Origin of the sequence: Enteractinococcus helveticum, from assembly GCF_001657475.1 — a bacterium.
Taxonomy (GTDB): Bacteria; Actinomycetota; Actinomycetes; order Actinomycetales; family Micrococcaceae; genus Yaniella; species Yaniella helvetica.
In genome coordinates, this window is the sequence record NZ_LXEY01000022.1 from 230,687 (window position 1) to 288,357 (window position 57,671).

The following is a 57,671-nucleotide window of genomic DNA, read 5'->3' on the forward strand; positions in this document are numbered from 1 at the left end:
GAACACTTCCTAGGCACACCCTCCGGAATCACGCATTTTGTGGTCCGGTGTCTGTGCTCAGTGAGTATGGCGACGACTTAGGCGGTAGCTTCCCGCTTGTTCGATAAGATCTATAACTGAATCATCCCGATCCCGCACCGGGTGGTTCGCCGGTCACACAGAATTGGTAACAATGTCACAATTATTTGGTACTGACGGTGTTCGAGGCATAGCCAACGAAAAAATTACCGTCGAACTCGCAATTGAACTCGCCCAAGCTGGGGCAGTCGTCCTCGGATTCGAGAACTCCAACGGAGCACGCCCCAAAGCTGTGGTAGCCAGAGATCCGCGTATTTCCTCGGAATTTATCACCGCCGCCGTGTCAGCAGGTCTCGCATCATCCGGTGTCGACGTCTACGACGCCGGTGTCATGCCAACCCCAGCAGCCGCCTATCTGGTTGACGATATCAACGCTGATTTTGGTGTGATGATCTCTGCATCACACAACCCAGCCCCAGACAACGGCATCAAATTCCTAGCCCGTGGTGGCGATAAACTCACCGACGCACAAGAAGCCCGCATTGAAGCGCAACTGGGCCAACCGCCATTGCGCCCCATCGGTGCCGAAGTCGGCCGTGTGCGCAGATTCTCCGATGCAGAAGATCGCTATGTCATCCATCTGCTGAAATCGCTGCCGAACCGACTGGACGGGATCAAGGTCGTCATCGACGCCGCCCACGGGGCGGGTTCTGCCGTGGCACCGCAGGTCTTTGCAGACGCTGGCGCCGAGGTCGCCCTGATCGGGGCCGACCCTGATGGTCTAAACATTAACCAAAATTACGGCTCCACCCACATGGAGAACCTGCAGGCTGCAGTACTTGAACACGGTGCCGATCTTGGAGTCGCGTTGGACGGGGACGCTGACCGGTTCTTAGCCGTTGATCACAGCGGCACCATCGTCGACGGCGACCAGATCATGGCGATCATGGCACTGGCGCTCAAAGAACAAGGCAAGCTCAAAGACGACACCTTGGTTGTCACGGTCATGAGTAACCTCGGGCTGAAACTGGCAATGCAAGCACACGGGATCAATGTCGTAGAAACCAAAGTCGGGGACCGCTACGTCCTAGAGGCCATGCACGCCAAAGACTACTCGCTGGGTGGCGAGCAGTCTGGCCATATTATCTTCTCTGAATGGGCCACTACCGGTGACGGGATTTTGACCGGCCTGCACCTTGCCGCGCGTTTGAAAGAAACCAATAAGACCCTGGCTGAGGTATCAGAAGTGATGACGCGACTGCCACAGGTGTTGATCAACGTCAAAGACGTCGACAAAGATGGGGTCGGCAATAATGGCATTGTTGCCGAGGCGGTTGCCAAAGTCGAGACCCAACTTGGCGAAACGGGACGCGTACTGCTGCGCCCATCGGGTACCGAACCAGTGGTCCGCGTCATGGTCGAAGCCGCTGACAAGGACACCGCAGAATCCCAGGCCCAACTGCTGGCGAGCGTGGTGTCAGAAAACCTATCGCTGTGAGTTCACCTGACGAGCGCCCCACCGAGGAAGAGTTGCGCGAAGCCGAAGGATACTTCCGTCGCGACGTCGATGAGTTCCATCGGGAAGCCAACGTGCTTGCGGGGCACGACCCGCAGGATGTCTCAGCAGACCCGCCAGAAAACCTGACAGCTCGACGGCTCATAGTCTTTGGCATCTTAGTATTAGCTGGAGTGGTTGCCGCAGCGTTAGCCATGGGCCTGATGGCTATTCCAGTCTGTGAGAATCCACCGTATAACTGGATGCCGTGCATCCCGAATCTCTAGTTGAAGACACGCCAGCCGTCCGATGACCTACCGGACGGCTGACGTGTCTTTTCTGGTGTGAGAAGTTTTAGACGCGTGGACGATTTGCCAAAGCATCGCGAATTTCACGCAGCAACGCAATCTCTTCTGGAGTTACTTCTTCGTCTTCTTCCTCGCGCTTACGCATTGCGATGAGCTTATTCATCGGGGTAACAATGGCAAAGTAAACAGCTGCCGCAACTAACAAGAAGTTTACGATCGCGGTCAACAGCACCCCGAACGCGATTTCGTTGCCGTTGAGGGTGATCTTGGCGAAATCATCGAAATTCGGCGAACCGACGAGCGCGGAGATCAGCGGCATCAAGACTGAGTCCGTCAGAGCGGTCACGACCTGTGTGAAGGCGGCACCAATGATTACAGCAACGGCAAGGTCCATGACATTGCCCTGCGCTAAGAAGTCTCTAAATCCCTTGAGCATGATTCACAGTATAAGGTCAGACCTATCATCAGAGTATGAGATATGCCTCATGATGGTTCTACTCTTGGTAATCCGGCGCTGGATCTAATTCAAATTCGCGTTCTGCAACGCCAGAATGCTCGACAATATGCTGTGCATATTGTTCACCGAAGTAGCGCAAATGCCATGGTTCGTAGGAAAAACCCGTGTATTCGTGCTCGTCTTCGGGGTAGCGAATGACAAACCCAAACTCATGAGCCCGCTCAACCAACCACTGACCGGCTGGGGTTTCACCAAAGCTTTGTTTCAGGGTGTGCTGACCGCCCGGGGTATCAACATCAAGTGCTAATCCCGTTTGATGCTCGGAAAATCCTGGTCGAGCAGACATCTCATTGGTGTTCGTCGTGCCGTATTGGCGAACGTAGTTGTCATACAGCTCGGTCTGGTAGTCATACGATCGATACGCTGAGATGACTGTCAGGTTGATGCCATCCTGTTGGGCAGCTTCAAACATCGCTTGCGTTGCCTCTGCAGCTACTTCGCGCAGCATGGGAGCACCTGCACCGAACTGGGCGGGTAGCTCCACCAGATCCGTCGGTTCATAGTCAGCAGGCAGGGGACGCAGTTTATTGACGATAACCGTCATCGAATCCGGGGATTCCAGGTCCTGTGGGATATGCGATGTATCCTGTGTATCCTCATCCGTTGAGGCGGGTGCAGTTGACTCGGGCAGCGCTACTTCAATTTTTGGTAGAGCAGGTGTGCTCTTGGCCGGGGAGGGTTTGCTGCTCGTGCTTGAGCGCTCCTCGTCTGCCGTCACCGGGGTGAGTGTGACCTCATCGATCTGCCGGGGGACAGGCTCTGATGACTGTGGCGATGAAAGCGTCGTCGTCGAGGAGGTCGACGACTCGGTGGCGATGGACTGTTCGCGATCATGTGCAACCGGCAGGTTCATGTCCTCGTCACGGCTTGACGCCACTGGATATGTCTCTGGTTTTAGCGGTGAAAATTCTTGCACCGGGCGTCCCATGGTCTCAGCAACCACGGGCGGGGAGACAAAAATACTTGCTCCAAGGCAGGCCAAGGTGACCGCTGCAGCGGTAACAGTCACAGTGGTGCTACGGGGCATGCTTAGATTTTCCTCATAAGGACGCGTCTGACATAGTGGTCTGCGTTCTTGGTCAATACTAGTTTAGCTCTGCCCCGAGTGGGTAAGACGTTTTGAATCAGGTTCGGTCCGTTGATCCGATCCCAAATACCGGTGGCAGTTTTAATGGCTTCCGTATCGGTCAGAGCCGCATAGCGGTGGAAGTAGGAATCTGGGTTGGCAAAGGCGCCCGAACGGAGTTTCATGAATCGCTTGACGTACCAGCTGCGGACCGCTTCGTGCGGGGCATCGACATAGATGGAGTAGTCGAAAAAGTCAGATACCGATAGACCAGAGGTGCCATCGGAACGTGGCCGCGGTGGGGCCAACACGTTGAGCCCTTCGACAATCAAGACATCTGGACGACGCACCACAATCTGTTGATTGGGCACAATGTCGTAGGTCAGGTGAGAATACATCGGTGCACGCACTTCCGGAACGCCAGCTTTGACATCGGAGACGAAACGTAGCAAACGGCGGCGGTCGAATGACTCGGGGAACCCTTTGCGCTCCATCAAACCCCGCCGACGGAGCTCGGCATTGGGATAGAGGAAACCATCTGTGGTCACTAACTCCACCCGTGGGGTGTTGGGCCAGCGACGCAACATTTCCTGCAGCACGCGGGCAATCGTAGACTTGCCCACCGCCACTGAGCCGGCAACCCCAATGACAAATGGGGTGCGACGCGTGGTCTCACCGAGAAATTTATTGGAAGCTTCGCGGAGTTTGGCCGAGGCTTCGACGTAGATGCTTAGCAGGCGGGACAGCGGGAGATAGACCTCAGCGACTTCGGTCAGCGACAGTTGATCTCCCAGTCCCCGAAGTCTCTCGACATCAGACTGGTCGAAAGGTTGTTCTAGCTCGTGGGCTAGTCTTGACCACGTAGCACGGTCAAGTTCAATAAACGGCGAGTACGACTGCTGTGGCTCGACCGGCGGTGAACCCACAAAATTGATGGGCTCAGTTACCGGACTCACCGGGGTATTCGGTGAATCGGGGGCCCCTGCAGGAGAGCTGGTCGCATCACGAATGTGGAAATTCACCTCATCATTATGGCTCATCAGGCCCGATAGAAGACAATTATTCATATCCAGCTTAGCTACCGGCAAGGGTAATTAACAGAGTTTGGAATAAGGAGATCGGTGAAACAGCCACAAGAGCAGCCGGCCACGCCTACGCGCAACAGCGGATATATCCAAGCATTCTTGGCATATCTCTTATGGGGCGTGCTCCCGATCGTGTTCGCCTATTACATGACAGCCCATCCCGTTGACCTACTGGCATGGCGCGTAGTTTTGGCACTTGGCGTCACCCTAGTTGCTATCTCGTGTATGCGTGGGGCCTGGAAGCGTTTGGGCACCGCGATGAAGACCCGACGTGATCATTTGCTGCTCATCTTGGCCGGACACCTCATCGTGATCAACTGGGCCATGTATATTTATGCGGTGGCAACGAACCGCGTGCTGGAGGCCTCGTTAGGCTATTTCATCAACCCGGTGGTCACCATCGTACTGGGGGTTGTGATTCTCAAAGAACGGTTGCGAGCCTTACAGTGGGCAGCGGTGATCGTGTCATTCATCGCTGTGATTATATTGACCGTGGAATATGGCCGCTTGCCGTGGATTTCCCTGACGCTGGCGTTCTCATTTGCGTTTTATAGCCTGGTCAAAAATAAAACCGGGCCGTCGGTAGATTCACTCACCGGGCTCACCGTCGAAACCCTATGGTTATCGGTGCCCTCAACCGTGTGGCTGATCCTGGCCTCAATGGGACTACTGGGTACCGCCGGAGGCATTGGTGTATTTGAAACATTCGATACCGTGCAAAGTGTCACCCTGCCGGTCGTGGGATTAGTCACCGTTATCCCGCTGGTGTTATTTGCCGCAGCTGCGGCTCGCTTGCCGCTATCTACGGTGGGCATGTTCCAATACATTGCACCCATCGCGCAATTTCTCTTCGGGTATTTCGTCTTCCATGAGGCCATGTCAACGGGCCGTTGGATCGGGTTCATTTTGGTCTGGGTAGCCGTGATTATTCTCATTGCAGATGTCCTACGACAAATACGACAGAATCCGAAGTTACGAATCACAACATCGCAAACTGCCCGAGAAGAACCGGTAGACTACACATCATGATCATTGGCATAGGTGTGGACATGGTTGACATTGCGCGCTTTGAGCGACAGCTGGAACGGACTCCGAAACTTCGTGAGCGTCTGTTTACTCCAGCTGAACGCGAATTGAGCCTGCAGTCTCTGGCGGCTCGATTTGCTGCCAAAGAGGCCGTTGCCAAAGCCCTGTCCGCTCCCGCCGGTATGAACTGGCAACACTGTCAAATCGGTCGCGAAGCATCCGGTGTGCCCTACGTTGTAGTCACCGGCACCGTTGCCGACATCGCCGAAGCCAAAGGCGTCCGACGCTGGCATCTGTCCTTGTCCCACGACGGCGGTTGGGCCACCGCCATGGTTGTTGCCGAGGGCTAATGCGCCGCTGCTATACCGGAGCTCAGATACGCGCGGCCGAGAAGCCGCGACTGGAAGCCGGTGACGGTCCGGTCCTGATGCGTCGCGCCGCATGGGGCCTCGCACACCACACCTTTCAACTGCTTGCAACCCGCGCCCAAACGTACGGCAGCCGAGTCATCGGGCTGATCGGAAAAGGCAATAACGGTGGCGATACCCTGTGGGCGCTCAGTTTTCTCGCCAAACGCGGCATCGCCATTGCCGCCATCCCCATCAATACGACCCCAACTGATCTACATCCGGAAGGCCTTGCCGCATTTCGCCGTGCCGGTGGTCGCATCGTCGATAAGATTCCTACCGATACTGCCGCGGTAATCGACGGGGTATTAGGTACCGGATTTTCCGGCAGCTTTGATCTGCCCGGTTACCTGGCGACGAATCATCTCAGTATTCCGGCAACAGCCGCAGTCATCGCCTGTGACATTCCATCTGGCGTCCTGGCCGATACCGGCGACATCCCGGGGGCAGCGCTAGCAGCTGATCTCACTGTGACCTTTGCCGGCCCCAAGGTGGGACTGTTTGCTGAAGCTGGAAGTCAACACAGCGGCACGATTCGCGTCGTCGACATCGGGATCAACGACCAACTGGCAGCCATTGATCACCCGTGGTGGATTGCAGAAATCCCCGACGTTGCGAAAAGCTATGGGACACCTGCCTGGGATGTGCATAAATATTCGCGCGGGGTGCTGGGTGTGGTGGCCGGATCGGCAGAATATCCTGGCGCGGCCGTGCTGGTGGTCAATGCTGCAGCCGCGACCGGGGTCGGGTACATCAGCCTGGTGGCTGAACCGCCCCGCGGCAAAACGGTTGCCGATAAAGTTATCAGCGCCAACCCGCAGGCTGTAGTTGCAGACCAACTTACGGATAAAGCAACTGCCGTTGTGATTGGGCCCGGACTCGGGGAGACGATGCGCGCCAAAGATGCCACCGGTGCGGCACTCCAGGCAGCACTACGGCTACAGATTCCAGTCTTAGTCGATGCCTCTGGGCTCGACGTGCTGCAAGCCGAGGTATTTGAGCTAGGATTTGCGGCGTTGGTGCTGACCCCACACGTAGGTGAGATGCGGCGTCTGACACAACGCCTGGCACCGGATCTTGCCGAGCATTCCGTCGTCGACCAGGCTGCAGAATTCGCGCGACGCTTTGACACCTGGATCGTGCTGAAATCAGCCACCACATATGTGTTTGGTCCGCATGGCATCCGCAGTGTGCATCCGGGGCGCACCCCAGAACTGGCCACCGCAGGAACCGGCGACACATTGTCCGGAATACTGGGGGCCGGGCTGTCGCGACTGCGGCCCGAAGACCACGACTTTATGCAACGTCTCTTTCACACACTCAGTGCCGGAGTGCGACTACACTCAATGGCCGGTGAACTGGCAGCCCGCGACGGCGGCGTCGTGGTGAGCACGCTGGAACATTACATTCGTCAAGCAAAACGGCAAGATCTGGAATAATAAACGTCACTATGGCTACATGTTGGACTTCAGAACCGGAACGCTGGGTGACCATCGATCACTCGGCGTTGGCGCATAATATTCACACCATCGCCCAGTGGGTCAAGCCTGCCCAGGTGATGGCCGTGGTCAAAGCCGACGGCTACGGCCACGGTGCGGTAGAAGTCGCCCAAACTGCGATAGCCGCCGGTGCCACCTGGCTGGGCACCGCCCACATCACCGAGGCCCTGAAACTGCGCGAAGCCGGTATCACCGCGCCCCTGTTGGCCTGGTTGCACACGATCAAAACACCATTTCATGCGGCCATCGAACACAACATCGACATTGGGGTCTCAGGCCCAGAACTTGAAGCTGTGGCCCAAGCCGCGCGCAATGCCGATCTGCCGGCTCGCGTTCACCTGAAAATTGACACCGGCCTATCCCGCAACGGAGCGGTACCCGAAATCTGGGATGACCTGTGCAAGCGCGCCTCCGAACTCCAACAAGCAGGCATCCTGCGGGTCGTGGGCGTCTTTACCCACTTTGCCAACGCCGATGACCCAGACGGCGACGCCGATGTTGATGCCCAACTGAGCCTCTACCACGAGTCCGTAGAAACCGCGCGCAAGCACGGTCTGACCGTGGATGTGCGACACGTGGCCAACTCACCGGCCCTGCTGTCACGCCCCGATACCCACCTGGATATGGTCCGGGCCGGGGTGGCCATCTACGGGCTGAGCCCATTTCCCGATCGCACCGCCGAAGATCTCGGGCTGCGCCCGGTCATGAGCTTTGGTACCACCGTAGCCAATAACAAACCCGCCGATGTGGGCACCGGGGTGTCCTACGGTTATGCCTACCGCTGCGAACTGCCCACCCGACTGGCACTGATACCCGCCGGCTATGCCGACGGTGTGCCGCGCACCGCCGTCGGGGCACCGGTATGGATCGAGGGCAAGTTCTACCGTGTTGCCGGCACGATCGCCATGGACCAATTCGTCGTCGATCTGCAAACCGATCGCAATGACGTAACCACCGCACCCGTTGGTGCTGAAGTCGAACTGTTTGGCGAAAAATCTGGGATCTCCTCGGACGCCTGGGCTATCGCGGCCGGCACCATTAACTACGAACTCGTCACTCGCATTGGTTGCCGGGTGCCCCGAGTGCACAAACAGTGGGTGTAATGGTGCACCAGGAAATAGAACTTGCCAACCTTATGGACACCCAACGTCTCGCCGTTGCCGTTGGTCAACAGCTGCGTGCCGGCGACGTCATTATTTTGACCGGCGAACTCGGCGCCGGCAAAACCACCTTCACCCAGTCACTGGCCAGGGCGCTGGGCATTACCGCCCCCATCACCTCGCCAACCTTTGTCCTGGCCCGTCACCACAATCATCCCGACGACGGCCTGAACCTCGTCCACGTCGACGCCTACCGCATCACCGTTGCCGACGAACTCGCCAGCCTCGATTTGGAATCTTGGCTGGCAGACTCCGTGGTCGTCGTGGAATGGGGCCGCGGCACCGCCGAAGCCCTGACTGATGCCTACCTGGACATTGAACTCATTCGCCGTGGTGCGACCTCCGACGAACTGATCACCGATTTTTCGGACGACGACGTCGAAGAACCCCGCACGGCGATCATCACCGGGCACGGGCAACGTTGGGAAGGAATCCAGTTGACATGAGCCAAATATTTTTAGCGCTCGACACCTCCGCCACCGCCTCGGCGGCCATCCTGCGCGACGACCAGATCGTGGCACACCGGGCCACCGATTCCCAACGCAACCACTCAGAAGTCCTAGCCGGATTCATCACCGAGGTACTCACCGACGCCGGACTCGACCCAACGGCACCACAGGGTCTGGCTGGCATTTTTGTTGGTGTCGGCCCCGGCCCCTTTACCGGCCTGCGCGCAGGCATCGTCACCGCCCAAACCCTGGCCCACACCTGGGACATCCCGGCCCACGGAGTCCTCAGCCTCGATGGGCTGGCCCACCGGGTGGCCCCCGAAGCTTTCCGCAGCGGGGTCGAAGAGTTCATTGTCGCCACCGATGCCCGCCGCAAAGAGGTCTACTGGGCCCACTACGACAACATCGGCGGCCAATCCCAGCGCCTCCACGGCCCCTTTGTCACCGACCCATCCGAGGTCACCGAACTGCCCGTCTACGGCGCCGGCGCAGGCCTATATCCACAACACCTCTACGGCATGACCAACTCCACCGACGCCGTACCGGATGCCGCCGATATCGCAGCCTACGGCGCTCTGGCGCTTCGTCGCGGATGGGGACTGTTGCCGGTGGAACCGCAGTACTTGCGCGGCCACGACGCCCAGATCCCAAAGCAATTGCGTCAATGAACTCGCCAGCACCACTGCAATTGCCACCCGGCTACACCCAGCGCACCTGGACGGCTGCGGATCTCACCGAGATCACCCAACTAGATGCCCTAATCTTTGGCCCGGACGCCTGGTCCTACCAACTCTTCGAAGCCGAATACCAAGCATCCATCGCCGCCAACCCACACAGTTTCTACCAGGCCATCACCCATAACCAAGACCTTGTCGGTTTCGCCGGGGTCATGTTTGGCCCCCCATTTGCTGACATCACCACCATCGGCATCCACCCCGACCACACCGGCAAAAAACTCGGCGCAGCCCTGCTCATCTGGTGTATCCGCACCGCCTGGACGCTGGGCGCCAAAGACATGCTGTTAGAGGTTCGGGCAGACAACCACACCGCCCAACGGCTTTATGCCGACAACGGATTCACCCATATCCACACCAGACCCAAGTATTATCCTGGCGGAATAGACGCCTGGATCATGCGCAAACACCTGCGCGAACCACAAACATCCAGCAGGACCAAGGAGTAACATGACATCCCCGATCGTGATAGGGATCGAAACCTCGTGCGATGAAACCGGCATCGGCATCGTATCCGGGACCACCCTGCTGGCTCACCAGGTCGCATCATCCATGGACGAACACGTGGCCTTCGGCGGTGTCATCCCCGAAATCGCCGCCCGCGCACACGTCACCGAATTTTTACCCGTGCTGGATGCCGCCTTAGCCGAAGCCAACATCACCCTCGACGACGTCGATGCCATCGCCGTCACCGCCGGCCCCGGACTCGCCGGGGCCCTGATGGTCGGAGTCGCCGGTGCTAAAGCCCTGGCAGTAGCCACCGGCAAACCGCTCTATGGCATCAACCACCTCATCGCCCACATTGGCGTGGGTTTTCTCGACGACGTCGGCGCTGACCTCCACAACGTCAACCAACTCGGTGCGCTGTTGGTATCCGGTGGGCACACCGAAATGTTGAAGATCAACTCGCTCACCTCCGACGTTGAACTCTTGGGCTCCACAATCGACGACGCGGCAGGGGAAGCCTACGATAAAGTCGCCAGACTGATCGGCGCCGGATACCCCGGTGGCCCGGTGATCGACAAGATGGCACGCCAGGGCAATCCCACGGCCTTCAAATTCCCACGTGGGCTAACTGCCCCCAAGTTCATGGGTAACGCCGAGGAACCGGGCAAAGATCGTTACAACTGGTCATTTTCCGGCCTCAAGACCGCTGTGTCTCGTGCCGTGGAACAATTTGAACTACGCGACATGAACGTTCCGGCAAACGATATCGCTGCATCCTTCCAGGAGGCGGTGGCTGACGTCATCACGCATAAGGCAGTTTTGGCAGCAACCGAACACGGCATCGACCACATTCTGCTGGGCGGGGGAGTGGCGGCAAACTCTCGATTGCGAGCCTTGCTGACAGAACGCACTGAGGCCGCTGGTATTGGCTTGACCATTCCACCGATCAATCTGTGCACGGATAATGGTGCGATGGTTGCCGCACTGGGCGCGCAACTTGTCGCGGATGCAGTCGAGCCATCGCCCATGAATTTTTCAGCTGATCCGACCCAATCGGTCAACCTGGTCAGCGTCTAAACCACACACCAGCTGCACGGCTGCGAACGCGGACAACGGGTCTACCAGTTGCGGATCGAACCTACGGTCTCCGTGGCAGACCTCAACACCAGTTCGGTCAGCTGCTGCTGAGACAGCCTCTGGCCGAACTTCGACTGCGTCTGAACGCGCTGTTGGGCTGCGGAATTATCGGCACGCAACATGTCTTCGACCCATTGCAGCTCCTTTGCACATCCCAGTTGATCGGCGATGGGTTCAAGGCGGTTTAACACCAGTTCCAGGTGATCGGTCACCAACATCTCTGTGCCTGCCGCATCGATAATGGCGATGGTTTCTAGACCATAGCGGGCCGCGCGCCACTTATTTTCCTGCACATACCAAGGTGGCAAAATATCGACGTGTTCCAGCGCTTCGACGTCACCGCCGACAACTTCGTGCACCAAACATTGGGTCAGCGCGGTAATCGCTCCCACCTGCTGCAGGGTGGACACTCCATCGCATACCCGCTGTTCAATGGTGCCGTATCGGGGCACCGGACGGATATCCCATCGGATCTCGGTGACGTCATCAATGACCCCGACGGTGGATAAGTGGTCGACGACGTTTTCATAGTCGGCCCAGTCATAGAACTGAAACGGCAAACCGCTGGTAGGTAACTGCTGGAACAGCAACGTGCGCTGTGAGGCATAGCCGGTGTCGTAACCAACCCAGTAGGGGCTAGAAGCACTCAGCGCCAGCATATGTGGATAGTACTGAATCAGATAATTGAGTGCTGGCATCGCTTTATTAATGTGGTCCAGCCCGATGTGAGCATGCACCCCATAGATCAGCATTTGCTGACCCCAGTACTGGGTGCGGTCCAGCAGCTTCCGGTAGCGATACCCAGATGAGACTCGTTCTTGGAACGGGTTGGCAAAAGGGTGCGTGCCTTGTGAAAATAGGGTCAGCTCGTCATCTGCGATCAAATCAAGAATATGTTGTCCCGCGGTGGCCAGCTGGTCTAGTCCCTCTCCAACGTTTTGGCACACGCCGGTGACCAATTCCAACGTGTTGAGCATAAACTCGCCAACAATCTGGAATGGCGCATCCGAAGGAACATTAAGATTTGCCAGAATGTCATCGCTAACATTGCGTAACTGGCCGGTGGCACTATCCACAAGCCCAAGCTCCCATTCGATCCCAACGGTCGACTGGGCAGACTTTGCAAATTCCAAGCGCACCTTGAAGCCTCTCTACTTTATCTTTCCACCAATCGTACCGGGCACCATGCCATGACAGTGCTGTCGGATGTCGTGAGTCTGCCGCATATTTCCTGATAACTCCCTGATGGTCATTTACGAAACGTTAGAGCATCTATTTCGGGCCGGACGCGATATACGCACGCGTAATATTGCAGCGGAAAATCCGTCGCAAATCATCGGCCAACAACGAACGTTACCCAATTGTGTCGAGCGCTAGGTCACACGGGCAGAAGGCTGATGGCGCGGCTATCTCTCGCTGATATCCATAAAGTCAACTAGATAGCCTTGTCTGAGAGGCATTGGTTGCATTTTGGTGCAACTTGCGGGACGGGGTGCTTGAGTGTGATTTGAATAACGGCAGTTCACCTTGCGCTAATTGATGCAGGCTGCCTAAACTGATCAATTGTTAGCTTAGGCGTGCCTAAGTGCACAAGAGTGCTAATCTGTTATTTTACTCTGTCATTTGGAGACTGAACGTGAAAAATTTTGGACTGACACGTTATCGTGTAGCCGCCCTGCTTGCGGTTGGCGCCCTCGGCCTTTCCGCCTGCGGCACCGCAAACTCAGACGACACTGCGGAAGCTGAAAGCAACGGTGGCGACGCTGCAACTGTTGAAGTAACCGACATGGCCGGTACCGCCCTTACTGTTCCAACAGAACCCCAGTCGGTTATTGCCACCGATAACCGCGTATTCCGTACCTTGGCAGAGTGGGACATCGATCTGTCCGCTGCTCCAGTTGACCTGATGGCAACTGACCAACCCGTTCTGGAAAAATACACGCAGAACGAAGACATTCTCAACATCGGCAACCACCGTGAACCAAACATGGAACTGGTCACCGCGGCCCAGCCTGATCTTGTAATCAACGGCCAGCGATTCAGCCAGCACGGCGAAGCCATCGCCGAGGCCATTGATGAAGGTGTCCCAATTGTCGACACCGACATTGACACCGAATCCGGGGCTATCGACCAAGAGTTCCGTGACCAGATCACTCTGCTCGGTGAAGTCTTCGGACACCAAGATGACGCCGAAACCCTGATCGCTGATTTCGACGAAGCACTCGACCGTGCCAAAGAAGCCTATGACTCGGAAGTCACTGTGACCGGACTCGTCACCTCGGGTGGCGACATCAACTACGCGGCCCCAACCACGGGTCGCGCGATCGGCCCACTGTATGACATCCTTGAACTGACCCCAGCGCTTGATGACGAAGGTTCAACCGACCACCAGGGTGACGACATCTCGGTTGAAGCCATCGCCTCGGCTAACCCAGACTTCTTGATTGTTATGGACCGCGACGCTGCCGTAGGTGACGGTACTTCCGCTGGCGCCAAGGAACTCATTGAAGAATCTGAAGCACTGCAGGATGTACCTGCGGTAGCAAACGATAATATCTACTACATGCCAGCTGACTTCTATGTGGCTGAGGACATCCAGAACTACACCACTGTCCTCAACGAGCTGGCTGATAAGTGGTCGGAATAGTATAAAAGGCTCTGCGTGACGAAACTTTCCCAAACTCGCCCCACCGGGGTCGTGCCATCGATCGACGTATCGAAAAAACCAGGAATTTGGTCACGCACATGGCCGTTGCTGATCGGGCTGATGGTCACCATCAGCCTGGTCATCGCTTCACTATTTATCGGGGTTTATGATCTGAGCTCTGAGGGCGGACGCGAGATGTTCTTTATTACTCGCGTCCCCCGCACGCTTGCCTTGATTCTGTCCGGGGCATCCATGGCGGTCGTCGGACTGATTATGCAGCTGATGACCCAAAACCGGTTCGTGGAACCCTCCACCACCGGCACCATCGAATGGGCCGGACTGGGGCTCATTCTCACCTATATCTTCATTCCGCAGCCATCGCTGTTGCTGCGCATGGTCATCGCGATAGTTTTTGCCCTGGTCGGCACCTTAATCTTCTTCGCCTTCTTACAGCGCGTGGCCCTGAAGTCATCGCTGGTCGTGCCCATCGTGGGGCTCATGCTAGGCGCCGTCGTCGGGTCGGTGTCAACCTTTGTTGCCCTGCAGACCGATATGCTGCAAAACCTCGGCATCTGGTTTGCCGGTTCCTTTACCGGAGTGACCCGAGGACGATACGAGCTGCTGTGGATCGTGGCAATCACCACGATCCTTGTGTACTTTATTGCCGATCGCTTCACTGTTGCCGGACTGGGCGAGGAAATCGCCACCTCCGTGGGATTGAACTATCGCACTGTGATGATCGTAGGTATTTCGATCATCGCCGTCACCACCGGCGTCGTCTCTGTGGTTGTCGGCTCACTGCCATTCTTAGGATTAGTCGTTCCCAACATCGTGTCGATGTTTCGAGGGGATAACCTACGGACTAACCTGCCCTGGGTCGTAATGGTGGGCATCGTGGTGATTACCCTGACCGATATCATTGGCCGAACGATCATCATGCCCTTTGAGATCCCCGTGTCGATGATTCTGGGAGTACTGGGTGCTACCGTGTTCGTCTACCTCATCGTCAGAAGGGGGCGCCGTGGCTAGCACAACCGCCATATCCGTTGAACGCACATCAAACTTCGTCAACCCCAAACACCACCGCCGGTGGCTGTTCTCGCTCATCGGCTTGATCATCGCCGCCATCGGGCTGACCATCGCCACAATCGTTTACGGCAACCCCATGCCATTTGGCAGTGAAGGGTTCTGGAAGATCGCCGAATCCCGTGTGGTCTCGGTTGTGGTCATCGCCGTGGTAGCGCTAGCCCATTCATTTGCAACTGTTGCGTTTCACACGGTCACGGCAAACCGCATTGTCACCCCTTCGATCCTTGGGTTCGAGGCACTCTATGGCCTGATCAATACGGCCGCAGTGTTCTTTATGGGCGCCATCGGTGCAACACTGACCCGCGGGATTGTCTCGTACTTCTTCCAGGTCGTGGTGATGGTCGCCTTTGCCACGTTGCTCTACACCTGGCTCCTGGGATCAAAATTCACCAACGTACACACCATGCTGCTGGTCGGGGTGGTGATGGGAGCCGGGCTGGCATCGCTGACCACATTTATGCAGCGTATGCTCGACCCCAACGAATTCGACATCCTCACCGCGCGCCTGATGGGCAACATCTCCAATGCCAGCACCGAATACTTACCGTATGCGGTGCCCATCGTCGTCATAGTGGGCATTTGGTTGTGGCTCAATTCTCGCCGCCTGGACACCCTGTCCTTGGGCTCGGCAGTTTCAACAAACCTGGGCTTGACGCACCGCACCGAGTTGATCAAAGTGCTCATCGCGGTGTCCATCCTCATGGCCATGACCACCTCGCTGGTGGGCCCCATGACCTTCCTGGGCTTTTTGGTCGCCACCATGGCGTATTCGATTGCCGACACCTACAGCCATAAAGCAGTCTTTCCGCTGGCGTTTCTGCTGGGATATGTTCTGCTGACTGGCGCATATTTTGTCTTGCGGCATATTTTTTACGCCCAGGGTGCGGTGACCATCATCGTCGAGTTGATCGGTGGACTAGTATTTCTTATCGTCATCATGCGGAAGGGGCGGCTATGATTACCCTGGAAAACGTCACGAAAACCTATGCGGGCGAAACCACTATCGGACCCATCAACGTGGAGATCCCATCCGGTGGCATCACCTCGCTGGTTGGCCCCAACGGCGCAGGCAAATCAACCGTGCTGACCATGATGGGTCGCCTCCTGACTCCCGATGCCGGACGCATCACTGTGGGCGGTTTGGATGTGGCCAAAGCGAAATCCAACGACGTCGCCAAAAAACTGGCCATCCTGCGTCAGGAAAACCACTTCGTCACTCGACTCACCGTCCGTCAGCTGATCGGCTTTGGACGCTACCCGCATTCGCGTGGGCGCCTCACGGTTGAAGACGAACGCCACATCAATGAGGCCTTAGATTTCTTAAACCTTCGGGCGTTGCAGGACCGGTATTTGGATGAACTCTCCGGTGGACAGCGACAGCGGGCTTATGTCGCCATGGTGCTGGCACAGGATACTGAATATGTGTTCTTGGACGAACCGCTGAACAACCTGGACATGAGCCACTCGGTACAGATGATGCGCCAGTTGCGCGCTGCAGCCGATGATCTGGGCCGCACCGTAATTGTGGTGATGCACGACATTAACTTCGCGTCGCGGTACTCAGACAATATTCTGGCCATGAATGACGGCCAGGTGACGCATTTCGACACGTGCGCAGACACCATGAAGTCCTCGGTTCTGACCGAAATTTTCGGTACCTCGGTGCGTATTATCGACGACGTCGACGGGCCGCTTGCCGTCTACTTCTAACCCCACGCCTGACATGCATCAGGTGCCTAGCGCTCCGGTGTCATCGCATCCTGAATCATGGCAATAACGTCGTCTTTGGCATCGGCGTAGTCATTAACATAGCGCCACGTACGCCGCGCTAGCCCCTGCTTAGCTGCAGCATAGCGTTCACGGTCTGCCGGATGACGGCGTAGGTGATCACGAAACCGGAGCATGCGGGTCATCTCAGAGGCGCCTGCCGTGAACACGTGCAGGTTCACGGCAGGGTGTTGGCGTGTGAGTACTCGATGCTCAAACCAGTCCGGTTCGCGAATCCGCAAGGTATAACCGATGTCCTCCAATGCTGGCACATAGCTGGTTTCATCGGCTGAATCGTGCACCGCAAGCACGATATCGATAATCGGTTTTGCCATGAGCCCCGGCACCGCTGTCGACCCAACATGTTCCACCGCGACTGCCGTATCGCCCAGCGATTCCAGCACACGCTGTTGTTCTGTTGCAAAGATGGCCGGCCACGTTGGGTCATAGTCGACCAGTAACACGGTCTCGTTGTGGGGTGTCAGCGGCCCCACGCTCACCTCTGACAGTGCATCTTCATCGTCGGGATCAGGGCTTCTTGCAGCACGTGGTGTCATGGAATCAATGTCACTTCTTTGCTAACGGGACGATCATCACAGTTCCGCGAGCATGCGACAGGGTGGTTCGAGAAACCGATCCCAGCAACAGACTGGCGAATCCGCCATGACCGCGAGTGCCCAGGACGGTCAATTGGGCACGTTCTGTGCAGTCAATCATGGCTTCGGCCGGTATTTTTCGCTGGACCACCGGTGAGATCTCGACCCCGGGAACCTCGTGTTGTAAGAACTGCATTTCGGACATCAACGAGCTCATCATGTCCTCGTGAATCTGTTGCTCCATTTTCTCGTTCGAAGCCAAATACCACACGGTCGAGGTACCCGTGAAGTGGGGTTGAGCCTGAATGAGTTCCAGGGTGACGCCGAGCCGCTTCGCCTCGTGGGCGGCCACCAGCGCTGCACTACGAGCGTGGTCGGAACCATCGACCCCCACCGCAACCGGCCGGGTATCCGGAGTGGTTGCAATGCCTTTGGTTTCCACATCATCATCGTCTGCGCTGTAGACGATCACGGTGGGGCAATGTGCGTGAGCGGGCAGGGCTGAGGCAACCGAACCCAGTACACGACCCCAGAACTTGCCCAGGCCGCGGCGGCCCACCACGATCAGTTGGGCATCGGCAGATAATTTGACCAACCAATCGGTCGCGTCTCCTATGAGCGCTCGATAGGAGACCTCACCCGGGTAGCGCTGCTCTGCTAGGAGCTTCCGTGCCTCAGCGAGTTTGTCTTCGGCCAGCCGGCGGGCTGGATCTTCGACCTGGGCTCCCGACATGCTGCGGATGTAATCGCTATATGGAAACACAAATGCTGAGGCGACCGTCAAGGGCGCATTGCGCAAGGCGGCTGTCTGAGCCGCCCAATACAGAGCGTCAATGGCATGCGGTGATCCGTCGAAGCCAACGACGACGCCCGGATTCGTGTGCTCAGAAGATGATGGGATACTCATGCCGAAGACCTCCATGACTAGGACACCGTGGTTGCTTCCATGGTAAACCACGGCGTCGTGTCGCGCATCACAACAACCTTGGTGAGCGTGTGAGATGGCAAAACCATCGGCTTGATGCAGGGCACGCCGTCGTCATATATTTAGGCGCAATATTGTCCCGGAAATAGCAGCCGCTGGCTGACAGGCCGAAGTGATTGCTGCACTCCTGCAGGTCTTGGGTAAACAGCGCTAGGTGCGCTAGATCGGTTGGACGACGATTGCATAGCGGGCATCGCCGGCTCGTGTCAGCACCAGGGTCAGGTGTTCACCGGATGCCGGTTTTTTGGTATTGCGTCCTTGCATCAGTGTGCGTCGTAACTCTTCCGGTGAGACATCGACGCCACGCTTTTTAATATCCAGCCGGGTGACGTTGTGTTCTTTGACGTACCCACGCAGCGTCTTGATCTTATAGGGCAGCACTTCGATGATCCGATAGCCGGTGGCAAACGGCGTCTCCTGATAGACATCCGAACAGAAATAGGCGATGTGCTCATCAAGTTGCCGTGCGGCGGCAGCGTTGGTCGAATCGTCGTTCATGAAGTGTTCGACCATCAGGTCGGTGACCAGCCCGGCGCGGATCACTGCGCCGTCGGGTTCATAGAGATACCCGGTGGCGCCCTCAATCCCGGCGACGGGAACCTGTGGGGAGTTGCCAAAGTCGGTGGACGATGTGAGCTCTGCGGCACCGGTGGCGTGAATGACGAGTGCCGCCCGGCGAACATCCAAACGTTGGGCCAGGTTAAACCACAACACGGCTTCGACCACACTGCCGTGCAAGGAAACCCACTGGGCTTCAGCGGTGTCAGGAATGACCTCGTGAGCCAGGGCCGGGCCGAGTTTGACGCCCAACGGGTAGCCGGCGTTGGCCAGTTCCTCGACGAAGGACAGGGGAGGGGAGAACGCCTCGGGGTCAAATATCCGCACGGTGCCCGACGAGAGGGTCTGACGACGTGCCGGATCCAGCCAGTAGCCGCGTGCGGTGCCCTCGGCGGCGGGGTGGTCGAGAACCCATTGCACCGCATCGGCAACCTCGACGCTGGCGTGTGGAAACGGCATGAGGTTGATTGTGGTTGCTGCGGCGGTAGTCTCATCAATTTCGACTGCGGTCACGGCAATGTCCAACCCGGCGATGGCCAGCGCATCTGCTCCCAGGCCCGAACCCAGGTCGATGACCTCATCGACTCCGGCACGAGCAAAACGCCGTGCATGATGTGCGGCAACCTGTAATGAGGTGGCCTGTTGTAGGCCGGCGTCGGTAAAGAGCATCTGTTCAACGAAGGGCCCAAATTTTGCGGCAGCTTGGGTCCGTAATTTTAGTTGTGTCAATACCGAATTCACGATGGGTGGCGCATAGCCCTGGGCACGAAGTCGTTCAGCAAGCGTGAGCGTATCGGCGCTGGCATACTCACCGCTGCGCCACAGCTCATTGAGTAGCTTAAACCCCTCCGGGGTCAGAGCGCCGGCAAGTTCAGAAGCAGTTGAATCAGACACAACCTCCAGCGTACCCGGTTCTTAGCGGCCGGGTGTATCCACCCAGTGGCGTCGTCGGGCGGTCATCTTGGCCAGCAGTGCACCCGGACGACGCTGGGCTAACGGTAAGACCCGATAGCCTACGCTCAAGGCCGCAACCGCTAGGAGTGCTGCGATTAGACTGGCCCAAAATGGTCCCGGTGCGCCCCAGAGGGCAATACACGGGGCAGAAACCAGCGGGAAGATCGCGCCACCAAAAAACCGAAATGCAGAAAACGCTGACGACGAAATATGCCGTGGCAAATCCGTGGCGTTCAGGGCCCCTTCGGTAAAGATCGTATTGGCTGCACCCTGGGTTCCACCCAAGAAAATAATGCCGATGATCACGACCGTCAAACTGTGCGTATTCAGTGCTATGACCACGAAGCCCACGGCCATTACCGTGAGTGTGACCAGGATGGCGGGGACCATGCCGAGGTATTTGATCATTGGCGCCGGCAGCGTCAACGAAAAGATCGCCAGTGCCGTGCCCCAGCCGAAGAACACGGCACCTAGCATCAGTGATGAGTGCCCGACCCCGGATGCTTGCGCGGCAGTGGCCACGGCGTGCGGGGCGTAGGCCAGTAGACACACGATCGTAAAGTTGCCCATGAACGAGGCGGTCGACCACAGCAGCAGTGGCTTTTTGCTCAGGGCGCGCAAGCCTGCTGTCACCGGGGCCGCGGAGGTTTTTGGTAGGGGCTTGACGAACACTATGACGGTGGTGGCAGCGATCGTCATCAGTACTGCGGTGCCAAGAAACGGGGCGCGCCAGGAAATGGTTCCCAGTGTGCCTCCCACCAGCGGCCCAAGCGCCATCCCAAAACCAACGGCTGCCTCATATAAAATGATCGCCGAAGCAGAGCCGCCGGACGAAGCGCCAACAATTCCGGCCAGTGCCATTGTGACGAACAAGGCGTTGCCGAACCCCCATCCAGCACGCAGTCCGATGACCTGCCCGATGGTGTCGGATAGCCCGGCCATGCTGGCAAAGACCACGATGATGATCAACCCGGTGACCAAGGTAGTACGAATACCGATGCGTGCTGAGATCGCTGCGGCAAAGAACATCGTGCAGGCGGTGACAAATAAATAGGAGGTGAACAGCAGCATGGACTCTAGCGCTGTGGCGTCTAGGGATTCGGCAATCGTTGGCAGAATCGGCGACACCAGCCCAATGCCGACAAACGAGACGGCGGTTGCAAAGGTGATGGCCCATACGCTGGCGGGCTGGTGGATCAAACGGCCAGTGGTCGCACTGGACATGACAAATCAGCTTCTTTCGAAAATTAGGCGTTTCCCGTCAGATCATTGGTCAAGGTTTCTAACAACTCCACGGCATGCTCAATGACGGCATAGTCGGCTGCGGCGAAGTTTTCTAACATCGGTTGGAGGACTGTGGCCACCTGGTTGCGATACTCATCCAACATGCGCTGTCCCTGATCGGTGAGCTCGACCAGTTGGGCTCGTGCATCGGCTGGATCGGGTTCACGTACGACCAAGCCGTCATCGGCCAATCGGTTCACCGCAGAGGTCATGGCAGGCTGCGAAATGGATTCATAACTAGCCATGTGCGAGATTCGCTGTGGTCCGTGGCGTTCGATATAGCCCAGCGCTCGCATTGAGACCGCAGATATTCCAATGTTGGCTACCTGGGTGACGACCCGAGCAAAACGTGACGACGCCGAGACGATTTGGTTGGCCAGGGGCCGCTGATCAGCTGAGGTGTTCTGATGCTGCTCGGTGAGATGATTTGGGTCAGGCTGGTCGGCGTCGTCGGAAGGATACATAAAGAGATTATATAAATGTCTTATGTATTTTTGCAATGATGTAAGAAATTAGCACTCTATTTGACCAAGTGCTAAAGGCCGAATACAGTTGGAAATTGGCACCCGCGGCATGCGAGTGCTAAGCCTTTAGGTTCCAGCCATCCGGCACCCGCGACGACGGTTGGCTTGCCCGGCACATTGAACAATATTTACCTTTTACTTAGTAGGAGAGATTCATGGCTGTCTCCATCAAGCCTCTAGAGGACCGCATCGTAGTTGAACCACTGGCCGCCGAGCAGACCACTGCTTCGGGCCTTGTTATTCCTGACACCGCTCAGGAAAAACCACAAGAAGGAAAAGTTGTCGCAGTAGGCCCAGGCCGCGTTGCTGATAACGGCGAACGTATCTCCGTTGACGTTGCCGAAGGCGACGTCGTGCTGTTCTCCAAATACGGTGGCACCGAAGTCAAATACGGTGGCCAGGAATTCTTGGTCCTGTCCGCTCGTGACGTGCTGGCCGTCATCGAAAAATAAGCCTGACGCTTCAGTAAGTATTTTTCGAAACGAACTACGAAGGAGAACAGTTGGCTAAACAACTGCTATTCAACGACGATGCTCGTCGCGCACTGCAAGCCGGTGTGGACAAGTTGGCTGACACTGTCAAAGTCACCCTTGGTCCAAAAGGTCGCAACGTTGTCCTCGATAAGGCATGGGGCGCACCGACCATCACCAACGACGGCGTAACCATTGCTCGCGACGTCGAACTGGAAGACCCATTCGAAGATATGGGCGCTCAGCTGGCAAAAGAAGTAGCCACCAAAACTCAGGACATCGCCGGTGACGGTACCACCACCGCAACCGTTCTTGCCCAGGCTCTGGTCAACGAAGGTCTGCGCCTGGTTGCTGCCGGTGCTGCACCTGGTGAAGTCAAAAAAGGTGTCGAAGCTGCAGTAGAAGTTCTGCAACAACGCCTGCTGGATAACGCCGTGGAAGTTTCCGGCGACATGGTCTCCCACGTGGCGGCCATTTCCTCGGGTGAAGACGAAATTGGTGAACTGCTCGCCAAAGCCTTCGATACCGTGGGTGTCAACGGTGTGATCACCGTTGAAGAATCCTCGACCACCCAGACCGAACTGGAAATCACCGAAGGTATGGAATTCGACAAGGGCTACCTGTCGCCATACATGGTTACCGATGCTGAGCGTCAGGAAGCCATTCTGGAAGATCCATACATTCTGTTGACCCAGTCGAAGATCTCCAACGTCCAGGACTTCTTGCCACTGCTGGAAAAAGTCCTGCAGGAAAAGAAACCACTGTTCATCGTTGCTGAAGACGTTGACGGTGAAGCCCTATCGACCCTGGTCGTCAACAAACTGCGCGGCACTCTGAACGCTGTTGCCGTCAAAGCCCCAGGCTTTGGCGACCGCCGCAAAGCCATGCTGCAGGACATCGCCACCCTGACCGGTGCACAGGTCGTTTCCGAAGACCTGGGCATGAAACTGGATCAGGTTGGTCTGGAAGTTCTGGGTACCGCTCGTCGCGTGACCGTGACCAAGGAAGTTACCACCATTGTTGATGGTGCGGGCGAAGCTCAGGACGTGGCTGATCGCGTTGCCCAGATCAAATCTGAAATCGAAGCAACCGATTCCGATTGGGACCGTGAAAAACTGCAGGAACGTCTGGCCAAACTGGCCGGTGGCGTCTCCGTTATCAAGGTCGGTGCCGCAACCGAAGTCGAGCTCAAAGAGCGTAAGGGCCGCATCGAAGATGCCGTCGCTTCGACTCGTGCAGCACTGGAAGAAGGCATTGTCGCCGGTGGTGGTACCGCGTTGATCAACGCAGCATCCGCACTGGATGAAGCTGATGCCTTGAAGGATCTGTCATCCGATCAGCAGTCCGGTGTGAACGTTGTTCGCCGCGCGATTGTCCAGCCAGCTCGCTGGATCGCACTGAACGCTGGCGAAGACGGCTCGGTTGTTGTCTCTCGCGTTGCCGACCTGAAACCAAACGAAGGCTTCAACGCCGCAACCGGTGAATACGGCAACCTGGTGGATGCCGGCATCATCGACCCTGTCAAGGTGACCCGTTCTGCGCTGTGGAACGCTGCCTCGATCGCGGGCATGGTCTTGACCACCGAAACGCTAGTTGCTGACAAAGTAGAAGAAGACGAAGACTAAGTCCCTTCCACGTCTCAGCGACAATTCAGAACCTCCGCTCGATTTTCGGGCGGAGGTTTTGTTGTCAGACCAGACTGTTTGACCATGTAGGATCGGGCATGCAAAGGATATGTGCGAACTTCAAAGGAGATTGTTGACGTTGTCTATTCGCAGCTGGAAAACCGTACTCGCGAGTGTTTTCGCGGCAAGTCTGAGCGTAACTGGTTGCTCGAATGCGGATGAGTCGACAACATCCTCTGATGAACCACAGTCCGAACCTCAACCCTCCGCAACTGAGGCGGTTGACATTGCCACGGATACTCCGGCTGGCGAAGAATCCCAACGCATCGTCGATCTGTTGAATGCCGAGGAAGATACCACCGCCGAAGACTGGGAAGCATCATTGCACCCAAGCTTCACCGAAGATGTCTCCGTTGAAGAGCTGGTGGAACTATTCAATCAAAACCTGCGCCCAGCTCAACCATTTACTGTGACCAATTACGAAGGTGGCGACCGTCAGGCCGTGACCACCCTGACCAGCCCGATCTCAGATCCACTCGACATGACAGTCACCCTTGACACTGATGCGCTCATTACCGGACTCTTCTTTGGCCCAAGTACCGACGGTTGAAGAGCTTCGGCGTCGCTTGAGGACTGGAGCGAACGTCTCGATGATTTCCCTGCCACAGTCCATGCGTTAATCACGCCAACGGATGCAATAGATTCTCCAGATGCCGCCGTGCTGGCACGCGATGCTGATGAACCCGCCCCGCTAGGTTCCATCTTTAAGCTCTATATTCTGCTGGCTGTAGCCGACGCCGTCGAAACCGGAGACCTTGACTGGGGGACGGTACTGACGGTGTCTCCCCAGAATCGCAGCTTGCCATCCGGTGAACTCCAAGACGCCCCCGATGGTACACAGGTGACAGTGTCAGAAGCCGCTACCAAGATGATCGAGATCAGCGACAACACCGCGACCGATATGCTCATCCAGGCGGTCGGGAGGCAAGCCGTTGAGGATGCCGTTGTTCAGGCTGGTCACCACGACCCTGCGTTGATGCGGCCCTTTGTCTCGACTCGAGAACTCTTTCAAATCGGTTGGGGCGACCCCGCATATTTAGAAATCTGGCAAATCGGAACCCAAGACGAACAGTATGCGTTATTGGAACAGTTGGAACATCAGCCGATTAACCCCCACGATATTGCTGTCAGTGGTGACCCCCTATGGCCACAGGGTGTGGAATGGTACGCTTCGGCACGCGATATCGCCTCGGTGCACGTGGCATTACAAGAACACGACGACGCCACGGTGCGTGAGATTTTGAGCCAGAACCCCGGGGTAAACCAGGATGCATGGGATTATGTGGGATATAAAGGCGGGTCATCCTTAGGGGTGCTTACCGGCAGTTGGTATCTGGAAGATGCCGACGGTGAGGGATATGTGGTGGTCATCCAAGCAGCGACCGCAGACGCCGCGGGACTGAGTAACGAATCACATACTCGATTTTCTCAACTGGCTTCTTCCGCTCTGCAACTGACCTATGAGGCGACACGTTAAGGGACCACAGAACCACTAGCTGTTTGCAGTGTCCTAGGAGCCGCTTGCCGCCAGGAGTAGTGCTATTACAAGAGCAACAGGCTCGTTGCTCGACGGGTACTGGGCAAAAGCCATCTGCTGGTGTTCCTTGTCTTCAGGCGAGTCAGCGAATTCTAAAGTGACGGGCAGCCAAGCACCAACGGGGGATCGGCTGCATCAGCGTTAGGACCGTAGCACCAAGCATTGTCCTGCCAACCCAGGTGCGCTACCGTTTCGTCACCAGCATCGACACCCTATATAAGGAGAAGCATTATGTCTCAACTCACGTACGACTTCACCGGCAAAACCGCCTTTGTCACTGGAGGCGGTTCCGGTATGGGAGCGGCTACCATTCGTGCTTTCGCCGAAGCCGGAGCGAACGTGGCGATTGTTGACCTCGATGGCGACGCCGCCCAAGCGCTCGCCATTGAGCTCACCGACAAGGGGTAGCAGGCGATCGCCGTACCGTGCGACGTCGTCAATGAAGACCAAGTTGCTATGGCAGTCCAACAAACCGTGGACGCATTTGGCAGCCTGGACATGGCCTTCAACAACGCCGGAATAATGCTGGCGCCGATCGACTCGGCAGACGAGACCGAAGAAGCTTTCGACAAAATCGTTGGAGTAAACCTCAAAGGCGTTTGGGCTTCGATGAAACACCAGCTCAAACAGATGCGCAAGCAAGGCTCAGGAGCAATCGTCAACTGTTCATCCCTGGGCGGGCTTGTCGGCGGTGATGGACGGACCACCTACCACGCCACCAAACACGGCGTGATTGGTGCGACAAAGTCCGTGGCCTTGCAGTACGGACGTCACGGAGTCCGCTGCAATGCCGTTTGCCCCGGCACAATCCAGACTCCGATGGTTGAACGGATGACTGCAGCCGGTGAACTCGATGCCGAGGCTCTAGCCGCCAGTCTGGCCTTAGGCCGGCTGGGACGGCCAGAAGAGATTGCAGCGGCCGTACTATGGCTGTGCAGTGACGCCGCCAGCTTCGTCACCGGAGTGGCGCTGCCAGTGGACGCCGGCCACACCGCACAGTAAGGAAACCAAGGGGAGGCAGCAATGACCAACAACATCCAGAACAAGATCGTCATTAGGACCGGCGACTCAATGGTCTGCTGCGATCTGTGTTTCTTGTGACCTTGTTTCTGGAAACGCTGTTTCTGCGGCTTTTGCGGGACGCTTTGTAGATGGGGCACCAGCTGGATCAATTGGTCAGGCTGCATCTCGCCGCGTGCTATAACTGTCGGTGAAAGTTCTCAAAGACTCTGCTTCGGGCTATACTGTGAGCCGAAGCATAAAAGAATACACAGGCCGTAGACAGTAAGCGGGAGAGCCCACATTGACAGTGGGCACCGACGGTGCAACATCCTCCCCAGGAATCTCTCAGGTATCCCAACCGCTTGCTACAGGCAGATCTGGAAAGTAGTCGTGCATGCGACTCACCGACGGGGCAACCAGGAGACTGGCAAACTCTCAGGTCAGTAACAGATGGGGAGGGGTACAGCGGATACATCTATCCACACACCCAAGGAGATCCCATGACCGTTTACGATCTTTCCAACTTCGGCCATAGACATCTAGGACCCCGTCAGTCCGGTGTTGAGGAGATGCTGGAAGCTCTGGGCTATGACAGCCTGGATGCATTGACCACGGCGGCAATGCCGGCAAATATCGCTCAAGAAGAGCCGTTGGTCCTGCCCGACCCATTAACCGAAACTCAAGCCCAAGCTCGACTGCGCGAACTCGCCTCCAAGAACACGTTGAAACGCTCAATGATCGGTCAGGGTTTTTATGACACCATCACCCCGGCCGTTATCCGACGCAACGTCACCGAAAACCCGGGCTGGTACACGGCGTATACCCCATATCAGCCAGAGATCTCCCAGGGACGACTTGAAGCCCTGTTGAACTTCCAGACGATGGTCTCGGACCTGACCGGCATGGAAATCGCTAATGCGTCCCTGCTGGATGAATCATCTGCAGCAGCCGAAGCTGTCCTCATGATGCGTCGCGCCAACCGCAAGCACGCTAACGATCCCGTTGTGATCGACAAGAACATCTTCCCGCAGACCCTGGCCGTCGTCCTAGGCCACACGCGTCCCCTGGGTATTGAAACGATCCTGGTGGACCTGGCAACCGAAGGACTGCCGGAAGGCGACATCTGTGGTGTCATCGTCCAGCAACCCGGTGACGATGGTGCCATCGCCAACCACCAGAAGGTCTTTGACGAAGCCAAAGAACGCGGCGCGATGATCAGCGTTATTGCCGATCTGTTGTCGCTGACCATGATCACCCCACCCGGTGAACAAGGCGCCGATATCGCTGTAGGAACGACGCAGCGCTTCGGGGTTCCGTTGTTCTACGGTGGGCCCCACGCTGCCTACATGGCAACCCATGAACGACTGGTCCGTCAGATGCCAGGCCGTCTGGTTGGTGTTTCGGAAGACGCCAACGGCATGCCGGCCTACCGTCTAGCCCTGCAAACTCGTGAACAGCACATCCGCCGGGAAAAGGCGACCTCGAATATCTGTACCGCTCAAGCGTTGCTGGCGGTCATGGCAGGCATGTACGGGGTGTACCACGGTCCCGAAGGTGTCACAGAGATTGCCAACCGCACCCACATGATGGCCACCCGATTGGCCACAGCGCTGCGCGACGCCGGTTATGAACTGGCTGCCGAACACTTCTTTGACACCATCGTGGTGACTGTCAAAGACGTTGAAGGGACCATGGCCAAAGCGGTGGGCGCCGGATACAACCTGCGTCGCTACTCCGATAACCAAGTTGGTATCTCGACCGACGAAACCACGACCGAAGCGGACATCAAAGCGGTTGCCGAAGTCTTTGGCGCCACCCTGGTCGAAACAGCTGATTCAACCATCCAGGCCGAGCTGGTGCGCGAATCAGAGTTCATGACCCACGAAATCTTCAACACCATCCGGTCCGAAACCACCATGATGCGCTACTGCCGTCGTCTGGCAGACCGTGACCTGGCGCTGGATCGCACGATGATCCCACTGGGTTCGTGCACCATGAAGCTCAACGCGGCAGCCGAAATGGAAGCCATCACCTGGCCAGAACTGGCCGGTATTCACCCGTATGCGCCAGACGATCAGGCCACCGGTTGGATCGAAATGATCAAGGATCTGGAATCCAAACTGGAAGCCATCACCGGTTATGCGGCCGTATCACTGCAGCCCAACGCCGGATCAGTGGGCGAATATGCTGGCCTGTTGGCCATCCGTCACTACCTGATTGATCAAGGCGAAACTGATCGCGATATCTGCATTATCCCCGCCTCGGCCCACGGCACCAACGCCGCATCAGCCGTCCTGGCCGGACTACAGGTCATCGTGGTAAAAACCGCCGACGACGGTTCGATTGACTCGACCCACCTGGACGAAGTCCTGGAGAAATACGGTGACCGCATCGCCGCGATCATGGTCACCTACCCCTCCACCGCGGGCATCTACGACACCGACGTCGTTGAGATCTGCGAAAAAGTCCACAATGCTGGCGGACAGGTCTACATCGACGGGGCGAACCTCAACGCTCTGGTTGGGTTGGCACAGCCGGGCAAGTTTGGGGGCGATGTCTCGCACCTGAACCTGCACAAGACCTTTTCCATTCCACACGGTGGTGGCGGCCCCGGCGTCGGACCGGTCTGTGTTGCCGAACACCTCGTGCCATATCTGCCAGCTGACCCGAATCACGAACTGTCAGAGAGCGCGACGCCGGTTGCCTCAACCCTGTACGGTTCGGCAGGCGTACTGCCCATCAGCTGGGCCTACATCACCATGATGGGCGCCGACGCGCTGAAAGAAGCCACGCAGGTTGCCGTGTTGTCGGCAAATTATGTGGCCCACCGCCTCAAGGATCACTACCCGCTGCTCTACACGGGGCTAAATGATCTGGTTGCTCACGAATGCATTCTGGATCTGCGAGAAATCACCAAGAACACCGGCGTCACCGTCGAGGACGTTGCCAAGCGTCTGATGGACTTTGGCTTCCACGCACCAACCATGGCCTTCCCGGTCCCCGGCACCCTGATGGTGGAACCCACCGAATCCGAAGACATGGAAGAGATGGAGCGTTTCATCACTGCGATGATCACGATTCGCGAAGAAATCACCGAAATCGAAAACGGCAAGATTGCCGTCGAAGAATCCGTACTGCGGCATGCGCCACACCCGGTGTCGGATGTGGTCAGCTCTGATTGGGATCGTGCTTACTCGGTTGAACAAGCTGCCTTCCCGGTACCCGAACTGCGAGTGGATAAGTATTTCACCCCGGTATCGCGTATCGACCAGGCCGGCGGCGACCGCAACCTCGTGTGCTCGTGCCCACCACCAGAAGCTTTTGAACTGCAGTAGGAGTCTGACCACATGACACTAAAAACCACACCGTTATTTGCCGCACACGAAAAGCTCGGCGCCACCTTTACCGATTTCAACGGCTGGAATATGCCGCTGAAATACTCCTCGGAAATGACCGAACACAAAGCAGTTCGGCAAGCCGTCGGTATCTTTGACCTTTCCCACATGGGTGAAGTCTTTCTCTCCGGCCCCGATGCGGTCAAAGGCCTCAACACCGCACTCGCCGGAGATTTCTCCAAGATGAGCGTGGGCCGGGCGAAGTACACGGTCATGCTCACCGAGGATGGCACCATCCTGGATGACCTGATCGTCTACCGGTTGGGTGAAGACCGCTACCTGATGGTGCCCAACGCCGGCAACGCTCCGGCGGTGGCCGAGGCCGTGGTAGCTCGCACCGAGGGGATGGACCTTACCGTTGACGATGCCACCGCGGACCTATCGCTGGTCGGCATTCAAGGCCCGAAGGCCGCGGATGTCGTAGCAGCCCTGGGGGAGGACTTCGCCGAAGCTGCTGCCTCGCTGACGAACTATCGGGTCACCGAAATCCTGGTCAATGGCAACGACTGGATTGTCGCGCGCACCGGCTACACCGGAGAAGATGGTTTTGAAATCATCACCCCTAACGCCGACATCGCACAACTATGGGAACAGATCTTCAGCCTCGACATTGGCGTGGAGATCACCCCGTGTGGGCTGGCCAGTCGCGACTCGCTGCGTTTGGAAGCCGGCATGCCCCTGTATGGCAACGAGCTGTCAACCGAACGCACGCCATTTGAAGCCGGCATGGGCCGGATTGTCTCCTTTGAGAAACCGGAAAACTTCGTTGGCCGGACCGCCCTCGAAGCCCTGCGGGAACACACCCCACAGCAGGTTCTCATCGGTCTGACCAGCGATCAACGCCGTGCAGCTCGTAGCGGCTCCGAGATCGTGGTGGACGGCAAGACCGTGGGTGTTATCACCTCCGGTATCCCATCGCCCACCCTGTCCAAACCGGTAGCGCTGGGCTACATTGACGCAGCCCACGCGGACGTCGACACCGAAGTCAGTGTTGATATCCGCGGTAAAGCACTTCCGTTTGTCATCACCAAACCACCCTTTTACTCTCGCTAACACCAACCAGAAGGACACCTCATGACCGCTGTAAAACCCGGCCTGCGCTACTCCGCCGAACACGAATGGCTCAATGACGAAGACCCCGTCCGTATCGGTATTACCGCATACGCCGCCGATCAGCTGGGCGACGTCGTATTTGCCGAACTTCCAGAACCAGGAGACACCGTCACCGCCGGCGAAGTCTGCGGCGAACTAGAATCGACCAAGTCAGTCTCTGAACTGTACTCCCCGGTCACCGGCACCGTGGTCGAAACGAACGAAGACGTTATCCAGAACCCGGAACGTATTAACGAAGACCCATACGGTGCCGGCTGGTTGTTCACCGTAGATGTCACCGAAGAAGGCGAAATCCTCACCCCCGAGCAATACGCCGAACAAACTGGGACTGAAGTAGCGTAAAAATCAGCTGAAATGGCCCGGGAGTGTTCACGGTCTGCGATGAAACGTCGTCGAGCGTGACGATCGGAATAATCGCAGCGGTAAAGCCCTTATTATAGAAACCAACGGCTTTCTTGAAAGGGTAGTATCCAGTGACCGACCACACTTCCGGGCCATCATCTGAACCTGTTAGCTTCGCCCACGACCCATTCGGCTTCGTAGGGCTTACGTATGACGACGTCCTGTTACTACCGAACATGACCGACGTCATCCCCGCCGATGCCGACGTCTCGACCCAACTGACCAAACGCATCCGCATCAATACCCCGATCATCTCCGCAGCCATGGACACCGTGACTGAAGCACCCCTGGCTATTGCCATGGCACGGTACGGAGGCATGGGCGTCATTCACCGCAACCTGTCCATCGAAGACCAGGCTTCCGAGATCGACAAGGTCAAACGCAATGAATCGGGCATGGTCACGGACCCGGTAACCATCTCCCCAGACGCTACCCTTGCCGAATGGGATGAGCTGTGCGGTCGCTACCGGATCTCGGGCCTACCTGTGGTCGATCAAGATGACACTCTGCTGGGCATCATCACCAACCGTGACACCCGGTTTGTGCCTCGCGCCGAGTTTCCGACCACCAAGGTCCACGAAATTATGACCAAGATGCCACTGATCACGGCACCGTTCAATGTCCAACGCGACGAGGTCATGCGCCTGCTCGATGAACACCGCATCGAAAAACTGCCACTGGTTGATGCGAACAACAAACTTGAAGGCCTCATCACGGTCAAAGACTTCGATAAGGCCCAGGAATTCCCCCATGCCGCCAAAGACGCCGAAGGTCGCCTGCTTGTCGGCGGCGCGGTCGGGTTCTTCGGTGACGGCTACGAACGCGCTATGACCCTGATTGATGCCGGCGTGGACGTCCTGGTCGTCGACACCGCCAACGGTCACACGCAAGGCGTGTTGGATATGGTCGCCAAACTCAAAGCCGAATCGGCAGCCAAAGATGTCGACGTGATAGGCGGTCAGGCCGCTACCTATCAGGGCGCGAAAGCTCTCATCGACGCCGGTGTGGACGCCGTGAAAGTCGGCGTGGGTCCCGGTTCGATCTGTACCACCCGTGTGGTCGCCGGTGTCGGTGTCCCACAAATCACCGCGATCTATGAATCGGCCAAAGCCGCGATCCCAGCCGGCGTCCCCATCATTGCCGACGGCGGTCTACAACACTCTGGAGATATCGGCAAAGCCATTGTCGCCGGAGCCAATTCCGTGATGTTGGGCTCCCTGCTGGCCGGAACCGCAGAATCACCCGGTGACCTAGTCTTCTACCAGGGCAAACAGTTTAAAACCTACCGCGGCATGGGCTCGTTAGGTGCAATGCAAACGCGCGACGGGTCGCGCTCATATTCCAAAGACCGCTACTTCCAGGCCGATGTGCCCGAGGATGAAAAGCTCATCCCCGAAGGCATCGAAGGTCAGGTCCCATACCGCGGCCCACTGGGTGCGGTCCTGCACCAGTTGGAAGGTGGCCTGCGTCAGACCATGTTCTACACCGGCTCCCCAGATATTTCGTGCCTGCAACGCGACGGTCGTTTCGTCCGCATCACCGCCGCCGGGTTGAAAGAATCCCACCCGCACGACATCATGATGACGGTTGAAGCACCAAACTACCGAGCCTAGCTAAGCTGGCGGTGGACCGTTTCCACGCCCTTGACCATCCGATCCCGGATAGAAATTGGATAACCGTGACTTACGAAGTTGAAATTGGCCGAGGCAAGCGCGGCAGACACGCGATGCCCCTGGACGCCGTGTCGATCGTGCCAACTCGTCGAACCCGCGACCCCGAAGACGTGTCGCTCGACTGGCAAATTGATGCCTTCAAATTCTCCATGCCCGTCATCGGCGCACCCATGGACTCGGTCATGTCCCCGGCCACCGCCATCCAACTTGGCAAACTTGGCGGCATGGGCGTGCTCAATCTGGAAGGCCTGTGGACTCGCTACGAAGACCCACAGCCGGTCCTTGAGGAAATCGCAGCCTTGGAAGCCAAATCGTTTTCCCCCGAAAACACCGCGCGCCTACAGCAGCTCTACTCGGCACCAATCCAGCCGGAGCTGATCTCGGCACGCCTGGAAGAAATCCGCGCGGCAGGCGTCGTCGTCGCCGGTGCTCTGACGCCGCAGCGCACGCAAGAGTTCTACAAGACCGTGGTAGATGCCGGCGTGGACATGTTCGTCATTCGTGGCACCACCGTCTCGGCCCAGCACGTGTCGGAGACCAAAGAACCACTGGATCTGAAAAAGTTCATCTACGAACTCGATGTTCCTGTGATCGTCGGGGGTGTTGCTGGTTACACCCCGGCGCTGCACCTGATGCGCACCGGAGCCGCCGGCGTCCTAGTAGGCTTTGGTGGCGGAGCGTCGTCAACCACGCGTCGTGCTCTGGGCATTCGTGTGCCGATGGCCACCGCGATCTCCGATATCGCCGAAGCGCGCCGCGACTACATGGATGAATCCGGCGGCCGCTACGTTCATGTGATTGCCGACGGCGGGACCGGGAACTCCGGGGACATCGTCAAGGCCCTTGGCATGGGCGCTGACGCCGTCATGCTGGGCACCACCTTAGCCCGCGCCGAAGAAGCCCCAGGCAAGGGCTGGCACTGGGGCCTAGAAGCCGCCCACCCAGATTTCCCACGGGGGGATCGCACCCATGTGGGCACCGTAGCGCCGATGGAACAACTCCTGCTTGGCCCGTCCAGTCACACCAACGGCACCGCAAACCTCATGGGTGCGCTGCGCCGTGCGATGGCCTCAACGGGCTACACGGAGCTCAAAGACTTCCAAAAAGTCGAAGTTTACATCTCCGAAACCTACACGGGATGATGCCCACTTGCTGAAGACAGCCCTCAAGCCCCGGTGGATCGGCTTCTTGCTGCTCACCCTAGCGGTCGCCTCCATCTTCGTGTTGCTCACCAAATGGCAGTTTGAACAATCCACCTCGAACCAACCCCGCGCCCACGAGGTCACCGAAACACCGGTTGAATTGACGGGCCACTTCCAGCCCGGTATGCCGATGATGTCGGACCAGGCTGACCAGATGGTCACGTTTACCGGGCAGCTCGACCCGCAAAAATCTGTGCAGGTTGAATCTCGGCTTCATGACGGCGTTCAAGGACTCTGGTTAGTGTCCAGCGCCAGCGTGCAAGGCGCTGCAGACAACAACCAGATTCCCGTGGTGTGGGGTTGGATTGCAGAAGAAATCAACGCCACCGGGGATGAGCTCACCCAGCTATTTGAAGAATCCACGGGTCTATCCGTCAACGACACCATCCAATTCACCGGCCGCCTTATTCCGGGTGAAGGGCCCACGCCCAACACCAACCACTTCACTGAACCCAAGCGCACCCAGATGCTGGCCACAGCTGAACTGGTGAACTTGTGGAATGAACCCCTATATGCCGGCTATGTGGTGGCGGAAACTTTTGCGGTCAGCGGCACCGAACACGTCGTATCCGGTACCGGAGTTGAGGGTGTAGAAACCGCACCGCAACCCGAAGAAGCTCAGGTCGCCTGGCTCAATGTGTTCTATGCAATCGAATGGTTCATCTTCGCAGTGTTCTCGCTGTATCTGTGGTGGCGATTCGTACGCGATGATCACCTGAAAGATCAACGCGAGGCCGAACTCGATGAGCTGTGGGAAGAACACTGGACAGCCAAAGAACTACAACGCCTACGTGAACAAGCACGCCAAGAAAAAGCTGCCGCCGAACGTGCCTACCGTGCTTACCACGGCCACGGCATCGATGAGCAGAAAGACGAGTGAAACGTTATGACACACGAAAAGAACACCCCACCGGTTGACCCGGCCACCCTGCCAGACCCCGAAGACATCACGGTAGCCGACATCGGCCAAGCCCCACCGCGCCCTGAAAGTAAAAAGAAGCGCCGCTTTGGTGGCACTCACCGCCAGATCCGCAGCGCCATGGGTCTGTATACATTCACCTCGTGGCTCACCGGGATCTTCCTGCTGCTGCTGGTTCTACAGATGATCGTCAAATACGGGTTCCAGCGTGAACTCTTCGCCGGCGGGATGACCGAAGACGGCACCGAGTTCGTCCTGGGGCTATACCACGAACAAGCTGTGGTCGAAGGCATCAACATTTCGTTGCTCGTGCTGATCGTGCACGGCTGGTTATATGTACTGTATCTATTGGCCTGTTTCCGGTTGTGGTCGATGATGCGCTGGGGCGGCGTCCGACTGCTGGCCATGGCCGGCGGTGGCGTTGTGCCCTTCCTGTCGTTCTTTGTGGAAAAGAAAGTCAATCGCCAAGCCGAAGCGGAACTGGCAACCCACCCCGAAGCGGTCTTGCGGTATTAGCCGCACAACCTGCATCGGCGCCCAACTGATCATCCTCTAGAATAAAGATCGTGATGACTACACCCCAGCATGCTCAAACCCCGGCCCAAGACACCGTAATCGTTGTTGACTACGGCTCCGACGACGCCCAACTGCTGGCGCGCCGAATTCGCGAAGCCAAAGTCTATTCCGAAGTCCACTCCTACACCACAGGGGCTGACGCGATCCTGGCGGCCCAACCTGCCGCCCTGGTGATTGCCGTCCGCTCGACGGCGACCGAAGATCTGCCGGTCATTGACCAACGACTGCTCAACGCAGGCATCCCGGTGCTTGCTACTGGTGGCGGATTCGTGGCGGTGACCAAAGCCTTGGGCGCAACCGTGGCTGCGTCCCCACTACACCACTTCGGCACCGTGCAGGTCACCAACATTGATGACAACGCCGTGTTATTCTCCGGTCAGGACGCCGTCCAAGACGTCGCAACCAATCACGCACATCATGTTGTTGACGCACCCGAGGGCTTTGTGGTCACCGCATCGCATGACACCATGCCGGTGGCTGCCGCCGAAAACCCCGAAACCAAGATTTATGGCACCGCCTGGAACCTGGCTTCCGAAGATTCCAGCAACGGGTTGGCAGTGATCAAAAACTTCTTATTTATCGCCGCCGACCTGGCCCCCGACTGGTCGGTCGAACAAGTCATCGAACAACAAGTCGCTGCGATCCGCAAACAAATCGGCAACAAACGCGCAATCATCGGGCTATCCGGTGGTGTAGACTCCGCGGTTGCCGCAGCACTGGTACAGCGTGCAGTCGGTGACCAACTGACCGCCGTCTACGTCAACCACGGGCTCATGCGCAAAAACGAATCCGCCGAAATTCAACAGGCATTCGGGGATTCCAATGGTGCGCGGCTGATCATGATCGATGCCGAAGACGAATTCTTGGCCGCACTTGATGGTGTGTCGGATCCAGAACAAAAACGCAAGATCATTGGTGACCGTTTCATTCGCACCTTTGAACAAGCCGAAGCCGATATTGTGGCAGAATCTGCTAACGATCCGGATGCCACCGAGGTCAAATTTCTGGTCCAGGGCACCATTTACCCGGACGTCATCGAATCTGGGGATGCCGATGGCTCCAAGGTCATCAAATCGCACCACAACGTGGGTGGGCTGCCCGAAGATCTCGAGTTCGAACTCGTAGAACCCCTGCGTCAACTCTTCAAAGATGAAGTCCGTGAAGTTGGCACCAAACTGGGCCTGCCCGATGAAATCGTCTGGCGCCAACCATTCCCCGGGCCTGGTCTAGGTATCCGAATCGTAGGAGCCATCAACAGACAACGTCTGGATCTGCTACGTGAAGCCGATGCCATAGTGCGTGAAGAACTCACGGCTAATGGTCTAGATCGGGAAATCTGGCAATCACCGGTCGTATTATTGGCTGATGTCCGCTCCGTTGGTGTCAGTGACGGCGGACGAACCTACGGACACCCGATCGTGTTACGTCCGGTGCATTCCGAAGACGCGATGACCGCTAGTTTTGCCCGTATCCCGTATGACCTGCTGGATCGTATTTCCCAGCGCATAACCTCCGAAGTCGAAGGCGTAAACCGCGTGGTCCTAGACATCACCGGCAAACCACCTGGCACCATCGAATGGGAATAACAGACTGCTCGGCTCCGATCATCTGATCGGAGCCGTAGTCTATTAAAACCAGCGCGTTATCGGCGATTCGTGTGGTGTGGCAACGCCAAACTTGCGTCCGAAGGCATTAGAGTCGTAAAGGTGCAACCTGTATCAACCACAGGAAGGATGAGCGTGAGCCGCGAGAAACATGACGTCGAGCTAGACGATGTAGCGCTGTCTGCCGACCCGGTCGACGAAAACATCGATGTGGCGGCAGCCGAATCTGACCATGAAGTTGAATCGGACGGTCTCAGCGACAACAGCGTATCAGCTGCTGAAAGCGTATCTGACGAAGATCAAGACACCGTTGATCCGGTTGAGGTTGCCGAACACGACTTTTCACGCTGGCTGTCCGAGATCGCCACGGGTACCGAAACCGACACGATGCTGCGCTATGCGCCCACGAAGTCGAACTCGATCGACATCACCCACTCGCAACCCAGTGGGCTGACCCAGTTCTTATCTGCTCGACGCACCCGGTTGACCACGCTGCTGCGGGATCAGCCCGGCATGCAGAGCAACATCGATACGGCCGAAACCATTGATGCCAAGGTTCAAGAGCTGCTGGCTGATCGCGGCATCAACGTCGGCTATTTGGCAGCTGGGCTGGCAACCTGGCGAGTCACCGAAGACGGCATCAACCAACAACTGTCCGCACCGGTGCTGTTAGCGCCGATACGGTTGGCTGCTCGACCCAATCGCGATGACTACGACGTCCAAATCGTAGGGGCCGCCCGCCTCAACCCAGCACTGGTACGCTACTTCGCGGATCAATATGGCATCTCGTTGGACGCACAAAGCCACGAGGAAGCCGCCTATACCACTGCCAAGCTCGAACCACTGCCTGCCTTGGAATTACTGCGTGCCCACACCACCAAAATCCGTGGACTCGTGGTGGAGCACAGGCTGCTCATTTCCACGTTTGCTGATCTGTCCGACACCGCATCGCGCGAAGTCGTGGACCCTGATCATGAAGTCATCGGCAAACTCTATGAAGTCGGTGCCGGAACCGAAGACGCCGTCCACCTGGATCAAGCTCCAAAGCTGGTGCACAAACCAACACCTTTGGATGAACGCGATCCTGCAGACGAAGTGCTGGTGGTCGATCTGGATCGATCGCAGCAACAAGCTGTCGATCACATTCTTGCCGGCGAATCACTGGTTGTTTCTGCTCCACCGGGTACCGGTCAGACCCAAACCGCGGTGGCCGCTGCCGTTGGGCTGGCAGCGCAGGGCAAACGGACCCTGGTGATTGCTGAAAAAACCTCAACGCTCACCGAATTTTCGAACAGGCTTGCCGGTTTGCAGCTTGAGCCCCTGGTCTTGGGTGTACAGGCTGATACCGGGTCTAGAGAAGTCACCGAACAACTGATTCGCTCCTTACTGTCTGCAGAACGTGCCAAGGAGCCCGCGGTACGGCGTATTCACCAAACTCTTCGTGATGTGCGGAGCCAGCTGGTTGACCATACGAATTCGTTACACGAAGTACGTGAGCGCTGGCAGTGCTCGCCAGTTCAGGCGATGAATGAACTGGTCACGTTGATGAATGCAGACCCGGCCCCGGCCACTTCGGTACGGTTGAAGCGTTCGGTCCTAGATGCCACCGTCGACCGCAAAGAAGTCGCAGAACAACTGCGCTATGCTGCTGAACTTGGGGCCTTCGACCAGTCATCTACCGAATCGCCTTGGTATGGTGCACGCTTGCGCAACGTTCATGAGGCGGAAGCGGCGCTTGATCTTGCTCAGCAAGTGCACGATGATCTTGGTGATGTCGCCCCGCGGTTAGAAAGCGCAACCTCACACGCGCAATTGACCATGGGCGGCAGCATCGAAGAGTGGACCAAACAAGTCGAATTGCTGCGCGAAGTGCGTGACACGCTGGACAAGTTCACCCCCGATATTTTCGACCGCCCCGTCACCGATCTCATTGCAGCCACTGCAACCGGCGCCTGGCGAAAAGAACACAATATCGATATGTCAGCTATGACGCGCACCCGGTTGCGCTGGCTGGCGCGCGAATACATCCGCCCTGGCGTTGATGTGCCCAACCTGCACGAAGCGCTCATCAAAGTCCAAGACCAGCTCACCGGCTGGAACCAGTGGACTACCTCAAAGCGCAATCCGGTCATCCCGACCGGGGTGGAAGCCCTGGCCGAGGACACCCACCAGCTATATGACAACCTCAACCGGTTACAAGACATGCTCGCCCCGGCAAGCACCGAAGCACAGCATCTGACCCGCATCGATGCCGGAGACCTGCACGACGTACTCTCCCAGCTGGTAGACGATGCCCAAACCTTGCACACGCTGCCGGAACGCACCATCGTCATTGACCAGCTCACCGAGCAAGGCCTAGACGAGCTGTTAATCGATTTCCAGCAGCGTGGTGTTACCGCAGACCAGGTCACCCTGGAGCTGGAAGTTGCCTGGTGGCAATCCGCTCTGGAAGCCATGGTCTCAGCCGATGAACATCTTGCAGCGACCACCGGACGACAGCTGGCCCGCCTGGAAGAAGAATTCCGCATCGCCGATACCGCGCACCTGGAATCCGGGCCCTCGCGCGTCCGACACAAACTCGCAGCGACCTGGGAGAAAGCGACCCGTGACTACCCAGATGCTGCCGACTCGCTGCGTCGTCTGCTGCGCACCGGTGCGGCAACGGTAGAAACCATACTGGGTATCAATCCCAAACTGCTTCAGCCGCTGGTGCCGATCTATACGACCTCACCGTTGGCGTTGGCCGATTTGGCATCCTGGATTACCTTCGACACGGTGCTGATCCTGGACTCCGAAACCATCGGTCTAGCCACCGGAATGGGCGCAATTTCACGCGCCAACCAAGTGGTTGCCTTCGGTGATGCCGTCTCCGGTCGACCCGTGGGCTTCCATGTCTCCGTAGACCCCACGGCACGCGCTGCACAACCCCGCCAAGCCGAATCCGTGCATGAAGCCCTCAGCCGGGTGCTACCATCGGTGCCGCTGAAGGTCATGCATCGCGGAGTCAACCAGTACTTGGCTCGAACCCTGGGTGATCAGCTCTACAACGGTGGACTGGACCGGGCACCGACCCCGCAAGAAATAGCCACCAGCTCCCAGACCGGCATCACGGTGGAATATCTCACGGCTCCAGGCAGCCCAGGCATGGGCGACGACGGCGTAGAATCCACCACCGCAGAAGTGACCCGCACCGTCGATGCGGTGTTTGAACACTTCAAAAACAAACCCGAAGAATCCCTGGTCGTGATTGCTGCCAACCCGGCACACGCCCGCAGGATCGCCGAATCGATTCGCTACAATCTGCCAAACCATCGCTGGGCGATGAAGTTCTTCAGCACCGAAACCTCCCCCAACGGTCAAGGCTTTGTCGTCGCACCGATGGAACGTGCGCACGGCCTGGTGGCCGATCATGTGATCTTCACCCTGGGCTACGGTCGAACCTCGACCGGCAAAGTTGTGCATCACTTCGGACCGCTGTCTGAACTCCACGGCGTGGAATACTACGCGACCGCATTCACCCGCGCCCGTCGTCAGATCACCGTGTTTACAGCAATTCACCCGCAGGAAATCAATACCGACAACCTCATGTCGGGGGCCAAACACTTCTGGGAATTACTCATCAACCTGCCCGCCACGGTTGGCCCGCCGGTCAAGGCACCAGAATCCGAACCGTTGGACCATATCAGTCACGACTTCGTCCAACACCTGTCCGCACGCGGTGCCGCGTATCATTTCGACACCAAAGAGTTCACCGACTTGCTGCTGTACACACCGCAGCACCACCGGCCGGACTACTACTCCGAAAAATACCTGCCCGTTGCAGTCAGCTATGACGGGGCGACTCGCTACCACCGCACACCAGTACGCACCAGGACTCGCACCGTGCCCGCTCAGCTGACCAAATTTGGTTGGCACAACGAAGGGCTGTGGGCAATCGACGTCTTTACGGATCCACTGGGTGTAGCCAATAGTTTTGCCGAGAAGCTCCAGCTACCGGAACAAGCCGGCTACCTCGACTATGACGATCACGACCAGCATAACTATGGCTAAAACTCCTGATGCTCACGACGACGCGGCTGCACAAGCAGATCCGCCGCGTCGCAAGCGGCGACCACGTCGTGCCACCGCTCCAGGCACCGGTCCGGCCTCAGCAGACGGCGCGGAACCGCGCTTAGACGACGTCCAACCCAAAGCAAAGCAACCCAAGAAGCCGCCGCTATCAGAACGTGACCGCTGGATGCTGGGCGAAAAACCCCCGCACTATTAAACCCAGTGGAATCCTCTGGCAGCCGTCACCACGGCCTGCACGGCAAGATCGTGTGCTTCGACCGGAAATGCTCTGTCTGCTGCGTCAAATACCTCGTGATCAAACAGTGGCGTCACCAGCCACGGCATGCGATCGGTCAGCTGGGGGAGTTGCGCTAGGAACCGATCATAATAGCCCCCGCCTTTGCCCAGACGATACCCGGCGGTATCGGCGACCAAAGCAGGCACAAACACCACATCGGCATCTGCAACCTGTTCTGGTCCGAAGCGCTCACCTACTGGTTCTTTAATTGGTCCATAATCGGATGTGGCCATCTCCACGTCTGGAGTCCAACGGACCCACGACATCGAACGGTCACCGTGAGAAATGGGGACCCAGACCTCTACCCCATCATCGTGGAGGGCATGCATGACCGGATCTGTATCGGGTTCGGTGCCAAACTTGATCGTCATCGTCACCTTGCCGGAAGGACGCTGGGCGGGCTCCAAACCGCGATACCAGTTCAGCAGATGATCATTGAGCACCGCCGATTGATGTTGACGTTCCTGGTCGCCTAATTCCTTGCGCTGGGCAAAAAACTGCTTGCGAAGTGCATTCTTGGAATCCTGAGTCATGATCTCATTGTGACACTCGCTCCCACACAAGCAAACACACCATCGACGACCAGACCTCCTAGAATGGTGCATCATGAGTCGTTTTTCTGCGCTACCTACAAGCTGGCCGGTCATCTTGGAACACGAAGACCTCATCCTGGCCCCGCTGCGCTACACCCATCGCAAACAGTGGTTTGAGGTTCGCAGACGCAACTACGACTGGTTGCAACCCTGGGAGGCCACTGACCCCACCGGCACCCACCAGGCCATGTCCTATTCGGCAATGGTGCGCGCCCATAACCGAGATGGGGCAGCCGGCGTTTCCTATCCCTGGGCGATTTTTACAAAGTCCGGACCGGACCAAAAACACCAATTGGTCGGTCAAATGATCGCAGCACCCGTGTTGTGGGGATCTATGCGCACGACGACGTTGGGGTACTGGGTGGATCAGGCCCATGCGGGCCAGAATATTGTGCCTCGGTCGGTTGCCTTAGCCAGTGACTACTTATTAACTCGAGTGGGTCTGCATCGCATTGAAATTAATATAGTGCCGGATAACGCCGCCTCCATACGCGTGGTAGAAAAACTCGCACTCCGGTCAGAAGGAATCCGAAAAGACTATATCCACATCAATGGAACCTGGCGCGATCACGAATCATTTGCTATAACGCGAGATGAATTACCACCCGGCGGGCTCTTATCCCGGTTGACATAACCATTTATCTGGTCAAACCCGGCAACACACGACCATGAAATCGACCACTTTCAGATACCGCAGTATATCGTAATAGGCGTGGACACTCGCATCCGAGAGCTTGAAGAGTCGCTAGCCGCTACGCTCGGATTTCTTCCCGAAATCGATATCGCCACTTCGATAGTGGTGGTGGTTGTAGTCGTAGCCGGCTTGACTTTGCTTGCCCGACGACCGGATGTGGTTCTGCGCACCCGTCAACGACGTGAATCCCGCCAACGAAGGAAAGCAATGCATTCTTCCCCCACTTCGACGCACTCCGGCGGCACTGGATTCTCAATTCGCTGGGGCCGCTTAAGTATTTTTGCGCTCGGAGCCCTCTCACTGATCACCACGCTGATTGCCGGCCTCGCCGGAATCTTTGGTGCAGGAACCTGGCTACTGGCCGGGATCTGTTTGCTCATCACCGCAGGATGCTACGGTATCCTGCGCGGTTTGGTCATCTTGGACTCCAAAAAGCGCGCCCGCGAACGCGAACAACTCACCATTTCTGAAGGCCTTGAGACCTCCATTGCTACCTACACCACGGATCAACAGCGCCTAGCTTCTCTGGCTCACCGCAATGATGAAGTTTTTGACTTTGCTGATGAACCAGAACAGCAGCAACAGGCCATCGAAGAAGATACCGAAGAGCCGGTAGCGGATGCTCCGGCCCCGATTCCGGCCCGGATCCCGCTGCCACGTCCGATCTATTTGGACGCTCCTGAAGTGACTCGTGAAGCACCACAGCCAATGGAAACACCACAGGAGCCCACTCCAACGCGCGACGTGCAGCTTTCGGAAGGCGTCTCAAGCGAATACCAAGAAAAGATCGCCGAAAAAGCCAACACCCGTTTAGACCTGGACAAAGTTCTCAACCGTCGTCGGGCGATCTAAGGTCTAGCGCAAAATGTTCACCGGTGGGTTTGGGCCATTTCAGGCTACCCAACTCACCGAGTTGCTCAGTGACGTCCTGAACCGCTCGGGCCGTCAACTGCACCACGCCGTACTGCGTGACGTCCAATACCGCAGCGGTCACTACTATGCCATTGTGGAAGCCACCGTTCGCCTGCCCGGGGGAGAGGCGAGCCAAGCTTTCTACGGTATGACAACCGCACAAGTACCACTTGACGCCGTCGGCTATTTCGCCACCATTGCTGATATCGACATTTTTGTGTGGCAACACCCCGCTGATCCATTGCTGCCGGGTTTACGATTAGCTGCCACGCCGGCACAGGTTCGGGAGCATTTCGCTCCCGACAGAGAATTAACCGCGTTGAGCGCAGTGATTTACCGGCCACTGAATCGCGCGGTGTTTCAAGCTCGACTGGCACCCACGAGCGCCGGTGGACTCAGTGACACGCTCTTTCTGAAAGTCCTACGCTCGGGGACCGCCCAACCGGTCTACGCAATGCATCAGCTGCTGGCTGCAGCACACGTTCCGGTGGTGGCTCCGGTAGCGGAACCAGCCTCGGACGTCCTGGCGCTGGCAGGCGGCAGGGGCATGCCGCTGGGCGACTATACCCGAGCCGAGGGGGCACATAACCGCTTTGATCCCCTGGAGCTGATCGATGTGTTGGATCGGTTCCCCGCAGAAGTCATGCAACAACCCCAACACGCCTCCTGGGCGGATCGTCACCAGGAATTTATAAGCTCCGCACGGCGCGCGATGCCACAAGAAAGCGAACGGGTCACCCGGTTGGGTACTAGACTCGAACGCGCCCACGACAATATCCGGCTTGGACCGATTGTGCCCACCCATGGTGATCTGTATGAGGCTCACATTCTGGTGGATCCCGTCACCGGTAAAATACAACACCTCTTAGATGTTGATGGGGCAGGTCCCGGCTATCGGGTGGATGACTATGCATGTTTGGTCGGACACCTAGCGGTCTTGGGGTACAACGATCCGCAACCGTGGGGCTGGCAAACCGCTATGGTCACGTTCCAGCGCCTGGCGGAGCATACTGATCCCAGGACCTTGGCGGTGCGAGCCGCGGCTGTTGTCATCAGTCTTATCCCGGCGTATCAACCCGATGCCGATGCCCAAGCCCGGGGCGCAGCGTATCTGACGATTGCAGAAGCCCTCATGGATCTGGCCTAGTCTTCGAAAAAGGCCTCGGCGATGAAGTCATATTCCGGATCCAATGGCGCATCGATGCGAATCCGTTCGGCTTGCCGGCTCACTCGCTGGGCTTCAGTCTCATCGCCTTGACCTCGCAGCGCAGCAGCAAGCCCCAGCAGGGCCGCCTTGCGCAGTTGCGACTTGATGCCTTCGGCATCGGCAATCGTGGAAAACAGGGTGATGGCCTCAACCCACTTGTGTTTTTCGATCAGAAATTTCCCGGCCAGCAACTCGCAGCAGTGGCCCATAGCCAGCTCTGCTTCATCCTCAAACATGTCGGCGGCCGTCAGCGCGGTGGCCACAGCTTTATTCGTTTTGCCAAATATCGCATAGGCCCGGGCCTTCAACCGGGTCAGATCTGCGGCTACATACCGCACGTCGTCGTTACTAGCCAGCGTGATCGCCTGATCATAGAGTTCCAGACCCTCGGGCTTGGTTTGTTCGCACAACAATTTGGCAAGTTCGCGCAACCCTTGGGTTTCGACAATCGGATCCTCGGACGCCTTGCCCATCTCAACGGCCTGACGCAGCAGCTCCTCGGCCTGGGCATAGACCTCGTCATCCTTGGTTTCAGCCAGCTTCATCCCGGCAGCCAGACTGGTTCGGGCGGCCTCGCGAACACGATCGACCTTGAGAAACGCATCAATGGAATCCCGCCAGTGTTTTACGGCGTCCTGATAACGCTCCTGACGGCACACCGCATTCCCCAGATCAATCAAGGCATGCGCTAGCACATGGTGGTTGCCGTTAAGCCGTTCACGAGTCACCAGTCCGGACAACACCTCTTCGGCCTCGGTCACTTCGCCGGCATCCAGCAGTTGGTGTCCCAGTGCAGCAACCAGGCCCGAGGTTTCTTCGACCTCACCCTGTTCTGCCTGATCCACCGCAACCCGCCAGGCCAATACGGACAGCTGGTGTTTCTCCGCGCGACGGGCAACCGATGCCACCAGCGACGCCGCCGAGGCAGCACCCGGACGAATTTGCAGGCGCGCATAAAGTTCTAGGGCGCGCATGCCAAACGTGGCGGCTTGTTTCATGTCATTGCGGTGATGAGCGATAACTGCCTGCATCATCCACATCGCGGCACGCACAGCCCGGTTGCAGCCGGAATCTAAAATCGCCTGTGACAGCTCATCGGCGTCATCCACCTCTTCATTCATGAATTTCAGGTGGGCCAAAAACATTTCAGTATTCGCCAACGAACCAGCCGAGAGTCGGTAACCGGCTTCAGCACGACGACGCTGCAACGCCACGGCTTCGTCGATTGATGCCAGGGCCTCATCGGCTCGCATCTGGCTCATCTGATGCACAGCGAGACCAATCAGAACATCGGTCAGTACGGTATCGATGGAGTCCAAAGAACGCTCTTGCTCGGCGACGCCCTGTAATACGGTGGCAGCAAAACCATCAGCTTCGGCAAACAAAATCGAACCGAGCTGGTCTTCCATTTCGGCCTGATGCGTCTGGCCGAGCGAGCGCAGCAACTTGGTGCGCTGCTGGATGGCATTGTGCATGCCGGTTTCGTCTTCAAGTTTGTGATGCACGCTCGACAGCAGCCGATACAAACCGAGCTTAACATCAGGATTGGTACCGGCACTGGCTAAGCCATGCGTGGCGCAGGCCAAGGCACGGTCTAAGTCATCGGCATAGGCGGCTTCGTGTGCCAGGTCTAACCAGCCACGAGCAGTATGTGCGAATTCTTGGTTTAAATCCGTTACCGTCGATCGATTGCCCAGTAATGCCCGAAGCTTCGGTTCGACAACTGAGGGGAGATGAGATTGGCTGTCTGGTCCATCAAATTCAGCCGACGACGACGAGAATTCCATGACTCATAGTCTAGTGATCACTTTGAGTAGGTTGCGACCACTAGACTGAGAAAATATGGATTTTCAGTGGCGACCCGCGTCTTATGCGCTAATTACGAAACAGGATGACGTTTTGCTGAGCTTATGGGAAAGCTCGGTCGGATCTTTCTGGACTTTACCCGGCGGCGGTATCGAATTTAACGAACAACCCGAGACCGCATGCGTTCGTGAAGTATGGGAAGAAACCGGCTACAACGTTGCTCTCACAAGGTTCTTATCAGTATCTACACACGTTATTCCCAGGGAGAAACGGGTGCCGGGACAGCACCTGCCGCTGCAAATTTTGCGGCTGTTATACAGTGCCCAGATCGTGTCTGGAACCCTGCGTCCAGAGGTCGGAGGGTCCTCTACAGACGCCGCCTGGATCCCAATCAGCCAGTTGCATAATCGGGACGAAACCAAGGGGCATCGGGTCTCGGAATGGGTGGAAGAAGCCCTGAAGATCTCGGAGCAACTTCGTCGCACACCACAGGAGTCATAACCACGTGAGGAAAGCACATAGCTTGCGCTTGGCAGGCCTGGCAGCGGCCGCGTTGGTGGTCGTTGGCTGTTCGGGACAGGCTACCGTTGAGACGAACCAGCTAACGATCATGACCACATCACTCGCCCTGGATGAAGCCACCTCGTTAGCGGTGGCCGAATACTTGCAGACCCATGGCGTCGAGGTAGACATCCAACACCACCATGCCCCCGCGCAGGTGTTTGACGCATTAGAGACAGAAACCCCAGAAGATCACGCTGTTATGGGGATCGTCTCGGCGCCTCAAGATCAACAGGCGGAAGAACGCACCGTTGAAGTACCCGAAGACGTCGAGATCGTTGCTCAAGCACCGGCGGAACTGGGGTTCGTGGCAAGTGCCTCATCGATTACGGCGGCAAATTTTGCGCGCACAGTGGTGAACGCCGAAGATCCCGAAGAACCGATGGTCGATGCCTGTGCACAACAGACCTGGTTTCACCCACAACTGGCCGAAGAATCCCTGGATGTCATCAGCGATGCACTGGCCGAAGAAGGATGTGAACCCACGTTTGAAGCTGTGGAAACACTCAACGCTGAAACGTATGGTTCACTGATCGAACAGTTGATTGTGGAACCAGACACGGTGGTCATGCTGCGCGGCCTGGACCCGGCCATCAGTGACCAAGGGCTGGAGACCTTGGACGTCGAGACACAACACTGGCCCAATAGCAATATTGTGGCCGTGTCAGGCACCGAAGTCGACGAAGCACTGGCCGACCAGGTCAGTGCAGTGCTCGACGTACTCGACAGTGAGGCGGCAACGACCTTATTGCGCGGCTACTATAATGCTCAGACTTCCGTTTCGGATCTGCAATACGAGGTCGATGATGCGATCCGGTACTGGCTTGCCCAGTCGGATCTGATCGATCCGGATACCGTGATCAATATCACCGACGACAATGAATAGTTGTCATCTACAATCGACCTAAACTCAAAGGTTTCAGGAGGACCGGTGCCCCGCACTTACCGCGACATTCGCCAATCATCGAAATTACTCAACGTTCGTTATGACGTGCGAGGTCCCATCCTGGAAGAAGCGCAACGTTTAGAAGCCGCCGGTCAGCGCATCATGCGCCTGAACATTGGCAACCCGGCACCATTTGGTTTCGAAGCGCCCAACGAGATCCTCAAAGACATGATCGCCAACCTGCCAGATGCGCAGGGATATTCTGACTCCAAGGGCATCACCTCTGCCCGTCGCGCGGTGTCGCAGTACTACGAAACCGAAGGCATCATGGATATTCGTAGCGATGACGTATACATCGGCAACGGCGTTTCCGAAATGATTTCCATGGTCTTACAAGCACTACTGGATGACGGCGACGAAGTACTCATTCCAGCTCCTGACTATCCGCTGTGGACCGGGGCAACCACCCTGTCGGGTGGCCATGCCGTGCACTACCGCACCGTGGAAGAAGAAGGCTGGGTGCCGGACCTAGAGCACATCGAATCCCGAGTCTCGGAACGCACCAAAGCCATCGTGATTATCAACCCAAATAACCCAACCGGGGCAGTCTACGATCAAGAAACGCTCGAAGGCATTTTTGAAATCGCCCGCCGTTACGGGCTCGTGGTCCTATCTGATGAGATCTACGAAAAGATCCTGTACGAAGACGCCAAGCACATTCACGCAGCCTCAATTGCCGACGACGTGTTAGTCCTGACGTTCTCCGGGCTCTCCAAGGCCTATCGGGTAGCTGGCTATCGTGCCGGCTGGGTGGCCGTGTCCGGGGCAAAACACCGTGCCACCGATTTCTTAGAAGGCCTGACCCTGCTGGCCAATATGCGTATGTGTTCCAATGTGCCGGCCCAGCACGTGATTCAAACCGCCCTGGGCGGTTACCAATCGATTAATGACCTGATCCTGCCGGGCGGTCGACTCTTAGAACAGCGCAACGTGGCCACGAAACTGTTGCGCGACATTCCGGGTGTCACAGTCCAAGAACCGCACGGGGCACTGTATGTTTTCCCGAAGCTGGACCCGGAACTGTATCCGATCAAAAATGACGAAAGTTTCGTGATTGAGCTGCTCCGTCAACAACAAATCTTGGTGTCGCACGGTGGCGCGTTTAACTACCCGGATACTGATCACTTCCGGCTGGTCACCCTGCCATCGGTGCGTCAATTGACCGATGGCATCGGTCGGATTGCGGAGTTCTTAGAAGATTACCGCTACCGCCACGCCACCGTGTAGCTTCGCCGCGCACGGTACATAGCCGCGGTAGAAACAAAGCCTCTGGTAGTCACGGGGTTGCCGTAACAATGTTTAGTCGCGGATCGGTTCACCTCCTGGAGTCACGACCCACCAGATGTCGTTGACGCCTTGTCCATTGGTGTCGCCGGGGTTTTCATCGGCAACGTAGTAGTACATTGGCCAGCCATTCAGGGTGAGCTGTGGCTCGCCGTTGGTACCTGTGATCGTATCGACCTGGCCAGTTATACCATCGACTTCCGTGTCCTCACCGCCAGGAACCGCAGGCCAGTTCCGTGCACACTGCCCTTCACACGTCGAGGTTCCCGAACCCTGTTCGTCGCTATCGAATTGGTAGAGGGTCATGCCGTCGCCGTCCACAACAATGGTGCCCAGATCAGTTTCGGTGGTCCGCAGGCCAGCATCACCAGTGACCGCATTGGAATCGTCCGGTGATGCCGGTGCACCATAGCCACCCCCGGAAGTGCCTTCACCTGTTGGTGTGCCGTCGCCGCCCGGAGAACATGCTGTCAGCCCGAGCAGGGCCACGGCGATCGCGGCGAGACCTACCCTATATTTGCTCGTCATGGTTGGTTCCTCCTGATGTCATCGTGCCCACGTGGATGTGTCAAGCTGCTGCTCTACGGTGGACTACTCAGAACACGCTGCGCACGGCTATTCGGTTCACTGCCATCGGCACTTAATTCAGCTCAACCGGTGCGGTGAGCACCGTGTCTCCCGTCGACGTCACGACGCTCAGTGACGCAATATCTTCGAGGTCTACAGCGGTGGCTGACTCCAGATTCACGACGTCGTCAGAAACCGCTTGCCAGGTCGAAACCTGGGTGGTGGTGCCGGTATTGTCCGTGACTAACAGCCCGTACCACGGTGATTGGTATGAATATCCAGAGTTCGGAGGGTAAGCGCATTCAATGGCCAAGCGCGTGCCCCAACTAGCCGGTTCCAGGTCAATGTCAACGCTCATAGTTGTGTAGGTGTTCGCCGCCGGTGCCAACGCCACAGAGACGTTAGCGTCAGGCGTTCGCACGAGGAGCGTCGCGGGGATTCCAATGACCAGTGCGAGCACGGCGGCAGCAACGGCGATCCTGCCGAGAAGCGCACGACGACGCGTACGGTGTTGCGCTTGTTTTAGCAGCAAACCTTCCATCAAGTCCGCGGGGGCAGGTTGCTCTGGTTTTTGGGACGGTGGCTGCGTGATCCGTGCCAGCAGGCCGGGTAACGGGACGAGTTCGCCCACCGCATCCCGGCAGATGGAACACTGTTCAAGGTGGTGTTCGTAGTCATGGCGATCTGCAGGGGTCAGTGCACCGAGCACAAAGGCCGCGTCCCACTGTGCGAATCGTTCGTGTTCCTGGTTGCTCATCGTGTCACCCCTCTTTCCTGAAGTGCCAGGCGCAAGGCACGTAATCCATAGTGCAATCGTGATTTCACCGTACCTTCGGGGATCCCGAGTTCGGTAGCCAACTGGGCGGTGCTCAGACCCCCATAAAAGGCTCGGATAACCACATCACGGTGGTGATCGGCCAGCGAGTCTAGAGCATCGGTGAGCAGCATCTGATCGAAAAGCTGTTCGACCCGATCTGCGGAGAGGTCCATCTCCTCATCCATCTGGGCCGAAGGCACTTCTTGGTGTCGCCCTGCGCTGCGCGCCCGATCGATAAACAGGTTCCGTGCCACCGCGAACAGCTAGCCTCTCATGCTGCCCACGTCGTCTTCTAACAGGTCTGGTTTCCGCCAGGCCCGTAGCAGGGTTTCCTGAACGATGTCGTCGGCATCTGCGGGTCGATTCGTCAGCGAGACGACGTAGCGCCACAGCACCATTGCATACTGATCGTGCATCTCGCGTAAGGAATCAGCACGGCGTTGTTTGGCCCCCGGCCGTGCCGGCCGGAAGGTTTCCTCCGGTTGTTGCTCGCTCATGCTCATACCACGATGCCGTGTCGCCGATGGTTCACTGGGCAAGTGAACTTTTCACCGGTATCCAGCGTGTCAGTAATATGAATAATTTTACGGAATTCTTTGGGTTGCCGCTGCACCCGTTATTGGTCCACGCCGTGGTCGTCCTCGTGCCGTTAACGGTGATCGCATTGTTGCTGGCGCAGTTTTGGCCACGAGCCAGACGACGCCTCGGTGGGGTAGTGCCCATCAGTGCGTTGGGCGTTGCAGCGCTTGTACCGGTGACGATGGCCGCAGGGAAATCACTGGCCGACATCATTGGGCCACTGCCAGCCGTGCTGAAACACGAACGGTATGCGCAAATGTTGCTGCCCTGGTCTATTGGTTTGGCTGTGGTCGCGGTAATCCAATGGATCTGGTTCCGGTGGAGCAAAGCGGCCCTGCACCAAGCAGAACGATTCCGCACCGCAACGACTGCCGGGGTTTTGCTGACGGTCGCCGTCGTCGTGGTTTCGCTGGGCAATCTCACAGTGGTCATCCTGACCGGTCATTCTGGCAGTCGCGCCGTGTGGGGAGACCTTATGCCGTGACATAACGACTGCAGGACAGTCCGGCTACGGTGGAGGTCGAGGTGGGTTCACCCCATCACAAGCGATGCGACCTAGCCGGCGTTGTTCGCGTCTGGATCTTGCTGATCCTGTTGGGTTTGGGCCCGGACTTCTTCAAGTTGCGAGCGGGCACCTTCCAGCCACGCCTCACAACGGCGGGCCAGTGCCTCGCCACGCTCCCAGAGCGCCAGCGACTCTTCTAGACCGGCGCCGCCGGCTTCAAGTCGTTCCACGGTTTGAATCAATTCGGTACGGGCTTGTTCATAGCTCATCGCATCGATATCGGAAACATCCGCGGATGAGAAGCCTTCAACGGCAGGTTGTGGTTGTTGATCGGTCATGGAGTTACTCCTTAGATGTTTCGGTTACCGAAGTCGTGGTGGCAGTCAGCCGGCCGGCTGCAACCAAAATATCAAGATCATCGCCCACTGCGACTCTCGATGCATCACGCAGAATCGAGTTGTCGTGCTGGACCACCGCATAGCCGCGATTCAGGGTCTGTTGGGGCGACAGCGAACGGACTCGGGCTTTGAGTTGTTCGATGTGGTCGGTGGCCCGGTGCAGTTGGTGCCCAAAGGTCGCTCGGGAACGGGTGATCAGCTGGCTGATTTCTTCGGCCCGCAATTGGATCATAGTCTCGGGTTGCGCCATAACCGGGCGAGACCGCAATTGGGTGATCTGTTGGCCTTGGACATCCACGAGGCGCTGCACTGCTTGGGCCATGCGGGTGCGCACATCGGTGATCCCGGCCAATTCAATGGCAGCATCGGGCACAATGTTTTTTGCCGCGTCAGTCGGTGTGGACGCCCGGAAATCCGCGACGTCATCCAGGACCGGCCGGTCGGCTTCGTGACCAATTGCTGAGACCACGGGAGTGGTCAGCTCAGATACCGTACGCACCAGGGCCTCATCCGAGAACGGCAGAATGACTTCTTCTAATGCCCCGCCCCCGCGGGCTACCACAATGACATCGACACGAGGATCTTGGTCTAACACGTGCAGAGCTGCGCTGACCTCATCGGAAACTCGGGGGCCTTGCATTGCCGCATGGATGACTTCGAAGCGGGCCACCGGCCAGCGCAGCCATACGTTGCGTTGCACATCGTGCATTGCATCTGAATCACGTCCGGTAATCAAACCAATGGTATTTGGAAGCACGGGAAGTGGTTTTTTGCGCTCTGGAGCAAAGAGTCCTTCTTCGGCCAGCGCTCGGCGCAGTCGTTCGACGCGCGCCAATAATTCGCCGATGCCAACCGGTCTCATGTCATTGACTACCATGGTCAGCCGACCGGTCTTGGTATAAAAGTTCGGCTTGACTAATGCCACCACGCGGGCGCCTTCTTTGATCGAAGGATCCAGACCATTGGCGGTGCGAGCCCATGCCACGACGGGCAGTGACATCTCAACGTCAAGATCGCGCATGGTCATCCACGCGTGGCCGCGGCTGACACGGTGTTCGATGAGCTGGCCTTCAACCCAGGTGGGGGAGACCCGTTCAATGTAATTTTTCAGATTCTCCGATAGTCGCGCCAGTGGCCATGGATTATCTGGGGTCGTGTCAGCAGCAAGCTGCGGCTGAGCTGGCCCATTGGGGGCTGGAATGTGTTCAGACATATCTACCACTTACACTAGATTTGGAACATCACGATGATGTCACACCCACGACATTGTGAAGAGAGCAGGATTTACGAATGCGTAACTTCTTGGCGGTTATATTAGCCATCATTGCCGGTATCACTGCTTCCTTTGGGCTGGTTTCGTGGAAACTGAGCGAACTGATCCATCAGCCCCAACCTGTCCAAGCTATCTTAGGTTCTGGCCCAGCGGCTGAAGAATTTAAGGCAGCCGTACCCGGCGCGGTTGGGAATCTGGCCACCGATACTACCGGGGTCGCGCTCGTGGACGATGCCTTGAACCAGGCCATCTCGGAAGCGTCTGCACGTATTGTGTCACATGAAGATTTTGACGCCGCCTGGTCCGAGTCGCTGGAACAAACCCGTCTGGGATGGCTTGATGACATCACCGGGCTGCGTGAGCGCATGGAGGCCGGAGAATCGATTCCAGAAAACTCCACTGAAGCACAACTGGTTCTGCAATTGGGGCCCGTCACTGACCTCACCTTATCGATGATTGAAGATGCCGTGGCCGAAGCCACCGCCGATCTGCCGGGCGTTGAAGCCCCGTCATTGCAGTTGGATACCGAATCGGAAACATCGATTGCTACGTCAATTCCACCGGTGAGTCTTTTGACCGCTGAACAGGTGGTCATGGTCGAAGAATTGATGACCATGTGGCCAGCGATCCTGGCGTTGGCAGCGATTATCTTTGTGATGGCGTTAGTCGTTGCTTCCTGGGGCAGTCGTTGGATTGTCTGGTTGGTGACCGGTCTTGTCGCCGCGGTGTGCGGTGCAGCCATCAAACTTGGGTACACATGGATGCAAAATATCATTCTTGAACGCACTGAAAGCGACCCGAATCTGACCTTGGTGCGCCCGTTATTGGACGCCGTTGAGAGCTGGGCGGATCCGCAGCTGCTGGTCATGGTTGCTGTTGCCATTGGGATGGCCCTGTTGGGTATCCTGGGCGGTTTTATCTCAGCGAATCGTCGTCGGTCCTAGCGTTCCTCCCGATAGCGGACCGCTGTTTGCCCATCTGGAGAATTCACCTGGGTATCGGGGCCACCTGGCACAACATCGGTGTTCTGTGCTGATACCGCTCGCCAATAGTCTCCTTGGTCATCATTCAAGCGCGTGACGACAAAGCTAAAGACCGTGCGGCGGTCTTCGGCTACCTGGCCGTCTGGAGTGTTTTGCCCGGTGACGGTGACTCGCGCATGGACGACGGCGTGATCCGCACCCAGCATGCGGATTTCGGTTCGGCCAACGTTCATGGTGGACCGGCCAAAAATATTGGCGAAACCAAATGCGTGGGCTGTTCGGATGCGTTCTCGAGTAGTCCACCACAGGCCCGTGACGTTGACAAAGTCGGCGTCGTCGACAAATAGCTCCGCCAACGCATTGGCATCGTGGGCGTTCCATGCCTGTTGAAAGCCGGTAATAATAGATTTTGGTGATTGCCGATCCATAGTCTTACTCCGCTTTGGTACTGCCAACGGTTGCATCAATATTGGCCTGCAGCTCCGGTGCGGTGACATCCCGGGCGGTCTGCTGCACGGGCTCTGCAACAGCGATCGCATCGAGTGAAGCATCGAGTTCTTCAAGACGACGTGCAGAGGGCAGCACGCGACCCTCCAGTGTCGCCATCATCGAATTGAACCGGGTGACCGTCGTGTTAATGGACTTGCCCAGTGAATCCAGGCGACGTCCTAATAGCCCGAGACGCTCGTAGAGTTCGCGGGCCGAAGCAAACACGGTTCGGGCGTTATCCACGAGGTTTTCCTGCTGCCAGGCATATGCCACCGACTTCAACGTTGCCAGCAGCGACACCGGCGACACCAGGGCCACCCCCTGGCTAAAGGCATGGTCCAAGAGTTCTGCGTCGGCTTCTAGGGCTGCCGAGAGGTGGGATTCCGCCGGCAAGAACAGCAACACGAGATCCGGGGTGTTATCTAATGCATTCCAATATTTCTTGGTGCCTAGGTCTTTGACATGTGCTCGAAGTGCTCGAGCGTGGGCCGCTTCAAGTTCGGCACGACGCCGTTGGTCTTCTTCAGATCCGTCGGCCGGGATTTCGGCGGCTTGCAGAATTGCCGACATGGGTGCCTTCGCATCCACGATCAGGGATTTGCCACCCGGTAAGTGCACCAGCATGTCCGGTCGGAATTGTTCGCCATCACGCTCAGCGGTGTTGACCAACAGGCTGACTTGCTCTTCAAAATCCGTGTGCTGGAGCATGCCTGCGGCTTCCACGATGCGTCGCAACTGGACTTCACCCCAGTGCCCACGAGCCGATGACGAGCGCAGACTGGCCACCAGCTTCTGCGTATTTTCCAACAGTGCAGAATCGGTGAGGTGGGCGGTGCGTAATTGCTGAGATAGCTGACCGTACTGTTGTCCACGATCGCGTTCCAACTGAGCCACCTGGGTACCCAGGTGATCTAACTGTTGTGACAGTGGGCCCAGCATCTGCACGATCTGATGCTGCGATTGAAACTGCTGACGATCCTCGGTGCGTTGGCGCTCCAGTAGATCGGCACGAGTCTGAGCGGTGGCCAACTGCTCTCGCAGTGCGGCCTCAGTAGTGCCGTCTGATGGTCCACCTCCGGTACGTTTGCCAACCACGTAGCCGCCGATGAAAAACAGTACGGCAATCAAAATACACAGCACAATCGCAGTCGAAATCTCCATACCTCTAAGACTTGCACATCGGAGGGACAAGATAAGCCGGGCGCGCTGGCACCGCCTCGGGTGTGCCGCCGATAACCGGTACTTGCAGTACCGGTAAATACTGGCACAATGTAACCTAGGCAACATCTCGATGAATGGAGTACTTTGTGGCAGATTCCAGCTTGCACAACAAGACCGTGTTGATCTCCGGCGGTAGCCGCGGCATTGGCCTGGCCATCGCCAAGCGTCTCGCACAAGACGGTGCAAATATTGTCCTACTTGCCAAAACCGCCCAGCCGCATCCGAAACTACCCGGAACCGTGTATACGGCCGCCGATGAGATCCGTGAGGCTGGGGGACAAGCACTGCCGGTGGTGGGAGATGTTCGCGAAGAATCAGATGTCCAGGCCGCCGTGGACGGTGCGGTGCAAGAATTCGGCGGCATCGACGTCGTCATCAATAACGCATCGGCGATCAATCTGGAGCCGGCAGCCGATATTGAGATGAAACGCTACGACCTGATACACGACATCAACGTCCGCGGCACATTCCTGCTGACCCGAACTGCACTGCCACACCTGAGAGCTTCTGCTGATCCCAGAATTTTGAGCCTGTCGCCACCGCTGAATATGTCACCGAAATGGTTGGGCGCAGCCCCGGCTTACATGATGGCCAAATACGGGATGAGCCTGGCTGCGCTGGGCATCGGAGCCCAGAACGCCATCCCTGCGACCTGTTTGTGGCCCAAAACCACCATCCAGACCGCAGCGGTGCAGTATGCACTGGGCGGCACCACGATGTATGAGCGCTCGCGGACCCCGGATGTCTATTCCGATGCCGCCCATGTCGTGTTGACCGCTGAGCCAAGCCGATACGCCGGTCGCACCGTGCTGTGTGAAGACGTCCTCGAAGACGCCGGGGTCACGGATTTCGCCAAATACTCGCCCGGTGTGGATTCAGCGGACCTCGAAAAGGACATCTTCGTGGACTAGCCAGTCAATAGGCTTTCAGCTAGCGGGTGTGCGGCACTTTGCGTTCATATCGTCGATCACAGGAGGCATCATGCGCGAATTGACCTTAGCCACGTTAGGCACAACGGTCCAAGAGCATGACACGGTGGTCGTGGATTTCTGGGCACCCTGGTGTACCGCCTGTGCACGGTTTCGTCCTATTTTCGCCGACGTCGCAGAGCAAGTAGACGACGTGCAGTTTGCCACCGTCAATACGGATGAACAGCAA

Annotated in this window: 57 protein-coding genes, 1 pseudogene and 2 riboswitches (1 of these 60 cut by a window edge); of the genes and pseudogenes, 39 read left to right on the forward strand and 19 right to left on the reverse strand. The window is 57.4% G+C overall.

What is annotated here, in order from left to right; genetic code table 11:
- Positions 1-172: 172 nt before the first annotated feature.
- Positions 173-1,516, forward strand: a complete 1,344-nt coding sequence (gene glmM / locus A6F49_RS13095) for a phosphoglucosamine mutase (RefSeq protein ID WP_043058713.1) — start codon at positions 173-175, stop codon at positions 1,514-1,516.
- Positions 1,513-1,800 (forward strand): hypothetical protein, encoded by a 288-nt coding sequence (locus tag A6F49_RS13100; protein ID WP_043058712.1) that lies wholly within the window; start codon positions 1,513-1,515, stop codon positions 1,798-1,800. Before glmM ends, A6F49_RS13100 begins: the two co-directional genes overlap by 4 nt.
- 67 nt (positions 1,801-1,867) lie before the next feature.
- Here A6F49_RS13100 and mscL read toward each other — a convergent pair whose 3' ends face one another.
- Genes mscL through coaA form a run of 3 tightly spaced genes read right to left on the reverse strand, consistent with a single transcriptional unit; the run spans position 1,868 to position 4,471 of the window.
- Positions 1,868-2,257 carry a large conductance mechanosensitive channel protein MscL gene (mscL, locus tag A6F49_RS13105; protein ID WP_043058711.1) on the reverse strand — a complete coding sequence of 130 codons (390 nt, stop codon included), beginning with the start codon at positions 2,255-2,257 and terminating at the stop codon, positions 1,868-1,870.
- Positions 2,258-2,315: 58 nt separating this feature from the next.
- Positions 2,316-3,365 carry a M15 family metallopeptidase gene (locus tag A6F49_RS13110; RefSeq protein ID WP_052505002.1) on the reverse strand — a complete coding sequence of 350 codons (1,050 nt, stop codon included), beginning with the start codon at positions 3,363-3,365 and terminating at the stop codon, positions 2,316-2,318.
- A 2-nt stretch (positions 3,366-3,367) separates the two neighbouring features.
- Positions 3,368-4,471: a type I pantothenate kinase gene (gene coaA, locus A6F49_RS13115; RefSeq protein ID WP_235604993.1), complete on the reverse strand. Its 1,104-nt coding sequence runs from the start codon at positions 4,469-4,471 to the stop codon at positions 3,368-3,370.
- A 54-nt stretch (positions 4,472-4,525) separates the two neighbouring features.
- On the opposite strand from coaA, the gene rarD reads away from it, so the two are divergent.
- Genes rarD through tsaD form a run of 8 tightly spaced genes read left to right on the forward strand, consistent with a single transcriptional unit; the run spans position 4,526 to position 11,288 of the window.
- Positions 4,526-5,518: an EamA family transporter RarD gene (gene rarD, locus A6F49_RS13120; RefSeq protein ID WP_043058710.1), complete on the forward strand. Its 993-nt coding sequence runs from the start codon at positions 4,526-4,528 to the stop codon at positions 5,516-5,518.
- The gene (locus tag A6F49_RS13125) at positions 5,515-5,865 is read left to right on the forward strand and encodes a holo-ACP synthase (protein ID WP_043058709.1); all 351 of its coding nucleotides are present in this window, start codon (positions 5,515-5,517) and stop codon (positions 5,863-5,865) included. The genes rarD and A6F49_RS13125 overlap by 4 nt, the downstream gene beginning before the upstream one ends.
- Positions 5,865-7,361, forward strand: coding sequence for a bifunctional ADP-dependent NAD(P)H-hydrate dehydratase/NAD(P)H-hydrate epimerase (locus A6F49_RS13130; protein WP_043058708.1), 1,497 nt, complete (start codon positions 5,865-5,867; stop codon positions 7,359-7,361). The genes A6F49_RS13125 and A6F49_RS13130 overlap by 1 nt, the downstream gene beginning before the upstream one ends.
- An 11-nt stretch (positions 7,362-7,372) precedes the next feature.
- The gene (gene alr, locus A6F49_RS13135) at positions 7,373-8,524 is read left to right on the forward strand and encodes an alanine racemase (RefSeq protein WP_043058707.1); all 1,152 of its coding nucleotides are present in this window, start codon (positions 7,373-7,375) and stop codon (positions 8,522-8,524) included.
- Complete coding sequence (gene tsaE, locus A6F49_RS13140; protein WP_043058706.1) at positions 8,524-9,027, forward strand: tRNA (adenosine(37)-N6)-threonylcarbamoyltransferase complex ATPase subunit type 1 TsaE; 504 nt, start codon at positions 8,524-8,526, stop codon at positions 9,025-9,027. The genes alr and tsaE overlap by 1 nt, the downstream gene beginning before the upstream one ends.
- The gene (gene tsaB / locus A6F49_RS13145; RefSeq protein WP_043058705.1) at positions 9,024-9,698 is read left to right on the forward strand and encodes a tRNA (adenosine(37)-N6)-threonylcarbamoyltransferase complex dimerization subunit type 1 TsaB; all 675 of its coding nucleotides are present in this window, start codon (positions 9,024-9,026) and stop codon (positions 9,696-9,698) included. Before tsaE ends, tsaB begins: the two co-directional genes overlap by 4 nt.
- Positions 9,695-10,213, forward strand: coding sequence for a GNAT family N-acetyltransferase (locus A6F49_RS13150; RefSeq protein ID WP_043058704.1), 519 nt, complete (start codon positions 9,695-9,697; stop codon positions 10,211-10,213). Before tsaB ends, A6F49_RS13150 begins: the two co-directional genes overlap by 4 nt.
- Before the next feature lies 1 nt (position 10,214).
- A complete protein-coding gene (gene tsaD / locus A6F49_RS13155) occupies positions 10,215-11,288 on the forward strand; it encodes a tRNA (adenosine(37)-N6)-threonylcarbamoyltransferase complex transferase subunit TsaD (RefSeq protein WP_043058703.1) in 1,074 nt (357 codons plus the stop codon).
- 41 nt (positions 11,289-11,329) lie between these two features.
- On the opposite strand, the gene A6F49_RS13160 is transcribed toward tsaD, so the two are convergent.
- On the reverse strand, positions 11,330-12,487 hold the full coding sequence (locus tag A6F49_RS13160; RefSeq protein ID WP_043058702.1) for a glutamate--cysteine ligase: 1,158 nt from the start codon (positions 12,485-12,487) through the stop codon (positions 11,330-11,332).
- 497 nt (positions 12,488-12,984) lie between these two features.
- On the opposite strand from A6F49_RS13160, the gene A6F49_RS13165 reads away from it, so the two are divergent.
- Genes A6F49_RS13165 through A6F49_RS13180 form a run of 4 tightly spaced genes read left to right on the forward strand, consistent with a single transcriptional unit; the run spans position 12,985 to position 16,794 of the window.
- Positions 12,985-13,995 (forward strand): siderophore ABC transporter substrate-binding protein, encoded by a 1,011-nt coding sequence (locus tag A6F49_RS13165; RefSeq protein ID WP_235604994.1) that lies wholly within the window; start codon positions 12,985-12,987, stop codon positions 13,993-13,995.
- A gap of 51 nt (positions 13,996-14,046) precedes the next feature.
- The gene (locus tag A6F49_RS13170; RefSeq protein WP_043058934.1) at positions 14,047-15,024 is read left to right on the forward strand and encodes an ABC transporter permease; all 978 of its coding nucleotides are present in this window, start codon (positions 14,047-14,049) and stop codon (positions 15,022-15,024) included.
- Positions 15,017-16,042, forward strand: coding sequence for an iron chelate uptake ABC transporter family permease subunit (locus A6F49_RS13175; RefSeq protein WP_052505001.1), 1,026 nt, complete (start codon positions 15,017-15,019; stop codon positions 16,040-16,042). Before A6F49_RS13170 ends, A6F49_RS13175 begins: the two co-directional genes overlap by 8 nt.
- Entirely contained in the window at positions 16,039-16,794 is a 756-nt protein-coding gene (locus A6F49_RS13180) for an iron ABC transporter ATP-binding protein (RefSeq protein WP_043058701.1), read from the forward strand. The genes A6F49_RS13175 and A6F49_RS13180 overlap by 4 nt, the downstream gene beginning before the upstream one ends.
- A 26-nt stretch (positions 16,795-16,820) precedes the next feature.
- Here A6F49_RS13180 and A6F49_RS13185 read toward each other — a convergent pair whose 3' ends face one another.
- The 5 genes from A6F49_RS13185 to A6F49_RS13205 form a co-directional block, all read right to left on the reverse strand.
- A complete protein-coding gene (locus A6F49_RS13185; RefSeq protein ID WP_043058700.1) occupies positions 16,821-17,408 on the reverse strand; it encodes a GrpB family protein in 588 nt (195 codons plus the stop codon).
- 10 nt (positions 17,409-17,418) lie between these two features.
- Entirely contained in the window at positions 17,419-18,354 is a 936-nt protein-coding gene (locus tag A6F49_RS13190; protein WP_161485819.1) for a universal stress protein, read from the reverse strand.
- Positions 18,355-18,591: 237 nt separating this feature from the next.
- A complete protein-coding gene (locus A6F49_RS13195) occupies positions 18,592-19,884 on the reverse strand; it encodes a class I SAM-dependent methyltransferase (protein ID WP_043058698.1) in 1,293 nt (430 codons plus the stop codon).
- Between the two features lie 21 nt (positions 19,885-19,905).
- Complete coding sequence (locus A6F49_RS13200) at positions 19,906-21,168, reverse strand: MFS transporter (RefSeq protein WP_052505000.1); 1,263 nt, start codon at positions 21,166-21,168, stop codon at positions 19,906-19,908.
- Positions 21,169-21,191: 23 nt separating this feature from the next.
- Entirely contained in the window at positions 21,192-21,692 is a 501-nt protein-coding gene (locus tag A6F49_RS13205) for a MarR family winged helix-turn-helix transcriptional regulator (protein WP_052504999.1), read from the reverse strand.
- Positions 21,693-21,907: 215 nt separating this feature from the next.
- Here A6F49_RS13205 and groES point away from each other — a divergent pair, with 215 nt between their 5' ends.
- From groES to A6F49_RS13280, 15 genes and pseudogenes are all read left to right on the forward strand, one after another.
- The gene (gene groES, locus A6F49_RS13210) at positions 21,908-22,204 is read left to right on the forward strand and encodes a co-chaperone GroES (protein WP_043058697.1); all 297 of its coding nucleotides are present in this window, start codon (positions 21,908-21,910) and stop codon (positions 22,202-22,204) included.
- 50 nt (positions 22,205-22,254) lie between these two features.
- On the forward strand, positions 22,255-23,847 hold the full coding sequence (gene groL, locus A6F49_RS13215) for a chaperonin GroEL (protein WP_043058696.1): 1,593 nt from the start codon (positions 22,255-22,257) through the stop codon (positions 23,845-23,847).
- Positions 23,848-23,980: 133 nt separating this feature from the next.
- Entirely contained in the window at positions 23,981-24,457 is a 477-nt protein-coding gene (locus A6F49_RS13220) for a Cpe/LpqF family protein (RefSeq protein ID WP_052504998.1), read from the forward strand.
- 108 nt (positions 24,458-24,565) lie between these two features.
- Positions 24,566-25,384: a serine hydrolase gene (locus A6F49_RS13225; protein WP_052504997.1), complete on the forward strand. Its 819-nt coding sequence runs from the start codon at positions 24,566-24,568 to the stop codon at positions 25,382-25,384.
- 291 nt (positions 25,385-25,675) lie between these two features.
- A pseudogene (locus A6F49_RS13230) lies at positions 25,676-26,446 on the forward strand (glucose 1-dehydrogenase).
- 277 nt (positions 26,447-26,723) lie between these two features.
- Positions 26,724-26,817, forward strand: a riboswitch (glycine riboswitch).
- Positions 26,818-26,906: riboswitch (glycine riboswitch) on the forward strand.
- 40 nt (positions 26,907-26,946) lie between these two features.
- Positions 26,947-29,781 (forward strand): aminomethyl-transferring glycine dehydrogenase, encoded by a 2,835-nt coding sequence (gene gcvP / locus A6F49_RS13235; RefSeq protein WP_043058695.1) that lies wholly within the window; start codon positions 26,947-26,949, stop codon positions 29,779-29,781.
- A gap of 12 nt (positions 29,782-29,793) precedes the next feature.
- Positions 29,794-30,894 carry a glycine cleavage system aminomethyltransferase GcvT gene (gene gcvT / locus A6F49_RS13240; RefSeq protein ID WP_043058694.1) on the forward strand — a complete coding sequence of 367 codons (1,101 nt, stop codon included), beginning with the start codon at positions 29,794-29,796 and terminating at the stop codon, positions 30,892-30,894.
- Positions 30,895-30,915: 21 nt separating this feature from the next.
- Entirely contained in the window at positions 30,916-31,296 is a 381-nt protein-coding gene (gene gcvH, locus A6F49_RS13245) for a glycine cleavage system protein GcvH (protein ID WP_043058693.1), read from the forward strand.
- A 131-nt stretch (positions 31,297-31,427) separates the two neighbouring features.
- Entirely contained in the window at positions 31,428-32,969 is a 1,542-nt protein-coding gene (guaB, locus tag A6F49_RS13250) for an IMP dehydrogenase (RefSeq protein WP_043058692.1), read from the forward strand.
- A gap of 65 nt (positions 32,970-33,034) precedes the next feature.
- Positions 33,035-34,171: a GuaB3 family IMP dehydrogenase-related protein gene (locus A6F49_RS13255; protein ID WP_043058691.1), complete on the forward strand. Its 1,137-nt coding sequence runs from the start codon at positions 33,035-33,037 to the stop codon at positions 34,169-34,171.
- 7 nt (positions 34,172-34,178) lie between these two features.
- The gene (locus A6F49_RS13260) at positions 34,179-35,111 is read left to right on the forward strand and encodes an SURF1 family protein (RefSeq protein WP_043058690.1); all 933 of its coding nucleotides are present in this window, start codon (positions 34,179-34,181) and stop codon (positions 35,109-35,111) included.
- A 6-nt stretch (positions 35,112-35,117) separates the two neighbouring features.
- The gene (locus A6F49_RS13265; RefSeq protein ID WP_082911789.1) at positions 35,118-35,666 is read left to right on the forward strand and encodes a DUF3817 domain-containing protein; all 549 of its coding nucleotides are present in this window, start codon (positions 35,118-35,120) and stop codon (positions 35,664-35,666) included.
- Between the two features lie 53 nt (positions 35,667-35,719).
- Positions 35,720-37,312 carry a glutamine-hydrolyzing GMP synthase gene (gene guaA, locus A6F49_RS13270; RefSeq protein ID WP_043058689.1) on the forward strand — a complete coding sequence of 531 codons (1,593 nt, stop codon included), beginning with the start codon at positions 35,720-35,722 and terminating at the stop codon, positions 37,310-37,312.
- A 153-nt stretch (positions 37,313-37,465) separates the two neighbouring features.
- Positions 37,466-41,380: a DUF4011 domain-containing protein gene (locus A6F49_RS13275; protein ID WP_161485820.1), complete on the forward strand. Its 3,915-nt coding sequence runs from the start codon at positions 37,466-37,468 to the stop codon at positions 41,378-41,380.
- On the forward strand, positions 41,373-41,597 hold the full coding sequence (locus A6F49_RS13280) for a hypothetical protein (RefSeq protein WP_043058688.1): 225 nt from the start codon (positions 41,373-41,375) through the stop codon (positions 41,595-41,597). Before A6F49_RS13275 ends, A6F49_RS13280 begins: the two co-directional genes overlap by 8 nt.
- On the opposite strand, the gene A6F49_RS13285 is transcribed toward A6F49_RS13280, so the two are convergent.
- A complete protein-coding gene (locus tag A6F49_RS13285; protein ID WP_052504995.1) occupies positions 41,594-42,211 on the reverse strand; it encodes a 5-formyltetrahydrofolate cyclo-ligase in 618 nt (205 codons plus the stop codon). The two genes, A6F49_RS13280 and A6F49_RS13285, sit on opposite strands and share 4 nt — an antisense overlap.
- A 73-nt stretch (positions 42,212-42,284) precedes the next feature.
- Here A6F49_RS13285 and A6F49_RS13290 point away from each other — a divergent pair, with 73 nt between their 5' ends.
- From A6F49_RS13290 to A6F49_RS13300, 3 genes are all read left to right on the forward strand, one after another.
- The gene (locus tag A6F49_RS13290) at positions 42,285-42,905 is read left to right on the forward strand and encodes a GNAT family N-acetyltransferase (protein WP_043058687.1); all 621 of its coding nucleotides are present in this window, start codon (positions 42,285-42,287) and stop codon (positions 42,903-42,905) included.
- Positions 42,906-42,983: 78 nt separating this feature from the next.
- The gene (locus A6F49_RS13295; protein ID WP_043058686.1) at positions 42,984-43,817 is read left to right on the forward strand and encodes a hypothetical protein; all 834 of its coding nucleotides are present in this window, start codon (positions 42,984-42,986) and stop codon (positions 43,815-43,817) included.
- Between the two features lie 13 nt (positions 43,818-43,830).
- On the forward strand, positions 43,831-45,024 hold the full coding sequence (locus A6F49_RS13300; RefSeq protein WP_043058685.1) for a phosphotransferase: 1,194 nt from the start codon (positions 43,831-43,833) through the stop codon (positions 45,022-45,024).
- Here the strand turns inward: A6F49_RS13300 and A6F49_RS13305 are convergent.
- Positions 45,021-46,871 (reverse strand): tetratricopeptide repeat protein, encoded by a 1,851-nt coding sequence (locus A6F49_RS13305; RefSeq protein WP_043058684.1) that lies wholly within the window; start codon positions 46,869-46,871, stop codon positions 45,021-45,023. The genes A6F49_RS13300 and A6F49_RS13305 overlap by 4 nt on opposite strands.
- Positions 46,872-46,926: 55 nt before the next feature.
- On the opposite strand from A6F49_RS13305, the gene A6F49_RS13310 reads away from it, so the two are divergent.
- The 3 genes from A6F49_RS13310 to A6F49_RS13320 are packed head-to-tail and all read left to right on the forward strand — an operon-like array spanning position 46,927 to position 49,624.
- Complete coding sequence (locus A6F49_RS13310; protein ID WP_043058683.1) at positions 46,927-47,391, forward strand: NUDIX hydrolase; 465 nt, start codon at positions 46,927-46,929, stop codon at positions 47,389-47,391.
- Positions 47,392-47,395: 4 nt separating this feature from the next.
- Positions 47,396-48,337, forward strand: a complete 942-nt coding sequence (locus A6F49_RS13315) for an LSm family protein (RefSeq protein ID WP_150119496.1) — start codon at positions 47,396-47,398, stop codon at positions 48,335-48,337.
- 45 nt (positions 48,338-48,382) lie between these two features.
- Positions 48,383-49,624, forward strand: coding sequence for a pyridoxal phosphate-dependent aminotransferase (locus tag A6F49_RS13320; RefSeq protein WP_043058681.1), 1,242 nt, complete (start codon positions 48,383-48,385; stop codon positions 49,622-49,624).
- 72 nt (positions 49,625-49,696) lie between these two features.
- Here the strand turns inward: A6F49_RS13320 and A6F49_RS13325 are convergent, their stop codons facing one another.
- From A6F49_RS13325 to A6F49_RS18720, 4 genes are all read right to left on the reverse strand, one after another.
- Entirely contained in the window at positions 49,697-50,209 is a 513-nt protein-coding gene (locus A6F49_RS13325; protein WP_052504994.1) for a COG4315 family predicted lipoprotein, read from the reverse strand.
- 112 nt (positions 50,210-50,321) lie between these two features.
- Positions 50,322-51,005 (reverse strand): anti-sigma factor family protein, encoded by a 684-nt coding sequence (locus tag A6F49_RS13330; RefSeq protein WP_052504993.1) that lies wholly within the window; start codon positions 51,003-51,005, stop codon positions 50,322-50,324.
- On the reverse strand, positions 51,002-51,319 hold the full coding sequence (locus A6F49_RS13335) for a sigma-70 family RNA polymerase sigma factor (RefSeq protein WP_327019968.1): 318 nt from the start codon (positions 51,317-51,319) through the stop codon (positions 51,002-51,004). The genes A6F49_RS13330 and A6F49_RS13335 overlap by 4 nt, the downstream gene beginning before the upstream one ends.
- A 9-nt stretch (positions 51,320-51,328) precedes the next feature.
- Positions 51,329-51,562, reverse strand: a complete 234-nt coding sequence (locus tag A6F49_RS18720; RefSeq protein WP_327019969.1) for a sigma factor — start codon at positions 51,560-51,562, stop codon at positions 51,329-51,331.
- 77 nt (positions 51,563-51,639) lie between these two features.
- Between A6F49_RS18720 and A6F49_RS13340 the strand changes: the two genes are divergently transcribed.
- Positions 51,640-52,128 (forward strand): DUF2231 domain-containing protein, encoded by a 489-nt coding sequence (locus A6F49_RS13340; protein WP_043058925.1) that lies wholly within the window; start codon positions 51,640-51,642, stop codon positions 52,126-52,128.
- A 71-nt stretch (positions 52,129-52,199) separates the two neighbouring features.
- Here A6F49_RS13340 and A6F49_RS13345 read toward each other — a convergent pair whose 3' ends face one another.
- Positions 52,200-52,487 (reverse strand): exodeoxyribonuclease VII small subunit, encoded by a 288-nt coding sequence (locus tag A6F49_RS13345; protein WP_043058680.1) that lies wholly within the window; start codon positions 52,485-52,487, stop codon positions 52,200-52,202.
- Between the two features lie 4 nt (positions 52,488-52,491).
- Positions 52,492-53,760 (reverse strand): exodeoxyribonuclease VII large subunit, encoded by a 1,269-nt coding sequence (gene xseA, locus A6F49_RS13350; protein WP_043058679.1) that lies wholly within the window; start codon positions 53,758-53,760, stop codon positions 52,492-52,494.
- 77 nt (positions 53,761-53,837) lie between these two features.
- Here xseA and A6F49_RS13355 point away from each other — a divergent pair, with 77 nt between their 5' ends.
- Positions 53,838-54,764: a hypothetical protein gene (locus tag A6F49_RS13355; protein WP_043058678.1), complete on the forward strand. Its 927-nt coding sequence runs from the start codon at positions 53,838-53,840 to the stop codon at positions 54,762-54,764.
- Here A6F49_RS13355 and A6F49_RS13360 read toward each other — a convergent pair.
- Together A6F49_RS13360 and A6F49_RS13365 are read right to left on the reverse strand one after the other, a co-directional pair.
- Positions 54,761-55,231 (reverse strand): SgcJ/EcaC family oxidoreductase, encoded by a 471-nt coding sequence (locus tag A6F49_RS13360; protein WP_043058677.1) that lies wholly within the window; start codon positions 55,229-55,231, stop codon positions 54,761-54,763. The two genes, A6F49_RS13355 and A6F49_RS13360, sit on opposite strands and share 4 nt — an antisense overlap.
- A 4-nt stretch (positions 55,232-55,235) precedes the next feature.
- Positions 55,236-56,453, reverse strand: a complete 1,218-nt coding sequence (locus A6F49_RS13365) for a DNA recombination protein RmuC (protein ID WP_043058676.1) — start codon at positions 56,451-56,453, stop codon at positions 55,236-55,238.
- A gap of 134 nt (positions 56,454-56,587) precedes the next feature.
- Here A6F49_RS13365 and A6F49_RS13370 point away from each other — a divergent pair, with 134 nt between their 5' ends.
- Together A6F49_RS13370 and A6F49_RS13375 are read left to right on the forward strand one after the other, a co-directional pair.
- Complete coding sequence (locus tag A6F49_RS13370) at positions 56,588-57,424, forward strand: SDR family oxidoreductase (RefSeq protein ID WP_043058675.1); 837 nt, start codon at positions 56,588-56,590, stop codon at positions 57,422-57,424.
- 70 nt (positions 57,425-57,494) lie between these two features.
- Positions 57,495-57,671 carry the 5' portion of a thioredoxin family protein gene (locus tag A6F49_RS13375; protein ID WP_043058674.1) on the forward strand. It continues 165 nt past the right edge of the window, so only the first 177 of its 342 coding nucleotides appear in the window; it begins with the start codon at positions 57,495-57,497; its stop codon lies beyond the right edge, outside the window.

What these genes read in the sequence shown, in the direction of transcription:
- glmM (WP_043058713.1), top strand. Translation starts at nt 173, where the DNA reads ATGTCACAATTATTTGGTACTGACGGTGTTCGAGGCATAGCCAACGAA.
- mscL (WP_043058711.1), bottom strand. Translation starts at nt 2,257, where the DNA reads ATGCTCAAGGGATTTAGAGACTTCTTAGCGCAGGGCAATGTCATGGAC.
- A6F49_RS13110 (WP_052505002.1), bottom strand. Translation starts at nt 3,365, where the DNA reads ATGCCCCGTAGCACCACTGTGACTGTTACCGCTGCAGCGGTCACCTTG.
- coaA (WP_235604993.1), bottom strand. Translation starts at nt 4,471, where the DNA reads ATGAATAATTGTCTTCTATCGGGCCTGATGAGCCATAATGATGAGGTG.
- A6F49_RS13125 (WP_043058709.1), top strand. Translation starts at nt 5,515, where the DNA reads ATGATCATTGGCATAGGTGTGGACATGGTTGACATTGCGCGCTTTGAG.
- A6F49_RS13130 (WP_043058708.1), top strand. Translation starts at nt 5,865, where the DNA reads ATGCGCCGCTGCTATACCGGAGCTCAGATACGCGCGGCCGAGAAGCCG.
- alr (WP_043058707.1), top strand. Translation starts at nt 7,373, where the DNA reads ATGGCTACATGTTGGACTTCAGAACCGGAACGCTGGGTGACCATCGAT.
- tsaE (WP_043058706.1), top strand. Translation starts at nt 8,524, where the DNA reads ATGGTGCACCAGGAAATAGAACTTGCCAACCTTATGGACACCCAACGT.
- tsaB (WP_043058705.1), top strand. Translation starts at nt 9,024, where the DNA reads ATGAGCCAAATATTTTTAGCGCTCGACACCTCCGCCACCGCCTCGGCG.
- A6F49_RS13150 (WP_043058704.1), top strand. Translation starts at nt 9,695, where the DNA reads ATGAACTCGCCAGCACCACTGCAATTGCCACCCGGCTACACCCAGCGC.
- tsaD (WP_043058703.1), top strand. Translation starts at nt 10,215, where the DNA reads ATGACATCCCCGATCGTGATAGGGATCGAAACCTCGTGCGATGAAACC.
- A6F49_RS13180 (WP_043058701.1), top strand. Translation starts at nt 16,039, where the DNA reads ATGATTACCCTGGAAAACGTCACGAAAACCTATGCGGGCGAAACCACT.
- A6F49_RS13185 (WP_043058700.1), bottom strand. Translation starts at nt 17,408, where the DNA reads ATGACACCACGTGCTGCAAGAAGCCCTGATCCCGACGATGAAGATGCA.
- A6F49_RS13190 (WP_161485819.1), bottom strand. Translation starts at nt 18,354, where the DNA reads ATGAGTATCCCATCATCTTCTGAGCACACGAATCCGGGCGTCGTCGTT.
- A6F49_RS13200 (WP_052505000.1), bottom strand. Translation starts at nt 21,168, where the DNA reads ATGTCCAGTGCGACCACTGGCCGTTTGATCCACCAGCCCGCCAGCGTA.
- A6F49_RS13205 (WP_052504999.1), bottom strand. Translation starts at nt 21,692, where the DNA reads ATGTATCCTTCCGACGACGCCGACCAGCCTGACCCAAATCATCTCACC.
- groES (WP_043058697.1), top strand. Translation starts at nt 21,908, where the DNA reads ATGGCTGTCTCCATCAAGCCTCTAGAGGACCGCATCGTAGTTGAACCA.
- gcvP (WP_043058695.1), top strand. Translation starts at nt 26,947, where the DNA reads ATGACCGTTTACGATCTTTCCAACTTCGGCCATAGACATCTAGGACCC.
- gcvT (WP_043058694.1), top strand. Translation starts at nt 29,794, where the DNA reads ATGACACTAAAAACCACACCGTTATTTGCCGCACACGAAAAGCTCGGC.
- gcvH (WP_043058693.1), top strand. Translation starts at nt 30,916, where the DNA reads ATGACCGCTGTAAAACCCGGCCTGCGCTACTCCGCCGAACACGAATGG.
- A6F49_RS13265 (WP_082911789.1), top strand. Translation starts at nt 35,118, where the DNA reads ATGACACACGAAAAGAACACCCCACCGGTTGACCCGGCCACCCTGCCA.
- guaA (WP_043058689.1), top strand. Translation starts at nt 35,720, where the DNA reads ATGACTACACCCCAGCATGCTCAAACCCCGGCCCAAGACACCGTAATC.
- A6F49_RS13280 (WP_043058688.1), top strand. Translation starts at nt 41,373, where the DNA reads ATGGCTAAAACTCCTGATGCTCACGACGACGCGGCTGCACAAGCAGAT.
- A6F49_RS13285 (WP_052504995.1), bottom strand. Translation starts at nt 42,211, where the DNA reads ATGACTCAGGATTCCAAGAATGCACTTCGCAAGCAGTTTTTTGCCCAG.
- A6F49_RS13290 (WP_043058687.1), top strand. Translation starts at nt 42,285, where the DNA reads ATGAGTCGTTTTTCTGCGCTACCTACAAGCTGGCCGGTCATCTTGGAA.
- A6F49_RS13300 (WP_043058685.1), top strand. Translation starts at nt 43,831, where the DNA reads ATGTTCACCGGTGGGTTTGGGCCATTTCAGGCTACCCAACTCACCGAG.
- A6F49_RS13305 (WP_043058684.1), bottom strand. Translation starts at nt 46,871, where the DNA reads ATGGAATTCTCGTCGTCGTCGGCTGAATTTGATGGACCAGACAGCCAA.
- A6F49_RS13310 (WP_043058683.1), top strand. Translation starts at nt 46,927, where the DNA reads ATGGATTTTCAGTGGCGACCCGCGTCTTATGCGCTAATTACGAAACAG.
- A6F49_RS13325 (WP_052504994.1), bottom strand. Translation starts at nt 50,209, where the DNA reads ATGACGAGCAAATATAGGGTAGGTCTCGCCGCGATCGCCGTGGCCCTG.
- A6F49_RS13330 (WP_052504993.1), bottom strand. Translation starts at nt 51,005, where the DNA reads ATGAGCAACCAGGAACACGAACGATTCGCACAGTGGGACGCGGCCTTT.
- A6F49_RS18720 (WP_327019969.1), bottom strand. Translation starts at nt 51,562, where the DNA reads ATGAGCGAGCAACAACCGGAGGAAACCTTCCGGCCGGCACGGCCGGGG.
- A6F49_RS13340 (WP_043058925.1), top strand. Translation starts at nt 51,640, where the DNA reads ATGAATAATTTTACGGAATTCTTTGGGTTGCCGCTGCACCCGTTATTG.
- A6F49_RS13345 (WP_043058680.1), bottom strand. Translation starts at nt 52,487, where the DNA reads ATGACCGATCAACAACCACAACCTGCCGTTGAAGGCTTCTCATCCGCG.
- xseA (WP_043058679.1), bottom strand. Translation starts at nt 53,760, where the DNA reads ATGTCTGAACACATTCCAGCCCCCAATGGGCCAGCTCAGCCGCAGCTT.
- A6F49_RS13355 (WP_043058678.1), top strand. Translation starts at nt 53,838, where the DNA reads ATGCGTAACTTCTTGGCGGTTATATTAGCCATCATTGCCGGTATCACT.
- A6F49_RS13360 (WP_043058677.1), bottom strand. Translation starts at nt 55,231, where the DNA reads ATGGATCGGCAATCACCAAAATCTATTATTACCGGCTTTCAACAGGCA.
- A6F49_RS13365 (WP_043058676.1), bottom strand. Translation starts at nt 56,453, where the DNA reads ATGGAGATTTCGACTGCGATTGTGCTGTGTATTTTGATTGCCGTACTG.
- A6F49_RS13370 (WP_043058675.1), top strand. Translation starts at nt 56,588, where the DNA reads ATGGAGTACTTTGTGGCAGATTCCAGCTTGCACAACAAGACCGTGTTG.